Origin of the sequence: Erythrobacter aureus, assembly GCF_003355455.1 — a bacterium.
GTDB classification, from domain to species: domain Bacteria; phylum Pseudomonadota; class Alphaproteobacteria; order Sphingomonadales; family Sphingomonadaceae; genus Qipengyuania; species Qipengyuania aurea.
In genome coordinates, this window is the sequence record NZ_CP031357.1 from 217,843 (window position 1) to 274,229 (window position 56,387).

Below are 56,387 nucleotides of genomic sequence, written 5' to 3' on the forward strand. Positions count from 1 at the left end.
GATGGAACTCTGGAATGAGCACATTGAAACTTTGCTCCAAAGCTAATCCGGTCGCACCAAACGTCCCGACAGTTCCTTGGAGACCTCAGATTTGCCCGCTCGTCTTTGAGATATACGACTCGTTCTCCATTTCTTGAGCTCTCCGACAGCAGACTTTTCCGGGCACGGCTGACGGCTTCCGGTCAATCAATCACGCGGCAGCCCCCCCAAGGCCAAAGTAGAAGTCCGGCATTGGGAACAATGGCAAGATAGCACACGCAGCTAGAAGAACGTGAAGCCCGAGATATGGAGGTGGGAATCCAGCGCGATTCAACCTGGTAGCACGGCACTTCCGGCTAGCTCTTGATCCTTACGCATCAAAAAACGGGGCGAGCAGAACGCTCGCCCCGCAGTGTTTCCGGCAATTTGCGCGGACGGAGAGTTTAAGAAATCAGAACTTGACGCTGACACCGCCCCAGAACGCTCGACCGTACTCGACCGTTTCGAACCAGTTCGGGGCACCCGCGACTGCGTTTTGGTTGGTGAACGTCTGCTTGTTCTCGAGCAGGTTCCAGACATCGAATGTCAGTTCGACATTGTCGGCCACCTGATAGCCGAGGTGCAAATCGACCTGAGAATAACTGTCGAGCACCAGGTCGGCCGAACCGTCGATGCTAAGACCCTGATTCTGAGGAGCGACATAGCGGTAGGCCACTCGTCCCGAAAGCCGCTCACCTTCATAGAACAAGGTGGCATTGGCCAGGAAATCGGCGAAACCCTCAGGATCCGTTACCCGCGCCACGGCTCCAGTGTCGTCGATCAGACGAATGTAGCCGTCATTAAAGGTGACGTTGCCGAAGAAGCCGAAATTCCGCAGCGCTCCGGGCAAGAAGTCGAAATTGTCCTTTGTGAATGACAGTTCGACCCCCTGCACGCGCGCCTTGCCGGCATTGGTGGGCTGCAGGAAGAAGGAATTGATCGGCCCGAGATCGCTCTGGAAGACATATGGCGTCTGGAGGTCGTATATCTCGTTCTTGATATCCTTGCGATAGACACCGACCGCGAACGCGCTTTTGCCGCCATCGAAATAATATTCGAACGAGGCATCCAGATTGGTCGATTTACGCGGGAGCAGGTCGGGATTGCCGCGCGCGAAAACGCCATTGTCGTTGGGCGGCGTCTCCCCGCGAGCGAGATCGAAGATGTCCGCGCGACCGAGAGTCTGGCTCGCACCGAGCCGCAGAACGATATTGTCATTGGGTTTGAAATTGACGGTCAGCGACGGCAGCAGATTGTCATAGCTCTGGCTGGTCGTAACGAACGGTGCATCGTCCTGCCGATTGAAACGGTTCCGCGCCTGAATGTCGGTATCTTCGTAGCGCAGGCCGGCAATCACATCGAAGTTTTCTCCCGTGTAGCGTAGCTGGCTATAACCGGCGAGCACCCGTTCATTGACGAAAAAGTCGTTCCCGTTGACGATCACGCTGGAAATGCGCCCAAAGCCCGCCTCTCCGGCCGCCTCGGCACGGGCTGCGATGGCAAGGACATCGCTGACCAGAAGTTGAGGATTGTTGGTGAACGGGAAGCGGTAATCGAACACGCCGAAGAAATCCGTCGGATCAAATGTATCGACAGGATTACGCCAACGGAAATTGCTGGCGGTGTAATCGACATCGGTTTCCTTGAACTTGCCGCCGACCTTGAAAGAGAACCCCAGTTCGTCGGGCGAACGGTTTTCCCAATCTGCACGGAAGCCGCTTACATCCTTGGTGAAGCTTTCCTGGAAACGGCGGTAGCCGCCGAACCCATAGGAAGCCGGGTTGATGAAATCGGCAAAAGATTCGTCGGTCAGCGTGTAAGTGTAATACTGGCCGTTATATTCGTAGCTACCCTCGCCGATACGCCCGCTCGCCCAGTCGACGCGCGGATCGTCCTGATACGAACGGCTTGAAGACAGCGAGCCGCGGAGGCTGAGGTGGTTATGATCGTTCAACTGGACATCGAGGCCCAACTGACCGGTCAGGGAATCGTCGACGCCGTAATTCACCTTGTCATTACGGATTGTGCCGCGGGCCCGGTCGAAGGTTCCGCTGTCGGTGAAGGAGCGCGCGCCGAACAGGGCATGCTTGCTCTTGTCGAGTTCGACATTGGAATCGAAATAGAGCAGCGAGCCAAAGACATAGACATCCGGATTGGGCTGGAACTCCAGCTTGCCGCTCGCCCCCCAGCTTTCTTCGTCGCGTTGGTAGAAGAAACCGCCAACCTCATCGGGAAGCTCGTTGGGATCGTCCTGGCTGCCGAAAAAGGCCTTAGGCTTTAGGTTGTCCCTGCTCCTGTCGGTGTAATGAGCAGAGAGCGCGATGCCGAACTGATCGTCCGAACCGAAGGTCTGCCCGAAAGACACATTCGCTTTCCAGGACAGGTCGGTATCGTCGGTCGGAACATCGGTGGTGTACTGGCCCAGATTGCCCTTCACGACAAACCAGTTCTTGCCCGATTTGACCGCGCTTGCAGTGACCAGGTTCACCGTGCCTGCAATCGCATCGGCATCATATTCCGCCGTAGCGGATTTCGCCACTTCGACGCGGCTGAGGAAACTTCCCGGTACGGCTTCGAGATTGGCACCGCGCAGGTTCTGGTCGAACGTGCGCGCAGCCGAAGAAATTTCAAGGCCCTCGAGCGTCAGGTTGACGAATTCCTGATTGAGGCCCCGCAGGCCGATATAGAGGCCAGCCCCCTCGTCCTGAAACGCCGTGGCTCCCGGCACGCGGCTGATAGCCTCCGCCACGTTCAGGTCCGGCAGTGCGTTAAGTTCGTCAGACGCGATCACGTCCATAACGATATCCGCGTCCCGCTTGGTCTGCAGCGAGGTCCGACTCGTAAAGCGCGTGCCCGAAACCACAATCACGCCATCACTGGCCGCCTCGTCTTCGGCGGCCTGCGGCTCGGCAGCGTCCTGTGCCTGTGCGTAGGCGGGACTGACCGCCATCGCGGCAACGGATGTCAATAGACCAGCGACGGCCAATCTGGTGGATCTTGTACGCATTGCGAACTCCTGCTCCCTGAAATCTCGGGATTGTGTATAAAGACCATTCTTGTATATATGCAAGTATATTCTACATATGAAATTTATGTGACAGCGGAGGGATTTTGATCATGCAGCAGCCAGCCTTCGGTTTTATACCGGTTATCAAAGCCATGGCGGCGCTAGGCATAGCCGCAACGGTCCCTGCGCATCTTGCGGCGGAGTCCGATACTGCCAGCAGCCATGCAGGTCGCAGTTTGCCCGCAACCACAATGGAAGAGGTAAGTCCCGAAGTCGGGAAGATGCGGTTCAACCAGTTGCAATATATAGGAACGCACAACAGCTATCATATCGCCCCTGATGGCGCGCTGGTCGCACTCGCTCGGATCACCGACTATCGCGAAAGCCGGGACTGGCCTGCCGACCGACTGTTCCAGGCGCTGGATTACACTCATCCGCCCCTGACCACGCAGCTGGAACTGGGAATGCGCCAGTTCGAACTGGACGTGCACTACGATCCGGACGGCGGAAAATTCGCCCAGCCGGGCGCATTGCGCGCGCTCCAGGCCAGCAAGATTCCATCAAATATCTTCTATGATCGCGATGGACGCATGGAGGCGCCGGGCTTCAAGGTCTTTCACGGCGGTGTGGACGTGATGAGCACCTGCCTGACCCTGCGCGACTGCCTCGGGGAACTGAAGGCATGGTCGGTCACCAATCCGCGCCATTTCCCCATCGTCGTCCAGATCGAAGCGAAAAGCGGATCGAAACCTGCGCTGGCGGACGCCTATACCCCTCCCGACCAACCGCCTTTCGACCTTTCCACATGGACCGCGCTCGAAGAGGAGATCGTCGAGGTTGTCGGGCTGGATAGCATCGTCACGCCTGTGGAGGTCCGCGCGGGGCACGACACTCTCACCCGCGCTATCCGCGAAAATGGCTGGCCGACGCTTGACACCATGGCCGGACGGTTCGTGTTCCTCCTCCTGAACAAGAAGGATGAAACCAACAGCTATCGCAGCGCCACACCGGATCTGACCCACAGGCTGTTCTTCCCCAGCCTTGCGTTGGAAGACCGCGACGCGGCCTGGTTCCGCATTCCCGATCCCGGCTATCCAGCGCTTGCCGATGTGGTGCGCAAAGGACAGCTTGCGACGGTCCAGTCCGACACGCACACCGTGGAAAGCCGCCTCAACCGGACGGATCGGCGCGACAAGGCATTCGCCAGCGGCGCGCATTTCATTCTGACCGACAACCCGATCCCCGACCGGCGCTTTTCGGACTATCAGGTACGCTTCGGCTCGCGCCGCTACGTCCGCTGCAACCCGGTGACGTTTGAGGGACCATGCCCCTTCTAGGAAGGAATGCGGGGTGGTCGAAGTGAAAGGCACACCGCTCATTCTGCCGTGGCTTGCGCTGGCTGCAGGCTGCACAATGCCCTCCGCCGGCTCGTCGCCCGCAATCGATCAGACAGCGCAGCCCGCTATCGCTCTGGCGGCGTGGCAACCGGGATATCTGGACATCCACCATATCCAGACCGGCAGAGGAAATGCCGCATTCTTCGTTTTTCCGGACGGCACGACGATGCTGGTGGATGCGGGCGCCTTGCAGGACGACTGGGACAAACTCGATCGCTACCGTCCCCTGAAGCTCGCCCCGGCAATGCCGGATCGAACCCGGCGACCGGGTGAATGGATTGCCGACTACATAGCACAATTCGCCCCTGCAGACGCGCGCGGCATCGATTACGCGCTCATAACGCATTTTCACTCCGATCATTTCGGTTTCGTCGACCCTCAAGCGCCGCGATCCGGGCAAGGGGACTGGCAACTTTCCGGTATCACCGATGTGGCCGAACGATGGCCGATCACCACGATGATCGACCGCGGGTTCCCCGACTACGACTTCCCGCTGCCCTATGGCGAGAATGCCGATGCCAGCCTCGCCAATTATCTTGAATTCGTCCGCAGCACGGTTGCCGAAGGACAGATGACCGCCGAAGGCTTCCGCGTCGGCCGGGACGATCAGATCCGTTGCATGAAGGACAAGGCCGCATGCGCTGCGTTTTCTGTCCGCAACGTGGCGGCAAACGGCATGGTCTGGTCGGGTGCCGGTAGCGCTGCGGAGCGCTTTCTCGAGGCAGAACAGATAACCGATGGTCGCGGAGGCTTTAACGAGAACCCGCTGTCGACCGTCATCAAGGTCGATTACGGAGATTTCGATTATGTCACCGGCGGGGATCTGACAGGCGTCAACGAGCCCGACCAACCGGCCTGGTTTGCGGCAGAACGGCGTATCGCGCCGGTGATTGGCGAAGTCGACGCGATGACGCTGAACCATCACGGCAATCGGGACGCGACGAGCGCGGCATGGCTTGGCACGCTGAGGCCCAGAGTGATCGTCCAGCAGACTTGGGTTTCGGACCATCCCGGTGGCGAGGTCGTGGCGCGCATGAACTCCAGAAAGATCTGGCCTGGCGACCGCGATATCTTCGCCACCTACGTACACCCTGAAACGCAGATCGCGATCGGGCCATGGCTGACCCGAGGATACCAAAGTCTGCGAGGCCATGTTGTCATCAGAGTGCAGCCCGGCGGGGCAATTTACAAGGTATTTGTCCTGAACGAACGTGACCCTAAACGTAGAATCCGAAGCAGTTGGGGGCCGTATCACTCCAACGGCGATACCAGTCCAATGGAGTGACTCATTACTCCGTTATTTCACTTATAAAAAATATTTTTATAGGCATTGACTTCGATATTTGATGCGACCTAACGTTGCAATTGTCCGGCTACGACAAGGCTTCGGGAGGTCGAATTCGATGTGGCAGTCAAAGATAATCACGGGTGCGCTCAGTTTCGCATTGGTCACTTCACCCAGCATCGCAGCTGCGACAGGGCAGCGGGATTGCCCTGATCCAAGCACGTTTCCTGTCAGTGAAAGGATGGCGCGCTTCCTGGATGCACGCCGGTTCCCAGATTTTTATCTAACCTGCGGCCATCGCGGCATGTGGTACAAATTTCCCGAAAACACCGCTCCTGCGATTGAAGAGGCGATCAGGATCGGCATCGATTGTGTCGAAAACGACATCCGCGCTACCAAGGACGGCGTTCTGGTCATGTTTCATGACAAGGAATTGCGGGCCCGGCTCTATGATCCGGCTACGGGTCAGCCGGCCAGCGGCAATCTCTCCGACCTGACCTGGGCCGAACTGTCGAAACTGCGCTATCTAGACCGGGATTCCAACAAGACCGATTACCCCGTGTTGACCTTTGAGGAATTTTTGAGCCTCACGAACGACCGACTGGTCGTCAATCACGAAGACAAAACCAAAGATCCGGCCATCGTTCGTGCCGCAATCCAGATGGTAAAAGACAAGGGCAGGCTCTCGCAGTCCATCTTCAAGGGACGGTTCACCCTTCAACAATTCCGTCAAATAATTGACGGTGTCGTCAGCGAAGATCAAATCATTTTCACACCTGTGATTTTTCAGGACACACCAAATTACCAACAGGTGTTCGATGAGTACTGGAACGCAGGTTATCGCAACTACGAACTCGTCGTCCAAAAACCAAACTCTCCGCTTCTCGCGCTGGTAAAGCGCGTCAGGGACAATGGCGGGCGCTTGGGGCAATTCGATGTTCTGCCGGAGACCGGCCGGGGCTCTTTCTGGGTCGGTCAGTGGCGGGATCCGGCTGACGGTTTCGTCGGGTACGATTTTCGATCGGATTGGGATTTCCTGATCGATGTTTCGCAGGCCAATTATCTCATCAGCGATCGCCCATGCCTGATGATTCAATATCTTGCGAAGCGCAATCGCCGGACACTGGATCCGGTCCACTGACCGCAAGGCCTTGGCCCTACAATATCTTGGAAAGGGGAACTCGATGACCATTCGTAATCTGATCTTGTTCATTCTGATGGGTTCCCTCGCCCTACCCGCCGCGGCACAAGAGCAAGAAAGCCCCCTTCCCGACGCCTATCCATGGCAGCTTCCTGATCTCGATGGCACGATCAACCGGACCGATATGAGCAATCAGGACTGGAACCAGTTCGAACGGCTCGAATCGGGAAAGACCGGCAGCTATTTCACATGGGACAACTGGCCTGCCTACGTAACGATGGTGGGCGATGATTCCGCGCAGCAGCTTTACAGCCAGACATTCTATCGGGGGCCGTCCGGCCATACGTTCAACTTCGGAACCTACGATCTGGAAAAGATCCCGGCCAAGGATGTCAGTGACCTGCCGGGCATTCTCTATACTTTGGGCGGGTCCGGATCTTACAAGAAGATCTACAGCCGGGAGACCGGAAAGCCGATCAGATCATTTTACGGGTTCTACTTCTGCGCAAGCTTCGATCCGTTCTGGCTTTTTGCAGGGGATACCTCCTACTCGACATACGATCTCGATTTCACGATAGAGGATGTCGGCGGCGGACAGCGTGTCCTGAAGGACCAGTCGGGGCACTATCCGTACTGGACGGACGGATCTTCAACCAGAGGCAACCCGATCTGCGGAAAAGGCACCTCGATCAACGATCCGAATAAATTCCGTATAAAGCGCCTCAGCCAGGTGGTCCCCTCGTTCAAGGCATTCTTCCCCCTGAATAGCAGTCACGGCGCTTGCGACACCGATAACGCCAATTGCGGACAACTGAACCATACCTCTTACACGACCGATCGTTTCGGACGTGCGGACCAGGCATTGGCGTTCGGCACCGGTCTGGCGACCAGCAACTTCCTGCTGTCCCGTCAGATGTGGGAGGGCCTGCCGGACAAGCAGACTTTCAGTGTCGGGTTCTGGGCTCGGCTGAGCGGCAACCATGTCGCCCCCGATGTCGTTCGGCAGGACGGTTCGTTCGATTCAATTTTCTTCGGTACTACGACCGACATTGATGGAAAGCCGCACGCAACAGTCGGCCTCAGCTTCGCGGACAGCGAGCAACAGCTTGCTCTCAATCGTACGACTTATCCCACTTCGACCGGGACATCGCGCCCGATTACGGGGCCGGAAACAGGTCTGCCCCCGCCCGATACGGTCGGTGCCGAGAAGCCGTTCGACTGGAAATTCTGGCTTCCACCGGAATTCAATGCCAGCAATCCGTCCGGACATAGCGGATCGCGATGGGTCTATTTCCTTCTGTCATACGATGCCAACAGGACCACGGTCTACATGCACGACCCCCTGAAGACGGGGGGTGATTTCCTCCCTCGCTACACACACAAATATTTCATCTTGATGAGTTCGAAGAAGCTGTTGGACCTGGATGGTTGGGGCTTTGAAAACCCGGGCCGCGGCCTGGGCATGGGCGCTGTGGAAGCGATCGACGACGTCACTGTTTTCGACGGTGCTCTGGCCAGAGACGAGAGCCTTGTCCGGTCGGTTCTGAACGAGGCGGTGCTTGGGAATGCACCCAGAAAACAGTGATGCAGAATCTCTGCGGCACTCCGGTCCCGAAACTCTAGACCTTCAATAAAGCCCGAAAATCGTTGACGTTGGTCTGGGTCGGGCCGGTTTCGACCGGGCCGCCAAGCTCCGCGAAGAAAGCTGCGCTGTCGTTCCGAGCGAGGAAGCTCCTGATATCGAGCCCCTGGTTTCGAGCGCGGCATATGCTGTCCGGGCCGAAGATGGCACCGGCGACCTGGCTGTTGCCGTCGCAGCCATCCGTGTCGCAGGCGATCGCCCAGAGCGCGTCGTCCGGGGCGGCCGCGCGCATCAGTTCCAGCGCGAATTCGTGATTGGGTCCGCCACGTCCTTGCCCGCGCACTTCGCAGGTCAGTTCGCCGCCCGACAGCAGGACACTGCCCAAAGCCGCCTCGCGCCACATGGCGAGATGCCGCCGGGCCGCCTCGGCCGGACTGCCTTCGATGTCGTCGCCCAGCAGGATCGGTGTGAGGCCCAATCTCCTCGCCTCGCCAGCCGCTGACTCCAGGGCTGTGCGCGGGCTGGCAACGATATGCACCTCATCGTCCTGCCGCGACGGTATCGTCGACGGCCCGGACGGCTGACTGGCAAGAAGTTCGTGCAAAAGGGGGCTCACCGCAACGCGGTATGGCGCCATTTCGTCGAGCAGGGAGCCGGTATCGGCTGGCGGCACGATGGTCGGCCCTGAGGCGATCAGCGCCGGATCGTCGCCCACGACATCGGAAATCGCGAGCGTGACGCAACGCGCGGCCCCGATCGCCTGCCTGAGACCGCCTCCCTTGATCTGCGACAATCTGCGCCGCATGCGGTTGAGCAGGTCGATCGGTGCGCCGGCCCGCATGAGTTGCCCGACCAGCGCCTGTTTCTCCGCCAGGCCGACACCCTCGACCGGCAGCGACATCAGGGCCGAGCCCCCGCCGGATATCAGCGCCAGGACCAGATCGTCACGCGTCAGACCTTTCACCGCCGCCAGCATGGACTTGGCAGCGACTATGCTCGCTTCATCTGCAATGGGGTGCGCGGCCTCTAGCACTTGGATCGCGTCGCATGGGACCGCCGCGCCATAGCGTGTGACGACGACACCCTCGACTGGTGCAGGAAAGAAATTCTCCACCGCCCGGGCCATGGCCGCAGCGGCCTTGCCCGCCCCCACCACCACCGTCCGCCCCTTGGGTAGGTCGGGAAGGAAGGATGAAACACACCTGTCCGGCTGGGCGCTCGCGACGGCGCTGTCGAGCAGGTGGCGGAGGATCGAGCGGGGGGCGATGCCTGTCACAAGACGACGTCGCGCGGCGTTTCGCCATGCAGCCATGCCGACACATTCTCGACCACGCGCAGCCCCATGGCAGTGCGGGTTTCAAGCGTGGCGCTGCCGAGATGGGGAAGCAGCACCACGTCTTCGCGTTGCGACAGCGCCGGCGGAATGTCCGGCTCGTTTTCAAAAACGTCGAGCCCCGCCCCCGCCAGCCTGCCGCCATCGAGTGCCGCGACCAGCGCCGCCGTATCCACGACCTCTCCCCGCGCGGTATTGATCAGGATCGCCCCGGCTTTCATGTCTGCAAGGCGGTCCGCGTTCAGGAAATGCCGGGTCGTTTCTCCACCCGGAATGTGGAGCGATACGAAATCGCTTTGGGCCAGAACGGCCTCCAGCGGCAGTTGCCTGGCTGCGACGCTCTCCAGCTTCGCGTCATCAACGGGCGAACGATTGCCGACAAGCACCTCCATCCCGAAACCGTGATGCGCCATCCGGGCCACGGCCTGGGCGATACGACCGAAACCCACGAGCCCCAATGTCTTGCCCGACACACCGCGCCCTAGCATGTGCATCGGCCGCCATCCCTGCCACTCGCCGGACCGCAGTTCGCGCTCGCCCTCACCGGCACGTCGGGCCGTCGCCAGCATCAGCATGATCGCTACCTCGGCCGTGGCATCGGTCAGGATATCGGGCGTGTTGGCAAGCACGGCGCCTGCCGCGCGAAGCGCCTCGCGATCGATATGGCTGACCCCGGCACCGTAATTGGCAACCAGCTTACCCGACAGGTCGAGCCCGCTTATCACCGTCGCGTCGATGGTATCGGACACGGTCGGACAGAAAATGTCGCACTCCGCCAGACCGGCACGCAGGCGACCTTGATCGAGAGGGGTGTCGTTTTCCTCGCGGATCACCGTGCCAAGGCGATCCAGCGCCTGCTCGGCGGCGTGTGGCCATCTGCGGGTCTGGAATATCAGCGGCGGTTGCGTCTTTGGGCCTGTCATCACGTCATAGTGCCAGACACACGGCCATCACGTCCAGACAGTTTTATATGTAAAATGTGTTTTCTTATTTAGAATCCACCCGACCCAGAAGCGAGGATATCTCTGCGGCAGCCCTGACCAGATTATCCTTCACCATACCGATATGGCCTTCGTTGTCCTTGTCGATGCGATGGAGAAAGGGAATGACCAGCGAGGCAGCGATCGAGCCGTCGTGGTCGGTAATGGGCGTTCCGATGTCGACGATGCCCTCGACCTGCTCGCTCGGCATTTCGAGGTAGGACTGCGCGCGCAACGCCGCAGCGACATCGTCCACCTGTGCGGCGGCGGACGTATCTTCACCGAGATCCTTGATACTTTCGATCAACGCCTCGCGCGTAAAGTCATCGGCTAGCGCGAAGAATATCCGCCCGGAACATGAGGCGAGAAGCGGGGATTCCGCGCCGATCCGCATGGCAAAGCTTCGATCCTTGAAACTGTCCTGGCGGGCCACGACGACGACCCGCGCACCGGACAATATGGTAAGGTGGCATGACTGGCCGGTTTGCAATGCCAACCGCCGCATCGGTCCCGTCGCCGCACCGGTCAGCCGGTTGATGGGGAGGTGCCAATGAGCGAGCTGGAACAGCCGCATGGTCAGCCGGTACCGTTCGCTATCCTCGGCAGTGGCGACATAGCCACGCTGCTCGAGCACGGCGAGCATGCGGAAGATCTCGCCAACCGAACGCCCCAACCGCTCGGCAATCTCCTTCAGATTGATCGGCTCCGGCTCCCGCGCCAGCAGTTCCAGCATGTCCAAGCCCTTTTCCAGGGCCGGAGCGGAATACTGTTTGCGTCGCGTCGCCTTCTTCGGATCTTTGATCTCGGAGGAGTTATCTTGCGGCATGCAATCCCTTTTCACTCGTGAAAGGGCGACATTTCGGCAATCGATGCACAATGTCCAGTGCAATATCGGAGACACTCGCTATTGCATATATACAAAATACTTTTATATGTGATTACGTAAGGAGACGAGATGCCCGAATCCCTGGTTTCTGGATTGCCCCAACTGGGCCTGGGCTGCGCGTCGCTGGGCAACCTCTATCGCGCCATCGACCGCGATCAGGCCTTCGCCACAGTCGACGCCGCGTGGGATGGCGGGATGCGCTATTACGACACCGCACCCTATTATGGGCTGGGCCTGTCCGAGCGGCGCCTGGGCGATGCGCTGCGCCACAGGCCTCGCGAAGACTTTGTCGTCTCGACCAAGGTCGGGCGCCTGCTCGATCCCGATACCGCAACCGACCTGCCCGAAGAACGGCACGGCTTTGTGACGCCGATGCCATTCAAGGTGCGGTACGATTACAGCTATGACGGCGTGATGCGTTCCTATGAGGCGAGTTTGCAGCGCCTTGGCCTGGCCCGCATCGACATCCTGTTGGTGCATGACATCGGGCGACTGACCCATGGCGATGACCACCAGCGCCATTTCGCCGACCTTGCCAAAGGCGGATACCGCGCCCTTGACGAATTGCGCGCATCGGGGGCGATATCCGCCATCGGGCTCGGCGTGAACGAATGGGAAGTCTGTGCCGAGGCGATGGAGATCGGGCAGTGGGACTGCTTCCTGCTCGCCGGGCGCTACACTTTGCTGGAACAGGAGCCGCTTCACGGTTTTCTGCCGCGGTGCGAGCGTCATGGCGCGAAGATCATTCTCGGCGGCGCTTACAACAGCGGCATCCTCGCAACCGGCACGCGAAAAGGCGGCGAGGTCCATTACAACTACGCGCCGGCGCCCGCGGACATCGTAGAGCGGGTGGCCAGGATCGAAGCGGTCTGCGATTCGCACGGAGTGACGCTGGCGGCGGCCGCACTGCAATTTCCGCTCGCCCATCCGGTCGTGCAATGCGTCATTCCAGGCATGGGCGAGGCACGCCGCGTCCATCAGACGCAGCAGTTGTTCGCGCAGGCGATACCCGCCGGATTCTGGTCGGATCTGGTCGCTCAAGGCTTGCTCGATCCGGTCGCTCCGGTTCCGCAGGCGGGGCACTGATCGATGCCGCTCGATACCCACCAGCATTTCTGGGCGCTTGCCAATCCCTTCACCGACTGGCCGACACAGGATCTGACCGCGATCCACCGGGATTTCGGCCCGGACGATCTGCGACCGCTGCTCGATCGCAGCGGCATAGATGAAACGATACTGGTGCAGGCCGCGCCGAGCATCGCGGAAACCGAATACTGCCTCGCCATCGCGACCGATTGCGACTTCGTCAAAGGCGTCGTCGGCTGGGTTGACTTCGAAGCGGAAGACGCGGTGGCGCAGATCGACCGGCTGGCCCGATCGCCCCTGCTCAAGGGATTGCGCCCGATGGTTCAGGCCATCGAGGAACCGGGCTGGCTGCTACGCGATGAATTCGAAGCGGTCTTCGTGGCGATGATCCGACACGGCCTCCGTTTCGACGCACTCGTTCTGGCGCATCAGATACCCGCGCTTGCCGTGCTTGCCTCGCGCTACCCCGACCTGAGCATCGTGCTCGATCATGGCGGCAAACCGCCTATCGCAGGCGGAGAATCCAAAGAGTGGGAAGCCACTATTTCCGCCCTCGCCAGAAACGCGAACGTGCATTGCAAGCTGTCCGGACTGTGGACCGAGGCAGGCACGGATATCTCGATCGATGCCATCCGCCCCTGGGTCCGGCACTTGCTCGACCGCTTCGGGCCGACGCGCCTCATGTGGGGCAGCGACTGGCCGGTGCTCGAACTTGCCGGAAGCTATGGCGGCTGGCTCGCGCAATGCGAGACGTTGTTGGAACATCTCGACGACTTGGAACGCGCCGCGATCTTCGGCGGCAATGGAAGGCAATTTTATGGCATTGATTGAACCCGCAGCCCGACCGGGCGAGGTCGGGCAATTCGTGCTGCTGCACGCGGATGACAATATTCTAGTCTGCGCCCGCTCGGCAGTCGCAGGCACGGCAGTTGAGATCGACGGCGAAACATACACACTTTCGATGGATATCGAGCTCGGGCACAAGATTGCCCGACGCGCTCTGACAGCCGGTGACAAGGTGCTGCGCTACGGCATCGCCATCGGCTCCATGACCGCACCGGCCGCACCTGGCGAACATGTGCATAGCCACAATCTGAAGAGCGATTACATTCCCGCCCATGGCCGCGACGCCGTGCGCATTCGGGAGATTCGCTCGTGAACGCATCGCCCCAATTCCAGGGCTATCTGCGCGCCGATGGCCGGTTGGGCATTCGCAACAATGTCCTGGTCATCTATCTGGTCGAATGCGCGCATCACGTTGCGCGCGCCATCGTCACCGGGGCTGGCGACGGTTCCGTCCAGCTGGCCGGGTTCCCCGGCTGCTACCCCAACGGCTATGCCTTTCGGATGATGAAACAGCTTGCCACCCATCCCAATGTGGGCGGTGCGCTGATCGTCTCTCTGGGTTGCGAGGGCTTCGACCGCAGCGGACTTGCCGAAGCCATCGCCGCCAGCGGACGCCCCGTCGATACCCTGGTCATCCAGGAGACCGGCGGGACACGCTCGACGATCGCCGCCGGATTGGAGGCGGTCGCTCGGATCCGGGCAGAGGCCGATACGACCCTGTGCGCACCGATGACCATCGCCGATCTGGTCGTCGGCACGATCTGCGGCGGCTCCGATGGGACCAGCGGGATCACCGCGAACCCTGCGGTCGGACGCTGTTTCGACCGGCTGATTTCCGAACGGGCAACCTGCATCTTCGAAGAAACGGGAGAACTGATCGGCTGCGAGCAGGTAATGGCCGAACGGGCAATTACGCCCGAACTGGGTACCGAGATCGAAGCGGCGGTCGCCAAGGCGGAGCGCTATTATTCCACGCTCGGTTACGGCAGCTTCGCCCCCGGCAACGCCGATGGCGGCCTGACCACGCAGGAAGAGAAATCGCTTGGGGCCTATTCCAAATCCGGCGCGTCATCCATTTCGGGGCTGATCAAACCCGGCGATATCCCGCCCGCACCGGGCCTCTATCTGATGGACGTGGTGCCCGATGGCGAAGTGCGCTTCGGTTTCCCGAATATTTCCGACAATGCCGAGATCGTCGAACTGATCGCATCGGGCTGCCACCTGATCCTGTTCACCACAGGGCGCGGCTCGGTTGTCGGATCGGCCATCTCACCGGTCATCAAGATCTGCGCCAATCCCGACACCTATGCGCGGCTCAGCGAGGATATGGACGTCAATGCGGGCGCGATCCTGACCGGTCAGGCGACACTCGACGAAGTCGGCGAGGAAATCTTCCAGCGGGTTCTGGCCGTCGCGGCCGGCGAGCAGAGCCTGTCCGAAGAGCTTGGCCATCAGGAATTCATTCTCACTTACAAAAGTTTCGAGGCGAGCGGGCCTGCATGCCTGCCACAATTCGCACGAGCAGGAGCATCGTCATGACCAGGGTTTTCGATCTCACCGGCAAACGCGCGCTTGTGACCGCCGCAGGTCAGGGCATCGGCCGCGCCAGCGCTGAGGCTTTCCGCGATGCCGGTGCCGAAGTGGTGGCAACCGATATCGATGCCGGTCTGCTGACGGGCCTTGCGGGTTGCACCACCCGGCGGCTCGACGTCACCGATAGCGATGCGGTGGCGGCACTGGCACAGGACGACGCGTTCGACATCGTCTTCAATTGCGCGGGCTATGTCCACAGCGGCACCATTCTCGATTGCGATGAGAAGGACTGGGATTTCTCCTTCGATCTCAATGTAACCGCGATGTACCGCATCGTCCGCACGCTCTTGCCAGGTATGATCGCCAAGGGGGGCGGATCGATCATCAACATGTCGTCGGTCGCCAGCTCGATCCTCGGCGTTCCCGGTCGCTTTGTTTACGGCGCCAGCAAGGCGGCCGTGATCGGCCTGACGAAATCGGTGGCCGCCGACTTCGTGGGACAGGGCATTCGCTGCAATGCGATCTGCCCCGGCACGGTGCATTCGCCATCGCTCGAACAGCGGCTGAAGGACACGGGCGATTTCGACAAGGCGATGGCCGAATTTACCGCGCGCCAACCCATGGGCCGGATCGGCGACCCCCAGGAAATAGCTGCACTGGCGCTCTACCTCGCCAGCGACGCGTCGGGTTTCACCACCGGCCAGACTCATATCGTCGATGGCGGATGGTCGAATAGCTGAACGGATCGGCGAACAATAAGGGAGGGATTATATATGGCACTGGCACCGCAGAATGTCGGTCATACCACGAGCAAGGCGGGCGAGGCAGGGCTGGTCGCCCGGCCCTATCTGCTGGCCTTCGCATTAGTCACCAGCCTGTTTTTCATGTGGGCCATCGCCAACAATTTCAACGACATCCTCATCAAGCAGTTTCAAAAGGCGCTGGACCTTACCCGCATGCAATCGGGGTTGGTCCAGACGGCATTCTATTTCGGCTATTTCACGATCGCCCTGCCCGCGGGCTGGGTGATGACCAAAGTGGGGTACAAGAACGGCATCCTCATCGGCCTGGCGCTCTATGCTACAGGCGCCGCGCTGTTCTATCCGGCGGCGGAAGTGCGCCAGTTCGGCTTCTTCCTGCTGGCGCTCTATGTCATCGCGGCGGGCCTCGCATTTCTCGAAACCGCAGCCAACCCGTTCATCACTGCGATGGGGCCGAAGGAGACTGCGGCGCAACGCCTCAACCTCGCGCAGAGCTTCAATGGCCTCGGCGGTTTCGTCGCTCCGTTCCTGGGGGGAGCGCTGATCTTTTCGGGCGTCGAACACAGCCAGCAGGAACTCACGGCGATGAGCCCGGCGGCGCTCGATGCCTATCTCGCCAGCGAAGCGCAGGCCGTGCAATTGCCGTATCTTGGGCTGGCGGCAGTCGTTCTCGCTCTGGCAGCGCTGATCTTCTTTGCGCGTTTTCCCACTATTCCCGAAGACGGCCAGGCAGCACAGCAAACCGATGGCCCCGACCGTTCGATCTGGTCCTTCCGCCACCTGCGCTGGGCCGTCGTGGCCCAGTTCTTCTACGTCGGCGCACAGGTGGGCATCTGGAGCTACTTCATCAACTTCGCGCAGGATGCCGTCGGCGTCGGCGAAAAGACGGCGGCCAACTATCTCGGTTTCAGCCTGATGGGCTTCATGATCGGACGCTTCGCCGGCACGGCTCTGATGCGTTTCGTGTCGCCGGAGCGGCTGCTAGTGATCTATGGGTTGATTGCAGCCGCGCTATGCGCCGTGGCCATAGCGACCACCGGATGGACCTCGGTCATCGCTCTGGGGCTGACCAGCTTCTTCATGTCGATCATGTTCCCCACCATCTTTGCGCTGGGGATCGAGGATCTGGGCGATAAGACCAAGCTTGGCTCCTCTCTCATCATCATGGCGATCATCGGCGGCGCGCTGTTTCCGCCGCTCATCGGATGGACCGCCGATCAGGCGGGAAGCATCCATACGGGCATGGCTGTCACACTGGTAAGCTTCCTCATCATTGTGGCTTTCGGAATGGCGATGGGACGCCGACGGGCCGACGGGGTGGCACGCGGATGAGGCAGGTCTATCTGCTTGACCTCCGCGATAAGGACATGGCTGCGGAATATGAGGACTGGCACCGTCCCGGCCGGGTGCCGGACGGCGTGCTGGACGACATCCGCGACGCGGGCATTGAGGCCATGCAGATTTTTCGCTGCGGCGAACGCCTCGTCATGGTCAGCGAAACATGTGACGACCGCACCGCCTCCAACCGCATCGGATCGCAAGCGTCACGCGACTGGGAGGCACGGATGGACCGCTTCCAGAAGCCTCTGCCGCTGGCGACCGGTGGCGAAAAGTGGGCCGAAGCCGCGAAAATCTTCGACCTCCAAGATCATCGAACCTCAGGATAGGATCCCATGAAACTTGTACGATATGGAACCCATGGCAGCGAACGGCCCGCGCTGATCGACGCCGATGGCAATCTACGCGATCTGTCTGCGCATGTCGCGGATATCGACGGGGCGGCTCTGTCGCCGGAATCGCTCGCCGCCCTCGCCGCGATCGACACCGCAAGCCTGCCGCTGGTGGAAGGCGAACAGCGATACGGGGCCTGTGTCGGCCAGGTCGGCAAATTCGTCTGCATCGGCCTCAACTACAGCGATCACGCTGCGGAAACGGGTACCACCGTTCCGCCCGAACCGGTCGTCTTCATGAAAGCGACCAGCGCGATCAGCGGCCCGAACGACGCGATCATCAAACCGCGTGGCAGCACGAAGCTCGACTGGGAAGTCGAACTGGCCGTGGTGATCGGCAGCCATGTCGCCTATGCCGACGAGGCCGAAGCGGCCAGCGCCATTGCCGGATATTGCGTGTGCAACGACGTATCCGAGCGCGCTTTCCAGATAGAACGCCACGGACAATGGACCAAGGGCAAGGGCTGCGACAGCTTCGGGCCGATCGGTCCATGGCTGGTGACAGCGGACGAGGTCGCCCGCCCGAACGATCTTGCCATGTGGCTGGAGGTGAATGGCAAGCGCTATCAGGACGGCAATACCAGGACGATGGTGTACAAACCCGCCTTCATCGTCAGCTATCTTTCGCAATTCATGAGCCTGCAACCGGGCGACGTGATCTCGACCGGCACGCCACCGGGCGTCGGCATGGGGCAACGCCCCGAAGTCTATCTCGACGTCGGCGACCGTGTGGAACTGGGCATCCAGGGCCTTGGCACGCAAAGCCAGGTCGTGGTGGCTGCGGACTGAGACAATGGGCCCGAAGCATTGCCACAATATCGCCGATCTGAGGCGGGCGGCGCAGCGCCGCCTGCCTGCGCCGATGTTCCATTATATCGATGGCGGGTCGGACGATGAGTGGACGATTGCGCGCAACACCAGCGCCTTCGACGATTACCAGCTGCTGCCCGAAGTGCTGCGCGATGTCAGCACGATCGATCTGTCGACCGACATTTTCGGGCAGCGATGCGATTTGCCGTTCTTTCTCGCGCCCACCGGCATGTCGCGCCTGTTCCATCACGGCAAGGAACTGGCCGTGGCGCGGGCCGCAGAGAGGTTTGGCACCTTCTATTCGCTCTCTACGCTCGGCACCACATCGCTCGAAGAGATCGCGCAGACCATCTCGACGCCAAAAATGTTCCAAGTCTACATTCTCAAGGATCGTGGCCTGACACTTGAATTCGTCGAACGCTGCAAGGCGGCGGGATATGAAGCCCTGTGCCTCACGGTCGACATGGCGATGGCCGGCAATCGCGAACGCGACCTGCGCACCGGCATGGTGATGCCGCCCAAGTTCGGCCTCAAGAGCCTGTGGAGCTTCGCCACCCATCCCTATTGGGCCATGAACATGGCGCTGCATCCCGATTTCAAGCTCGCCAACGTGGTGCACCGTGTGGATGCGCTGGGTGGCGGCGCGATGGGCCTTATCGACTACGTCAACAGCCAGTTCGACCGGACAGTAACCTGGAAAGATGTCGAATGGCTGCGCGCCCAGTGGGACGGGCCATTGGTTATCAAGGGCGTCATGTCGCCCGGCGATGCACAGAAGGCTGCCAGCATTGGGGCCGATGCGCTGATGATCTCCAATCACGGTGGCCGACAACTCGACGGTTGCCCTGCACCGGTCGACATGGTGCGTCCTTTCCGCAATGCCGTCGGAGATAGCGTTCAACTCGTCGTCGATGGGGGGATCCGGCGCGGCAAGGATGTGGTGAAGGCGCTCGCGCTCGGCGCCGACGCATGTTCATTCGGCAAAGCCTATCTCTACGGGCTTGCGTCGGGTGGACAGCAGGGCGTGGAACGCGCGCTCGACCTTCTGAAAACCGAGGTCAGTCGCACCATGACCTTGCTGGGATGTGCGTCGATAACAGACATTTCCGAACATCACATCATCGATCTGCAGACAAAAGGTTTTGAGTAGGGATCATTATCATGTTGAACTCCACCACCGACCGCCGCCAATTCCTTTCCTCTACCGGTGCCGCCTTTGCTGCGCTTGTTGCGAGCGGTTGTGTTGCGCGTGGGGGAGGCGGTGTGGTCGTCGAGACATCTCCCTTCGGTTACGGTCCGCTGGTTCCGGACCCTTCCGGTATGCTCGACCTGCCCCAAGGCTTTTCATATCGACTGCTTTCAAGCCTTGGCGATCCGATGAGCGATGGCGGTATGGTCCCCAACAAAGCTGACGGAATGGGCTGCATTGATCTGGGCAATGGCGAGATCGTGCTGATCCGCAATCATGAACTCGTTCCCACAGATGATGCCGGCGGTCCGATCGCGCATGGGTTCGGCACCCGCAACGGCGAGATCGTTCCGGGCGGAACGACCAATATCGTGCTGGATGCGAAGACACTGGAATTGAGACGCCAGTTCCGTTCGCTTGGCGGGACAATTCGCAATTGTGCCGGCGGGGTGACCCCATGGGGCAGTTGGTTGACCTGCGAAGAAGCGCCTGTTGGCCCCAAACAAACCCAATATGGAGAGGGGTTAGCGGTCAACCATGGTTGGACATTTGAAGTGCCCGGAAATGCGGCCCGCCTTGTCGATGCTGTGCCGTTGCGGGCGATGGGTCGCTTCAATCACGAGGCGGCCTGCGTCGATCCCGTGACCGGGTATGTCTATCAAACCGAAGATCGCGACGACAGCGTGCTCTATCGCTTCATTCCCAACGTCCCAGCCAAGCTGTCGGAGGGTGGCCGGCTGCAAGCGATGATAATCGAGGGGCTGACCGATACGCGGAATTGGGATGGTGCGGCAATGTCTCTCCGTCAGTCGTATCCGGTAAGCTGGATCGATCTGGATGATGTCGAAGCGCCCGAAGATGATTTGCGTTTCCGCGCCGTCGCAAGAGGTGCGGCGCTGGTCGCGCGGGGCGAGGGAATCCATATGGGCGCGGACGATCTATTTGTCTGCTCGACCAGCGGCGGCGCGAAGAAACTGGGTCAGATATTCCGCCTAGTTCCGGGCCGCGGCAAGCGGCCGGACCGCGTTGAGTTGTTCTTCGAAAGCGAAAGTGCGGAACAGTTTAACTTTGGCGACAATCTTTGCGTTGCACCCAACGGGCACCTGATCGTCTGCGAAGACCAATACACCGAGGTGGTCGACAATCACCTGCGCGGGATCACGCCTACAGGCCAGCCCTATGACTTTGCACGGCTCACCATGCAAACCGAACTCGCCGGTGCGTGCTTCTCTCCTGATGGAAAATGGCTTTTCGTCAACGCCTATGCACCCACGCGAACTGTTGCAATTACGGGGCCTTGGGCGACTTGACTCGTGCTAATCGGTCGAGTGCTTTGAACGGATTATTTCTTTGAGATCATTTCAGAAAATCCTTGTCGCCAATCGTTCGGAGATTGCAATCCGAGTCTTTCGAGCTGCCACCGAATTGGGAATCCGGACGGTGGCGATCTATGCAGAGCAGGACAAGCTGTCGCTGCATCGTTTTAAGGCGGATGAGGCCTATCGGCTCGATCCAGACAAGGGCCCGATTGAAGCCTATTTGGCTATCGAGGATATCGTTCGTACTGCTCGGGATGCGGGCGTCGATGCCGTCCATCCCGGCTATGGCCTACTGTCCGAAAACCCCGAATTTGCCGAGGCCTGCGCCCAAAACGGCATCACCTTCATCGGCCCCGGGCCTGAAACCATGCGCGCTCTGGGCGACAAGGTATCGGCCCGCCAGATCGCAATTGCCGCAGGCGTGCCGGTTATTCCCGCGAGCGAGTCTTTGCCTCGTGACCTTACTGAGTGTGAAGAGATCGCCAGGGAGATCGGTTATCCGCTGATGCTCAAGGCCAGTTGGGGCGGCGGCGGACGCGGGATGCGCCCAATCCATGAGCCCGAGCAATTGCGCGCAGCGATCGAAGAAGGGCGACGAGAGGCGAAGTCCGCGTTTGGACGCGACGAAGTCTACTTGGAAAAGCTGATTGGCGATGCGCGCCATGTCGAGGTTCAGATCCTCGGCGATGCCGATGGCAATCTGGTGCATCTATTCGAGCGCGATTGCACCATCCAGCGCCGCAACCAGAAGGTCATCGAGCGCGCCCCGGCGCCCTATCTCGGTGACAGGCAGCGCGCCGCAATCTGCGAAGGGGCGCTCAAGATCGGGCGGCACACGAGCTACCGCAATGCAGGCACGGTCGAGTTCCTGCTCGACCGGCAAAGCGGTGAGTACTATTTCATTGAGGTCAATCCGCGCATCCAGGTGGAACACACCATCACCGAGGAGGTGACCGGTCTTGATATCGTCAAGGCACAAATCCGCATCGCGGAGGGAGGACGGATCGGATCCCTCCACGAGACCGGCATTCCCGAACAGGCGAACATCACCCTGTCGGGACATGCTATCCAGTGCCGAGTTACCAGCGAAGATCCCCAGAACAGTTTCATCCCGGACTATGGCCGGATCACTGCCTATCGCGGGGCCTTCGGTAACGGCATCCGGATCGACGGCGGCACCGCCTATTCGGGCGCGGTCGTCACACGCTTTTATGACCCGCTGCTGGAAAAGATTATCGCGTGGGCTCCGTCGCCAAACGAAGCGCAGGCACGGATGCTGCGTGCGCTGCGCGAATATCGCATTCGCGGCGTTGCCACCAATCTGCCCTTCCTTGAAAACCTCTTGAGCCATGCAGCCTTTGGCGAAGCGGATTACAACACCCGCTTTATCGACAGTCATCCCGAGTTGCTGTCAGCCAAGAAGCGGCGCGACCGCGCCACGCGGCTGTTGACCTACATTGCCGATGTCACCGTGAATGGACATCCGGATGTCGAGGGGCGCCCCAAGCCACCGGCAACCGCGCTTGAACCTGTCCCCCCAAGACTGGCGGGCGAGGCACCCGCTGGCACGCGGCAAGTGCTCGCCGAACGCGGGGCGCAAGGCTTCGCCGACTGGCTTCGTGAGCAGAAACAGGTTCTCTTCGCATAGTCAGCAAGCTGTCGTGAAAGGTCAGGCTGCAACCGGAAGGTGTGTCTGACCCGATTGGCTTTACTCACAGCTCGATCCCATCATTCGGATCGAGAGAGGCGCGCCGGGCATTGGCACGCATCCGATCAGCCAATCGCTGATTGTTGCCGGCTAGGCTGTCATCTGGCCGATCATCGAACTCAAACTCGTTGCGTGCAGGCGCAGGTGCCACCGCAATATCCTCGTGCTCAGGCAATTCTGGCTCACGCCGAATACCACCTTCGGCTTCAGTGTCGGCACTCTGGCAATCGGACCCGGCTGCGGATTCTCCACCGCGCGGAGGCGGCTTAGCAATCCTGCCATCCCAGTCGTCAGCACCAGCCTTTTCTCCTGATGTCAGCGGAACCGGAGGCGCTGCGATCCTCTTCTGCAGCCGTGGATCAGTGTAGTAGCGAGCCTTCTTTGCCCGGATCGGGTGGGCACCGGCGAGCATCACGATTTCATCGGTATCGGGCAATTGCATGATCTCGCCCTGTGTCAGCAAGGCCCGGGCGGTTTCGGAGCGCGAGACCATCAGGTGTCCAAGCCAGGGCGACAGTCGATGTCCGGCATAGTTCTTCATCGCTCGCATCTCGGTGGCGGTACCTAGCGATTCCGAAACGCGTTTGGCGGTCCGCTCGTCATTGGTCGCAAAGCAAACGCGCACATGGCAGTTGTCGAGGATCGCGTTGTTCTGGCCGTAGGCCTTCTCGATCTGGTTGAGCGATTGCGCGATCAGAAAAGACTTAATCCCGTAACCGGCCATGAAGGCGAGCGCGCTTTCGAAGAAGTCGAGGCGGCCGAGCGCGGGAAATTCGTCGAGCATAAGGAGCAGGCGCTGCCGCTCGGCACCTTCAGCAAGATCCTCGGTCAGGCGCCGCCCCAGCTGGTTAAGGATCAGGCGAATGAGCGGCTTGGTCCGGCTGATGTCGGATGGCGGTACGACAAGGTAGAGCGTGACCGGGCGAGCTGGATCGACCAGATCGGCGATCCGCCAGTCGCATTGCCTTGTCACCTTCGCGATTACCGGATCGCGATAAAGCCCAAGAAACGACATCGCCGTCGACAGCACGCCTGACCGTTCATTCTCAGATTTATTGAGTAGTTCGCGAGCTGCGCTGGCGACGACCGGATGAACTCCGTCGTCGTCTAGATGCGGTGTCATCATCATGGCTGCAAACGTCGCTTCGATCGAGCGCCTGGGGTCGGACAGGAATGCAGCCACCCCGGCCAACGTCTTGTCCTGTTCTGCATAGAGGACATGCAGGATCGCACCGACCAGCAGCGCGTGGCTGGTCTTCTCCCAGTGGTTGCGCCGCTCAAGCGAGCCCTCGGGATCGACCAGCACGTCGGCGATGTTTTGGACGTCCCGGACCTCATTGATGCCGCGTCTTACTTCCATGAGTGGGTTGTATGCTGCCGATGCTTCGTTGGTCGGATCGAACAGCAGGACGCGGCTAAAGGTCGAGCGGAAGCCAGCGGTCAGATCCCAGTTCTCACCCTTGATGTCATGCACGATCGCCGAATGTGGCCAAGTCAGCAGGGTCGGGATGACCAGGCCCACACCCTTCCCGCTACGGGTCGGTGCGAAGCATAGCACATGTTCTGGACCATCATGACGCAGATAGACATTGGCGTGTTGGCCGATCAACACGCCTTTGCCTGCAAGCAATCCCGCTTTCGCAATTTCAGACCGGGTAGCCCAGCGCGCCGACCCATAGGTCGCGCTGTTCTGAATTTCCCGCGCCCGCCAGACAGACATGGCTATCGCCACCACGACCGAGGCAAGGCCGCCTGAGGCTGCAATTATCCCTCCGATCTCGAAGATGCGCGGGGCATAGGCTTCGTAGCTGAACCACCACCAGAAGATGGCGTAGGGTGGATAGACGGGATGGTCGAAGGCAGTGAACCACGCCGTGCCCAATCGAGGTTGGAAGCCCAGAGCTGCCGCGGTCCATTGGGTTCCAGCCCAGATACCTGCCAGCGTCAGAGCGAAGACTGCAAGGATCTGGCCCCACAGGATTTTGGTTGCCGACATAGTGCCTCCTTCCGGGAGGCAGCAGGACTGGCTTGAAGCGCCATATCAAGCTTTGCGGGCGGCCAGCGCATTCTGGCGTAGCCAAAGAAAGGTGCGGTTAGATCGCTTCCCAGGAAAACTCGGGCTCGCCCGACCAGGTCAACCGATACATCGCGCCCTGCACAACCGACTGCACGACATTGGGCCAGAGCGCAGCAATGCAAGTTCCACCAGGATGACGAACCGAAGGATAGATGATCCCGTTATGTCCTACGCCTCGTGCCTGGGCCGCCAGAGCGTTGCCTGCCGGATAACCCTTGTCGGTGTCAGGATTGAGGCTGGGATGATCGGGTCGGTCGCGCAGATCGATGAAGACACCCGACATGCTGGCGATCATCTCGCCATATTCGACGACGGCGTTGAAATCGCCCGCATCGGCCAGCGCCTTGGTCAGGTGATGGCCCACCTCTGCGATACAGGTTTCGACAGCCAGCGCTGCATACCAGGCACCGCGGTTCGCCGGGTTGAAGCGGTTGGGCTCATGCGGCTTGGCATAGGCGAAGCTGGCGTTGATGAAGTGCGCATGCGGAACACCGTGTACCAATTCGTCGGCTGTCAGCCCGCCAAGCCCTCGCTCTTCCGCGATCAGCCGACCGCTGGTGGCTCCTTCGATTTCGGCAAGGAGAGCCAGTTCGTCTTCATCGTCTGCGAGCGGCGTCATCACGGCGTCACGCAGGCGCGCGCTTGAGACGAGCCTGATGGTCCGGTCAAACGCTTCACGAACCAGCGGCCGGTCTGGCTGAGCGTCAGAGCCCGCCACGAAGCGCGTCGATATATTGCCGGGTTTCGAGCATGCGCGGAATGCCGCCAGCAATCATGGCCTGCACCGGAGACAGCCGGTCAAAGACGGGGGCCCTGTTCGCAAGCTTTGGCCAGCGATCAGCCATGTCGTCGGCAAACAGCAGGTGCAGTCCCTTGAACAGGCCAATGAGCGCCGAAGCGCGGGTCAGCTGGTCCTGGCTGAGCGTACCTTCCCACGTCCCGGCCTTCATCCGGTCCCAGGTGCTTTCCGAGACGCCGAGCAGCGCAGCGCCTTCGGCATTGCTGCCACCCCAGGCATCGACGAGTCGCAATACGGCTTTCACCGCCGCGCCCGTCAGGCGGCGGCGATCATCATCACCTGCAAAGGTCTGCAGTCCCCGCGGGGCTTCAACATGCTCGAAAGCTGCACTTGCCATATCGCATCTCCTGATGCGTTTATAAGCATCATGTGGTGCTTTTGTCAAGATGTGAGTCATTGACCTCTCTCCTCATATTGCTGGACCGCGCGGCCGGGCAAAACTCCAGTCTACGCCTCCGCGCTGGTTGATCCTGCCGGTGACAGCCTGTCCCAGATGACGCTCAAGGTCCTGTCGCCAGGGCACGAGCTGGAACCCCATGCCATTGTCGATCATGGTGAACCGGCCCGAGGTGAGCGTAACCCGCTCGCGATAGACACCGGCAACGTGATCACCTGGACTTGCTGGCTGCACCACACCGCCATAACGCGATGCCAGAGCCTCGCCGGCGTCGGCCAGTTCGCGGTCCCGCAATGCGTCGAGCAAGTTGCGGGCGAACACGATGCGTAGACCCTGCCGCCTGGCGAGGCCCTCTTCGATCAGAACCTCCGTGCGCCGCTCCAGCGCATCTGCAACTTCTGAACCGAACCTCCCAGATAAAACCTCTGGTCGCGGCGACACCAGTTGGCGATCAAGCCAGGTTGCGCCCCGCGCATGAATCTGGGCTTCGATGGAAAGATCGGATCGAACCAGCAGGCTCACCTGGTGACGTCCGCCGCGATCGATCCAACTGCCAGTCTCAATGATCGCGCCCGATGCGGCGTCGCCGGTCCGCTCGATATCGGGAAATCGCAAATGATGCGTGCGGCCATCCGTGCCATCGATGATTGCGTAGGCCTCACCGGTCAGTTCATCGTGCAACCCGCGTTCGACCAGCCTGCCAATGACCCGTTCATCACCGGCGCGGCCATGCAAGGCAAAGCGTTCAGGATCGATAGTCTTGCCATGTCCGGTCATTGCCCGGTGCATAGTCTTGATGATGTCACCGCGATCACCCAGAGCGCGAAGCGTAGGTTCAAGGTCGGACGTAAGCGTCCAATTCGCAGACCCGACGCGCTCTGCCAGCCCCATGCGTTCGAGGACTTGTGCCCGGCCGATCAGGAGGCAGCGATCCCTACGCTGCCCAGATGCCTCTGGCCGCAAATCAACAACACCGAAATCTTGGTGCTGGCGCTGCAGTCGGCGGTCAAGCGAGGTCCAGCGTTCGGCATCTACCTCGCGGCGCAAGGCATTCTGGATGTCGCGCTCGCTACGCGGACCCAGTTCGACCGTCACGCGCCGCTCGGCACGGGCACGCAGGCCTTCGCTGATATAGGACCGGTCGATAACGAGGTCCTTGCCATCGCTGGCCACGCCTCGGACCAGCACATGGATATGCGGATTGTCGGTGTTCCAGTGATCGACCGCGACCCAATCGAGCCTTGTGTCGAGGTCGCTCGCCATGTCCTCCATCATCTCGCGGGTAAAGGCGCGCAGGTCCGCCATCTCATTCGCATCTTCGGGTGAGACAATGAAACGGAAATGGTGCCGGTCGTCCTCGCACCGTCCGGCGAAGGCTTCGCCATCGGCCTGGTCGGAACCTGCATCGAACATTTGTCCGTCCGATCCATCACGGGTGACACCGTCGCGTTCGAGATAGGAGATGTGGCGGGCCAGAGGGGCCGATTGGAACCGCGCGCCTCTATGGCGAACGACGCGCGCCTTGATGATGACGCGCCGCTGGAATGGGCTTCGACGCTGCTGAAGCGCAGCTCGCTTGCCGCGTCCGAGATGACCGGTGCCGCGCCCGAATGTGCGGCGACCAAGCGGCGTGTATCCTGCCCGTCGCGAGACCTGGAGCACTCTGCCGACCAGCGTGTTTGCCTTGCGATAGGAGTGTGCGCCGCTGTCACGCGAGCGGCCCGGCCTGACGTCGAAATCATCCTCAGCCATGGGAGTTGGCACCGCGCGACGGCGCATTTGCCGTTGAAAACACTCGCCAATTCAGATGAAGCGACGGCAGGGTATGTGGCAAGACGGCGCATTTTTCTGAGCAAAACCAACCACCTGCAGCAAGGCCGACGGCGCTGCTTTTATCTCGCCATCCCTCCTTCCCCTCTCTGACCATTCCGCCAATCCTTCGCCCCGCTTCGACAACAGACGAAGCAGGGCGCGAGAGCAGGATCGCAGGCCTCATGGTTGATCGCCTGTGGAAACGGGCGCGAAGAGATCGTGTCCCGGCTGCTCGGGACGTGCAAATGGGTTGGCAGGAGGGTCATCCTCCACGCGTTCAGTCGTCCGAGCCGCAGGTCCGGGCTTCTGTCGACGAGTTGGTTGCAGGGTGTTCGACGGTCGCACCGCCGCTGCGACGAAGATGCGTTCGCGCTGCAAGAGCGGTGCAATTTTGGCGACGTAGCGACGGGTTTCGAGCGGGAGCGAGCGACGCCCGGCAAGCCAATCTTCATAGCGACGGGGACCAGCATTGTAGGCGGCAAGGAAACCTTGCGCGCCGTAACGATCACACATCTCGCGCAGGTAGGACGTGCCCGCCATGATGTTATCGCGCGGGTCGAAAGGATCGGTTCCTAGAGAGAACCGGGCGCGCTGGCGCGCCCAGGTTCCGGGCATGAGCTGCATCAGCCCCATGGCTCCCGCCGATGACACCGCGCGGGTCTGGCCCGCGCTTTCGACGCGGATCACCGCATAGATCCAGAGTTCGGGCAGGCCGAAGCGTAGCGATGCTTCGCGGACATGCGCGGCAATATCGATGCGCGAAGTCTGGCGAACTGGCGCACTGGCCTGTGCATGAACGAGCGTTGGAGACGAGAGAGCCAGCGAAACGAGACCTGTCAGAAGCAGTCTTTGGACCAGCACGGCTCAGTCCTTCGCGTGGCGGCGCGAAGGCCGTGACCACATCAGAACATGTGTGCGCGGGTCAGACTGGAAGAGGTTGGCGCGCAACGGCTGCACCAGCGCAGGGTCGTCGATCAGCACGGCGACATAGGCGCCGGCCTTGTCGCCGACGCGTTTCCAGCCTGCACCGACTTCGAAGGCGGTATCGCCATCACCTGCCAGTATCCGAAAGTCGGGTGCGTTCTCTACTTCGCCGGGCTCGACAGGGATGATGGTCAGTTCCCTGTCGATGGTCAGGGTTTGCAAACGCCCTTCATAGCCACCGGGCGTGGCGGTGAATGTACCGATGCAGGTCATGGTATGGACTCCTGATTGTTGGCGGGGATGGGATTCATGTGCGGGCGGGCGAACCAGACATGCACGCCGTCGCCCGCTTCATCGGTCCAGACCGGACTTGCACGCCCGATCACATGGCTGCGGGAAACGGGTCCGAAATACCGGCCATCGAAGCTGTCCGGCGCGCGTCGGTTCATCACGAAGATATGTTCCGCACCGATAGTATGGCAGCCTTGCCAGTCGGGCAGCGGACGTGCCCGGCTGTCGAATGCGCGCGCCAATCCGGCGGGTTCACCATTGATCGTAACGACCAGACCGTTGCGACAAACGGTGTCACCGCGCAGGGCAGCGACTTCCTTGAGCAACGGCACCCCCGAGGGAAGATAGCCGCGCTCGGCGAAATAGGTGCGCACCTCCGGCGGCGGATCGATCCTCTTGACCTTGCAAGCCGCAATCAGAGTGCGCGCGGGGCCCGAAACAGAATCGCCGCGCCCTCAGGAGCAGGCTACCCAGCCTGCGGGACAGAGCGCGTCATCAGCCCCGCTCCGAATCACGGGGCGTTGCGGGGATGTCCCCGCAGAAGGGGTAGCCGGAGACAGCAAAGCGGCTCCGGCTCAGGGGAAGGCCTTCCCCTCCTGAGATCGCAAATCGGTGGTCACCCGGTGGTCACCCGCATCAAAAACGCAAGTGAGTTCCGGCTTAGAACTCGTGCAATAGATTGTTTTTCTTTGAAAAACTGGAGCGGGCGAGGCGATTCGAACGCCCGACCCCAACCTTGGCAAGGTTGTGCTCTACCCCTGAGCTACGCCCGCTCACTGGCGCTACCGAAACCGCTTGGCCCCGGTGGGGAGGCGGCCAACTAGCAGCGGCTCTCGAGTCTCGCAAGTCGAAAATTGCAGATTTTTCGATGCCCTTGCAGCGGCGCCCGCCCTCCTTCACATTCGCGCGACAATGCCCACATGATGCGGGCACGATTTTTCGGACGAAAGGTGGATTTACGTGGCGAGCATGGGCCTGAGCATGGATGAACAGAAAGCGGTCGAGCGCTTCAAGACCGACGTCGTCGAGCCGTCGATGACGAAGCTCGTCATCCTCGATTTCTACGCCGACTGGTGCGGGCCGTGCAAAGCCATCGCGCCGATGCTGGAGAAGGTCGCTGCCGAATATGCCGATAAGGGTGTGGTGCTGAAGAAGATCGATGTCGACGAGGAAAAGTTCATCGCGGCGCAGTTTCAGGTTCAATCGATCCCGACCATTTACGCGCTTTTCCAGGGGCAGCCGGTTGCCGATCTGACCAATGCGCGCAGCGAATCCCAGATGAAGCAGACGCTCGATCAAATTCTCGGGCAATTGCCGATCAAACCCGGCGCCGATCAGTCCGCGGAAAACGCTCAGGGGCAGCAGGATGTCGGCCAGTTCGTCGATATGGCCGAAAAGGTTCTGGCCGATGGCGATGCCGAACGCGCAGCGGGTGTGTTCATGCAGGTCGTTCAGATGGCGCCCGACAACGCCGCGGCCCATGCCGGTCTGGTTCGGGCACTCGTCCAGGCAGAGCGGATCGACGAGGCGAAATCGGCGCTCGCGGCGGCGGAAGGCATTCCTTCTGTCGCGGACGATCCACAGCTAGACCAGGCACGCAATGCGCTGGAACTGGCCGGCAACAAGGTGGATGACGGCGAACTCGCGGCCCTGCGCGAAAAGGCCGAGGCCGACCCGGAGAACCTTCAGGCTCGCTACGATTATGGGGAGGCCGCCTTCGCCGCCGGCGATCGCGATGCCGCCGCCGACGAGCTTCTCGCCCTGGTCGAGAAAGACCGCGAGTGGAACGAGGGCGCCGCACGCACCCGCCTGATCGATATCTTCGGCGCGGTCGGGCTCGAAGATCCGTGGGTGGTCGCCACCCGGCGGCGCTTGTCCAAAATCCTGTTCGGTTAGGGAGCGTCTTGAGTACCCGGATCCCCATCTTCCCTCTGCCCGGCGCAATCCTGTTTCCTGGCCTGCAACTGCCGTTGCACATTTTCGAGCCGCGCTATCGCGACCTGGTCGGCAGCGCGCTGGCGAAAGACCGGCTGATCGGGATTATCCAGCCGCAGACCTCGAAGGACCGTGCCCCGCTCTACGCAATGGGCTGCCTGGGGCGGATCGGCGATGTCGAGGCGCTGGAAGATGGGCGGTACAATATCGTCCTGAACGGCGAAGCCCGTTTCCGTGTGCTGCGCGAACTCGATGTCACCACGACCTTCCGACAGGTCGAGGCGGAACTGATCGAGGATCGCGAAGGACAAACGCTGTCGAGCGTCGAACGCGCGGGTTTCGAATTCGAGGCGCGGCGCTTTGCCGATATGCAAGGCTATTCGGTCGACTGGGATTCGGTCTCGCGGCTCGATGACGAAACGCTTATCAACGGCGTTTCGCAGATAGCGCCCTTCGATGCAGCTTCGAAGCAGGCGCTCCTCGAAGCGAGCAATTTGCGCGAGCGATGCGAGTTGATGATCCAGCTCATGCAGTTCTTCGCCCTGCGTGACGACGGGGACGAAATCGTCACTCTGCAATAGGCGCGGGCTCGTCGAGGTTCGTCAGCATGGCCGCAAGAGCGGTGAAGGCGTGGCGATCGGCATCCTTATGGTTGTAGTTTCGCGCCTGAACCACGAGCACGGCATCATAGGCCGGGACCAGGGCGACGATGTTCCCGCCATTGCCCTTCATCATCCAGGCGCTTTCATATCCGCGCGGCGACCGGATCGGCACGGCCCACCAGAGGTTGCCGTAATACACATGCTCGCCCAGCCTGTGGCGCGGGACAAGCATGCTCTCGATCCAGCTTTCGGGCAGGATTTCCTCGCCTTGCCAGCGCCCGCCGTCGAGTACCATGCGGCCGATTTTCAGCAGCGCCTTCGCATCGATCGCCAATTGCCCACCCGACTGGATCTCGCCGCTGCGCGAGCGCCGCCAGACGACCCCGTCGATACCCAGCGGATCGAATAGCCGGCGCTGCACATAGGCGTCGAAGCGCTCGCCGGTCGCCTTCTCCACCACTTGGCCCAAAAGAAAGACCCCTGCGGTACAGTAGGAAAAAGGCCCTTCGCCACGCCCGTCCCGGACATATTCGCGGGCAGGAAGAGCCAGGGCGAATTCGTGCCATTCGCGTTTGCGGTACATCCGTTCTTCCTGCCCCGGCGAATTGCGTTCCCAATCATTGCAATCGATAGCGGAGGACATGCCCAGCAGATCGCCGACGGTGATGGAATCCCACGGTTCTCCGCGCGGGGAACCGAGATAAGACCACACCGGGACGTTCGTGTCCGCAAGCGCGCCGTCGGCAATGGCCGCACCCACCGCCAGCGCGGTGATGGATTTGCCGGCGGACCGGATATCGACAGGACTGTCGGCCGTCTCGCCATCGAAGCGTTCCAGATAAACACGCTCGCCCCGCTGTTCTGCGGCCAGAACGGCGATCCGGCCGAGTTGCCCTTCGCCAATCGCCGCCGCCAGTTCGGGGATCGTGTATTGCGGCAACGGTTGCGCGAAAGCCGGGTTGCCCAGACCCATGAGAGCCGAGACGCAGCAGAGCAGGGCCATACGCATCCTGGAAACGTATAGCGGTCTGGTGAACGCCCCCCGAACGCCCACGGATGCCGCAGCCTCAGATGCTGAAACTGTTGCGCAGACCATCGATGACATATTGTGCGGCCAGGGCGGCCAGAAGCACGCCGAGAACACGGGTTATCGCCGCCTCCACCTTGTCGCCGAACAGGCGCATGATCGGGCCTGCCGCCATCAGGGCGAGCATCGTGATGACAAGCACGGCCACCAAGGCGCCCAGCACGACAAGGGTCTGATCCAGACCCTGTGCCTCGTTCATCAGCAGCATGATGGCCGCAATGGCGCCGGGGCCGGCAAGCATCGGGATGGCCATGGGGAAGACCGACACATCTTCCACCTCGGGCGTGGCCGCGACCTTTTCGGCGCGTTCCTCGCGGCGCTGGGTACGCTTCTCGAAAACCATTTCGAAGGCGATCCAGAACAACATCAGGCCGCCCGCGATGCGGAAGCTGTCGAGCTCGATATGCAGCGCCCCGAGCAAGTCCTCGCCGAACAGCGCAAATACCAGCAGAATGACCAACGCTATACCGCTCGCCCGGATTGCCATGTTGCGGCGCTGCGCCGAGGTCGCTCCCTTGGTCAGCCCGGCATAGATCGGGGCGCAGCCCGGCGGATCGATCACCACGAACAGTGTGATGAAGGCCGAGAAAAAGAGCGCGGTCATGTCACTCGCCCCCCGGAGCAGCGACGCTGCCCGACATCGCATCGATCATTTTGCCGTCCCGGTTGAGCATCAGCTTCCAGTGACGGGACAGATCGGGTGAAACGACGAACGTCAGGAACAGGCTGCTATCGCCACTGACCTGATCGAAATACGTGCCGCCCGCGGCGGGGCGCGATCGTTCGGCCTGGGCGCGCAATTCGGCGGCGACATCGCGCTGCGGGCAATCGGCGACATCGGTGCGCACGAATTCCGGTTCCTCGAGCGGGCTTTCGAGCACATCGCCCTGGTCGAGGATCCAGCGATATTCGCCATCGCGCTGGCGCTGCCAGACAGTGGTGAAATAGCCCACCGAACCATCGGCCCGCTGCCACGCCCCGCGTGTGACCGCCAGCGTACCATCGCAGCTCGACCAGACATGGTGCGGCTGCCATGCCACCGCCTGCGCCGGGTTTGCGCGATTTTTCAGCCAGTCACGGGCGTCGACGGGCTCGGGCACGAACATGACGGACCCTGCGGCGGCATATTCGCGAAAGGCGGTCCACTGCCCGTCTTCCTGCGCCAACCGCGCGAAGGCGAGTTCGGTGGCGACAACGCGCGACGGACTGGCGGTGGGGGTGAGAACACGCGCATAGCGATCGCGCGCGCTTGGTCCCGCCGCGCAGGCCGCGACGGCCAGCGCGAGCAATGCGACCGCGAATCTCACAGCGCGCCTTCCGCTAGCTCGAGCCCTTCGTTGCGATAGGCGGCGACGATCGCATTGCGTAGCAGCACGGCAATGGTCGTCGCACCGACACCGCCCGGAACGGGCGTGATCGCACGGACGTGGCCGAGTGCCTCGTCATAGGCGACATCGCCGACGATCCTTCCCTTCTCCTCGCCCGGTTCGGGGGCGAGGCGATTGATCCCGCCATCGAGCACGATCGCTCCGGGCTTGAGCCAGTCGCCCTTGATGAGAAGCGGCACGCCGACCGCCGCGACGACGATGTCCGCGCGGCGCAGCACATCGGGCAGATCGCGCGTGCGGCTATGCGCCATCGTCACGGTGCAATTCTCGGCCAGCAGCAACTGCGCCATCGGCTTTCCGAACAGGATCGAACGCCCGACCACGACCGCGTCGAGACCGCTGAGATCGCCGAGCATGTCCTTGAGAATCATCGTGCAGCCGAGCGGCGTACAGGAAACCAGAGCATCCATTCCCAGCACGAGCCGTCCGGCATTGGCCGGCGTTATGCCGTCGACATCCTTGTCCGGATCGATCTCGGCGATCACCGCCTTCTCGTCGAGATGTCCGGGTAGCGGCAACTGGACCAGGATGCCATCGACAGCGCGATCGGCATTGAGCTTGCGCACCAGCGCGACGAGTTCGTCCTGCGGCGTGTCGGCGGGAAGACGGTATTCGAAGCTTTCCATACCCGCAGCCACGGTCGCCTTGCCCTTGCTGCGCACATAGACCTGGCTGGCAGGGTCTTCGCCCACCAGCACCACGGCAAGCCCGGCCTTGCGCCCCGCCTTTTCGGCGAATGTCGCGGCGAATTCGCCCACGCGTTCGCGCAGCTTGGCGGCGAATGCCTTCCCGTCGATTACCTGCGCCGTCATCAGCCGTAGATCACATTGCCGAGAACGATGAGGATGATGTTGAGCAGGATGATCAGCACCAGAGGCGAAAAGTCGATCGAACCGGTATTGGGCATCACCCGCCGGATCGGGCCAAGCACCGGTTCGAGCAGGCGGTTGATCGACATGTAGAAGGCGCCCAGGAACTCGTTGCGCGAATTCACCACGTTGAAGGCAAACAGCAGCCCGATGATGAACTGAATGATAATCAGCATCACCAGCACGTTGGTGAGCATGGCGATGATCTGGTAAATGGTACTGAGCGCCTGCATTTCGTCGAGCGTTCCCTTGGGTTTGGCCGTCATACGCGTCCTACAAGAGCGACACGGGCCGCGCCACCCCTGTCGGGCCGGTTACCGACCCTTTGCGACCAGCGTACCGGCACCGCGCGCGGTGAAGAATTCGAGCAGCATGGCGTGCGCCACGCGCCCATCGAGCACGACCGCCGCCTCGCAGCCCGATTCCACGGCCTGCACGCAGGTTTCCAGCTTGGGGATCATCCCGCCCGAAATCGTCCCGTCCGCGCGCAAGCGCCGGATGTCGGCGGGGGTCAGGTCGGTGAGGAGATTGCCCTGCTTGTCGAGCACGCCCGATACGTCGGTCAGCAAGAGTAGTCTGGCAGCGCCCAGCGCCGCGGCCAGTGCCCCGGCCATGGTGTCGGCATTGATGTTGTAAGTGTGGCCGTCCTCGCCCACGCCGATCGGCGCGACCACCGGGATCATCCCCGCCCCGGTCACGGTTTCGATGATCGTGGTATCGACCTTCGATGGCTCGCCGACGAAGCCGAGATCGAGCGCTTTTTCGATATTGCTGCCCGGGTCCTTCTGCGTGCGCTGCAGCTTGGTCGCCGTGACCAGTCCGCCATCCTTGCCCGAAATGCCGATCGCCTTGCCACCCGCATGCGCGATCGAGCCGACGATTGCCTTGTTGATCGCGCCGGAGAGGACCATCTCGGCGATTTCGGCAGTCTGTTTGTCGGTCACTCGAAGACCGTCGATGAATTGGGTCTCGACGCCGAGCTTTTCGAGCATTGCCCCGATCTGCGGGCCGCCCCCATGTACCACGACCGGATTGATGCCGACCGCCTTCAGCAACACCACATCCTCGGCGAATTCGCGCGCGGCGCGATCGTCGCCCATGGCGTTGCCGCCATATTTGACGACGAAGCTTCTGCCCGCATAGCGCTGGAAATAGGGCAGCGCCTCGATCAGGGTTTCGGCCTTCGCGTGGATGTCGGGTCTCTGGGTCATGGCGGGCGAGTTAGCGCCGCCATGCGCGCGAGGCAAAGGTTTCCGCCATGCCTGCCTGCCGCAGGCGGATAAGGGGCCAGCGCCCGGCTATCGGTCGGGCTAGGGACGCGCAGCGGTCTGCGGCGGGTAGGGCACGGCCGGACCATGATCGATGCTGAGGCTTTCGAGCAGACGGAAGCGGCCTTCTTCCGGCATCCACTGCCAGGAATGGATGTAGCGCCCGCCACCGGTCATCTCCCAGCCGCCCCGCCCGCCCTCGTGCGAGGCGCGCCATTCGTGGAAGGTGTGGTGCCCTTCCTCCGGCACCCCCCAATCGCCGAGCTTCTGGATGCGGCGCGATCCCGGCACCGGCAGGCGGCGGTTGCGATACCCTTCGTTCTTGCCGCCCGGGGCGCGATCGGCGCAATTCCTGCGGGATTGCTCGATCATCTGCGCCCCGCTCGAAAGCGGCATGCCGACAAGATCGTGCAGCATGCGAAAGTCCGGATGGATCAGATCGGAAACCGCATCGGGATCGCAGCCCTCGAAAAACCCCCAGAAGAGCCGCGCGTCATTGGCGACGATCCGTTTCTCCAGTGCATCGCCGGTCGGCATGGGTTGCGGCGCGGGTACGGCGGCGGCGGGAGCTTGAGCGAGGAGCAGCGCGGCGACGAGGCTGGGCAGCATGGAAATTCCCTATCCCTTTGTGTGTTGCCGCTATAATACAGTAAATGCATTTCAGGGCAACCGGCTTTCAATCTTGCGCCAAGGGGTTAGGGATAGGGGATGGTTTCCGCTCGCATTCTACCCACCCTGGCCTCGGCGCTGGCTCTTGCGGCCTGCGCCCACACATCCAAGCCGCGGACGGACATTGCGGCCCATCCGCAAGAGGCCTTCTGGCAGGCCCTGTCGAGCCATTGCGGCCGGGCTTATGACGGGCGCCTCGCAAGCAGCGATGCGCGCGATGCGAATTTCCCGCAGCGGCGGCTGGTGGCGCATTGGGCGCAATGCGACGAGGAGCGGATTGCGATTGCGTTTCACGCGATGCACTTCGGCGCGGCGGACGAGCCCGTCTGGGACCGTAGCCGGACCTGGATCGTGACTCGCCAGGGCGCGGGGGCGGATGCTCGCTTCACGTTGAAGCACGATCACCGCCACGCCGATGGCGAAGCCGATGCCGTGACCTTCTATGGAGGAGCCTCCGCCGAGTCAGGGGGCGTGCGGGGCCAGGACTTTCCTGTCGACGATGAAAGCATCGCGCTGTTTTCACGCGAGGGGCTCGATGCCTCGCTGACCAATGTCTGGCGCATCGAGGTCGACCCGGCAGGCATGCCGGACGCCACCTTCGCTTATCAACTCACCCGCCGCAACGATCCGACGAGGCTGTTCCGCGTGGAATTCGACGCGAGCGCGCCGGTGGAGCCGCCCCCACCCGCCTGGGGTTGGTGACGGCGGCAAAACCCCGGCGCGGGACCTCCCCTTTTCCCAGGCGATACCCGAGATATGGGCCGCACCGATCGCGGGCTTGGATAAACGACCGTATCCGCCGCGCGCCCCCTTAGCGACGCATCGCAAGGAGGGGGGGATAATCGGAACGGCACACGAACGCCATCATGCCTCGCGGCGACCGCAGGAGGAAACCGCCGTTTACCCCCGCGAGCCTGTTCGGGCACACCCGTTTCGCTTGCGCGGATTACTCGGTGTCGGCCTGACCGTTATCCGCAGGCGCGCCCTCTTCGGGCACATTGGTCATCGGCGTATCGGGCGTGTCGACGGGCACCGCATCGGGATCCGGCTGGGTCACGATCAGTTCGCCGCCACCTTCATCGGTCGCGTCGACCTCGTAAGCGGTCTCCTCGGGCTCGGCGCCGCAGGCGGCAAGCGCGAAGGCGGCTGCCAGCGGCAGGGCTGTGGCGGCAAGACGGCTGTTCATGGCAATTCTCCTGTGGTGAGACCTATGCCGGGAGGCCCGCACGAGAGCGGCTATCCTCCGGCAAGCGATCAGGCCGCCTCGCGCGCCTTGGCGACGATGGCGGTAATTTCGTCGAGCAGGGTAAGGCGCTTCCTCTTGAGCTCTTCGGTGCGCTCGTCGCTCGCCGCCTCGGTCTCCGCCTCGATCCGGTGTACTTCGCGGTTCACCTCGTGATATTCGTCGGCGAGCCGCGCGTAATGCGCATCGTCCTGCTTGAGCCGCGTAATCAGTTCGCGATCTCGGGCGAAGATTTGAGTCAGTTCATTGGGCGTGTGCTGCGACATGCGGGTCCTTTCCGTAATGTTGGCGACAACCCTAGCAGGGGCGGCCGAACAATCATTGAGCTGGATCAAATTTGCGGTGGGGAAGGTAGGTGGTATTGACCTGTCGGTTATTAGGCCAATCTGCAGCAGCTCTAAAAATGTCCTTTCTATGATCCGTCGGTGCTAAATGACACTGGCTTCATCCAGGTTCGTTTTCGAATCACAGTCATGACAGTACGCATAATCAAATACGGCTCGTAATTTCCAAGCTTGTGCCCCAACGTCCCAAGCACCCCAAGCATCCCGGGAAACGTTTTCCGAACCACATTGAGCGCACATCACTATTATACCTTGATCTTTCACATGCTCAGCCATGAAGGCATGGTGACAGGAATTCTTCAGAAAGGAAGCCATGTCAGGAGGGAATTGGTCCGAAGTGGTCGAGATTGCCGTGAGGCGATTGGTGGCCCGTCGAGGACAGGCAGAATTCACTCGCCAGCAACTCATTGATGAAGAACTTGACCGCATAGTTCGAGAGACTGGGTCGCGCGGTGCAACGCCAGAGATGACCTTGAGTAGAGAATTGCAGCAACTACGAGACGCCGGGCAAATTTCTTTTGAGGGACGAGGTGACTACCGGCTCCTTTCGGGACCTGTAGAACTCCCCCAAATATCGCCGTCACGCTGCGTGTTTCTGAGTGGCGAGCACTCTCCGTATGGCGACCAGCCGGAACGGTTCTATCGCTTTCCAAGGCGCCTGTTGAATGCCGCTTCACGTTCTATAGACCAATGGATCATCTATCAGCGTCCTAAGCGCGCGGGAGGACCCGATTATTTTGCGGTTGCGCGTGTAGAACAGATAGTGCGTGATCCAAGCGATGACAGCATGTTCCTCGCGCTGATCGAACCAATGACCTATCTCGAATTTGGGCGCCGGGTACCATTCAACGTTGCTGGGAGAGCTGTTGATAGGGGCCTTTTGCTCGAAGACGGGCGGATCAACGGTGGACGCGCAGTGCAATCGATCCGCCCGATCTCACTCGAAGATTTTAACCGCATTGTCGAATTTGGCATGATCGACGAGGACGATTTGCTACTTCGCGAAGACGAGTTTGGCACGACAGCCTCCATGGTGCTTCAGGACAAACAAGAGGAATGGATTGGGCCAGTCGATCGCGCCACCTTGCTAACCGAACGAAAGGTTCGCAATCGTCAATTTCGCGCGCGGGTCCTTGCAGCATATGAGTGCACGTGCGCATTGACCGGTATAAAACTGATAAATGGGGGAGGGCGAGCGGAAGCTCAGGCAGCACATATTTGGAGCGTCGAGCAAGGCGGGCCGGACACCATCGCAAATGGAATTGCGCTTTCGGGCACCGTACATTGGATGTTTGACCGAGGACTGATTTCGTTATCAGACGAGGGCGATATCCTATTGTCGCGCAAGATAAATGACATGGCGAGCGTTGAAAAATTAATCCACCCCGACCGAAAAGCGCGCTTTCCCGCTAATGATTCTTCGCGCCCCGATACCAAATACCTTGCTTGGCACCGGGAATGGCACGGGGTGGCTGCGTAAATCCATCACTCCGCCGCCTGCGCTCCTTCGCCGTCCTCGCCGAACAGGCCCGGGCCGTCATCCTCGGCTTCTTCCTCGTTCGCGGCCTTGGCCTTGTTGCGCTTGTCGAAGCTCGACCAGACGGTGTTCCAATCGCCGCGGGTCGCGCCCTTCGAATATTCGGTCGCGCGGGTTTCGAAGAAGTTGGCGTGCTCCACGCCGTTGAGCAGCGGGGCGAGCCAGGGCAGCGGGTGGTCGTCGACCATGTAGATCGGCTGCAGGCCAAGCTGGCTGAGGCGCCAGTCGGCGATGTAGCGGATATACTTCTTGATTTCCTTCGCGGTCATGCCCGGCACCGGGCCATCCTCGAAGGCGAGGTCGATGAAGGCATCTTCCAGCCGCACCGTCTTCTGGCACATATCCATGATGTCTTCCTTGACCGCCTTGGTCAGGCAGTCGCGCTCGCGAGCGAATTCATGGAACAGGCGGGTAATGCCTTCGCAATGCAGGCTTTCGTCGCGGACCGACCAGCTAACGATCTGGCCCATGCCCTTCATCTTGTTGAAGCGCGGGAAATTCATCAGCATGGCGAAGCTGGCGAACAGTTGCAGACCTTCGGTGAAGCCGCCGAACATGGCCAGTGTGCGGGCGATATCCTCGTCCGTGTCGACCCCGAATTCCTGCAAATAGTCGTGCTTGTCCTTCATTTCCTCATATTCGAGGAACATGCCATATTCGCTTTCGGGCATGCCGATCGTGTCGAGCAGATGGCTGTAGGCGGCGATGTGCACCGTCTCCATATTGCTGAACGCGGTCAGCATCATCTTGATCTCGGTCGGCTTGAACACGCGGCCATATTTGTCGTGGTAGCAATCCTGCACCTCGACATCGGCCTGAGTGAAGAAGCGGAAGATCTGGGTGAGCAGATTGCGCTCGTGATCGGTGAGCTTCTGCGCCCAGTCGCGGCAGTCCTCGCCCAGCGGCACTTCTTCCGGCAGCCAGTGCACCTGCTGCTGCCGCTTCCAGAAATCGTAGGCCCAGGGGTACTCGAAGGGCTTGTAGGTCTTGCGGGCTTCGAGCAACGACATGTTGTGGATCTCCGGTTTTTCGCGTGAACGACTCATATAGTGAATCAGAGCTTGGATTCGAAGGCAAGCGGCAATGATTCGGCGGGATAAGATGGAAAAAGGCCCGCCCTGCGCCTCGCCGCTTCACCTGTGCGACGAACTGCGGAACACGCTCGAGGCAAAATCCGTTGGTAGGATATTCGATATGCAACACGGGAACAGCGGCATCGTCCGGTTTCCCCTTTTGCGGGCGATGTCCGTAAACCCCGGCGCCCCGCTCCTCGACATCGAGGGCGGGGCGCCATCGGTTCCGCAGCCCGGGCCTTCCACGAAGCATGGACCGACTTTCCCGATCCTCCGCCGACAAGGCGTAAGCCACGCAAAATAAAGGCGCTCCACACGGTCGAGAAGGTTCGCAGCGAGGCGCATCCGCAAGCTGCGACCGGAGAAGATCCGCCTATTGGGAAAGTCGGCACCGGCCCGGCTGTCTGGAAGACGGTGCGCGCATTCGCACGAGCCTCGGCACCAAAGCTGTGACAGAAAACGCATATGCGCATCCATCGCTTGCGGTCCCGCCGCGGATCGCACACAGCCCGCCCCGGGGAAGCCCGAAGCCGGCTTGGTATATAAGGCGTGGGATAATGTGCAAGTCGTTGCAAGATTGCGGTATTCCGGTACAGTCGCGAGTGCAAATGGACCGGGCGCAAGACTTCGACCTCGCCGCTGCGGCGCATGCCGCCCTGGCCGGCAAAAAGCCCCCGCGCGGGTGGGACCACAGACTACATGCCGCAATCGCGGAATCGCTCGGCGATCTGCACTATCGCGAAGGGCGGTTCCTCATGGCGCTGGGCACGGCGGTGGCCGTTCTATCGCTGGGGGTGGACGCGCTGATCGCGTCCGATCATTTCACGAAAATCGCCGCGGTCAGGTTGGGGGCGGTACTGCCCTTCACCCTGTCCGCGCTGCTGCTTCCCCGACGGCTGCTTGCCCTGCAAAAGCTGTTGATGGGCCTGTCGCTCATCGGCTTCGGGGTGAGTATGGCCTATGCAAGCGCCTTCGTTCCCTCGCCTGACAATGCCCTCCTGGCTCTCGGGGTCGTGACATTGTTCGGGCTTGCCCTGCCGGTGCTGCCGTTTCGCCGGTGGCAGATGATCGGTTTCGCCTTGCTGTATGGGCTGGCGGTGGGAGGGTTCCTGCTCCTCCATGGGGCCATTGTCGATTACGCCAAGACATTCATCCCGATCATGATGCTCACCATGGGCGCGGCCACCGTTCTGGCCCACCGCATCCACTGGATCGAACGGCGGAACCTGTTGCTGACACTCCAGGCAGACGAACGCGCCAAGGCTCTGGAGGAAAGCAACGCGCGACTGACCGAGCTGTCGATGAACGACCCGCTCACCGGGCTCGCGAACCGTCGCCGGGCGGAAGACACTTTCGCCGAGCATTATGCAACTCCGGTGACGGTGGGGCAGGCCGGTACCGCGCTGTTCATGGTCGATCTGGACCATTTCAAGGCGTTCAACGATCACTGGGGCCATCAGGCGGGTGACGCCTGCCTGCGCGCGGTGGCCGAAGTGATGCGGCATTCGGCCAGCCGTCATGGCGGGCTTGCCGCGCGCTTCGGCGGCGAAGAGTTCGTGGTCTTCCTGCGCGCCGACGATGCCACCCAGGCCCATGCGATCGCCGAGGAATTGCGCGTTGCGATAGAGCGGATAGAGATCGATCACCCTGCCAGCGCCACCACCGTAAGCTGCACTACCAGTATCGGTATCGCGCTGCACAAAGGCCCCAATGTGCCGGAACTCGCCGATATGCTGGCAAGAGCCGATGCCGCGCTCTATCGCGCCAAGGCCGAAGGGCGGAACCGCAGCTTGATGGCCGCCTGACACCTCTTCTGCGCGCGGCGCGGTTTGCGACGGAGCCCGGACCCGTGGCCATCGGTCGATGGCCGAATGTCCTTCAATCGGTGCCATTCCGGTAAGCCAGAGGACGATCGAGCGCGCGATCAACATAAGCTCGAGGCCGCCGATCCTGGCGGTCGGCGGCCCCGGGGCGTTTTATGCGGGCTTTCGTTCGCTTACTGGCAGGCGAGGCATTCCTCGTAATCGGTCTGCTCACCGCCGGCGGCCAGTTCGTATTTGGCCGCATCCGCGGTATTGTCGGCTTCCACACCGCCTGCAAAACCGGCGCGCTGCACGCTCTTCGAGCGCAAGTAGTAGAGCGATTTGATGCCCTTCTCCCACGCCTGGAAGTGCAGCATCATCAGGTCCCATTTGTCGACATCGGCCGGAATGAACAGGTTCAGCGATTGCGCCTGATCGATAAAGGGCGCGCGGTCGGCCGCGAATTCGAGCAGCCAGCGCTGGTCGATCTCGAAGCTGGTCTTGAAGGCGGCCTTTTCTTCCGCCGTCAGGAAATCGAGATGCTGGACGCTGCCGCCCTGCTCGAGGATCGAGTTCCAGACATTGGTCGAATTCTTGCTCTTCTTGTCGAGGATCTTCTCGAGATAGGGATTCTTGACGATGAACGAGCCCGACAGCGTCTTGTGCGTGTAGATATTGGCCGGGATCGGTTCGATGCAGGCACTGGTGCCGCCGCAGATGATGCTGATCGACGCGGTCGGCGCGATCGCCATCTTGCAACTGAAGCGCTCCATCGCGCCGGTTTCGGCGGCATCGGGGCATGGGCCGCGTTCCTGAGCGAGCACCAGCGAAGCCTCTTCGGCCTTGGCGCTGACATGTTTGAACATCTTGAGGTTCCACACCTTGGCCATCGGGCTTTCGAAGCCGATGCCCTTGGACTGGAGGAAGGAGTGGAAGCCCATCACGCCCATGCCGACGCTGCGTTCGCGCATGGCCGAATATTTCGCCCGGGCCATTTCGTCGGGTGCGCGATCGATATAGTCCTGCAGCACATTGTCGAGGAAGCGCATGACATCCTCGATGAAGGTCTTGTCCTCGTTCCATTCGTCCCATTTCTCGAGATTGAGCGAGGACAGGCAGCAGACCGCCGTGCGATCGTTGCCGAGATGGTCGATCCCGGTCGGCAGCGTGATTTCGGCGCACAGGTTCGAGGTCGAAACCTTAAGGCCCAGCTCGCGGTGATGCTTGGGCATCATCCGGTTCACCGTGTCCGAGAACACGATATAGGGCTCGCCGGTCGCAAGGCGGGTTTCGACCAGCTTCTGAAACAGCGAACGCGCGTCGACCGTCTTGCGGACCGAACCGTCCTTGGGGCTTAGAAGATCGAATTCCTCGCCGTTGCGAACCGCCTCCATGAAGGCGTCGGTCACCAGCACGCCGTGATGCAAGTTCAGCGCCTTGCGGTTGAAGTCGCCGCTCGGCTTGCGGATTTCGAGGAACTCCTCGATCTCGGGGTGCGAGACGTCGATGTAGCAGGCAGCCGAACCGCGGCGCAGCGAACCCTGGCTAATTGCCAGCGTAAGGCTGTCCATCACGCGGACGAAAGGAATGATGCCGCTGGTCTTGCCGTTGAGGCCCACGGGTTCGCCGATGCCGCGGACATTGCCCCAATAGGTGCCAATGCCGCCACCCTTCGAAGCCAGCCAGACATTCTCGTTCCAGGTATTGACGATCCCGTCGAGGCTGTCGGCCACGCTGTTGAGATAGCACGAAATCGGCAGGCCGCGCGTGGTGCCGCCATTCGACAGAACCGGCGTCGCCGGCATGAACCACAGCCTGGAAATATAATCGTAGAGGCGCTGCGCATGGTCCGCATCGTCGGCAAAATAATCCGCGACACGCGCGAACAGGTCCTGATATTTCTCACCCGGCAGCAGGTAGCGATCGGTTAGCGTTTCCTTGCCGAATTCGGTCAGCAGGGCGTCTCGGCTCTCGTCGATCTGCACGTCGAAACGCCGGTCGAGCACTTTCTTGCTGTCTTCCTTGGCGGCAGCTGCAGCCGCACTCGCCACAGCACCGGCCAGCGCCTCGCCCGCCGCTTCCTGGACGAGTTCTTCGCTGCCTTTGTCAATCTTGTCCATCGCAACCGCTTTCTTGCCGGTAGTGGGCTCCTCGACGGTGTCCTGCCTATCCAGATCCAGTGCCATCGCCGTATCGTCCCCGCTCTTGAAATCCATCGTCTGCCCCGCTGTCCGTATCATTCGCGTGCCTGATTCCAGGCCCCGCATGTTCCGCTTGTGTTCGAGTCGCCGGGGCATCGCCCTCGCCTACCAATTCCTTGCGGCTCCGGGGCAAAAACTTGTCCCTTTTTTCCCACAGGCCCGCTTGGTCGCGCCAATCTTCCAATATGGGAAGTCCGCCGCAAATCGCTAGGTCTTGTGGGTACCCCCAGCCGCTCTACCACTAGATACTGAATCAGCCGGGACTCCAGCGCAAGGGGGTTGGCGGCGATTTACCGCGGACACGCAGGGTCGGAGCATGGTGACTTATCTTGTTGCAACGCCGCGACGCGTGGACGAAGCTGGACTCGCGGCGAGCGCAAGGGCGAAAATGAATCCGGGAAAAAAATTTTGCGGGCAAAAATGATCGTGCCGGGTTGAGATTCGTTCGAATCCGGACGCGCAATTTTGGAATCCGGAAGCGGGTGTAGGCTGCCGCGCTCGGTCGCGGCTCGAAGACGAACCCACCTAGCCCGCATTCGCCTTTGCATGGTCGGCGATTGCATCGGCAAGCTCGTCGACCAGTTCGAGCGGGAGATCATGCCCCCATCCCGGGATCGTCTTCAGCTTCGCTCCGCGAATCGAGGCAGCGGTATCGCGGCCGCCTTCGCAAGGGACCTGTGGATCGTCCTCGCCATGCAGAACCAAAGTCGGCACGGAAATGGTTTCGAGCATGTCGCGCCGGTCGCCATCGGCGACGATGGCCGACAAATGCCGAGTCGGCCCTTCGGGATAGAAACTGCGCCGCACGCTCGCCCTGGTCCGTTCGCGCAGGCGTTCATCTGCGGTTGGATAGCCGGGCGAACCGATGGTGCGAGCGAGCATGATGCCATGTTCGACCAGCGCCTCTTCCTCGGTGGTTTTGGGCCGTGTGACCAGGGCCTTCAGCGCTTCGGGTTTCGCGGGCGGCAGCTTGGGATTGCCGGTGGACGAGAAAATCGAGGTGAGCGAGAGGCATTTGTCCGCGTGGCGCGAGGCGAAATGCTGCGCGATCATTCCCCCCATGCTCGCCCCGACGATATGGGCCTTGGCGATTCCCAGTGCGTCGAGCAGGCCCGCCCCGTCATCGGCCATATCGGCTAGCGTATAAGGCACTTTGGGCGTGAGGCCGATCTTGGACAGCAGAGTCATCTTGACGAGGCCGGGCGCCTTCACACCGTCGAACTTGTGACTGAGTCCGATATCGCGATTGTCGTAGCGAATGACACGAAAGCCGTGGTTGGCAAGCGCCTCCACCAGCTCGTCGGGCCATAATGTCAGTTGCGCGCCGAAGCCCATGATCAGCAATATCGGCGGATTGGCCTCGTCGCCATGGGCCTCGTAATGAATCTCGATTTCGTTCGCTGTCACCTTGGGCAAACCGCGTCTCCCTCTACCCGTTTCCCGCAAACTCACCGGAATTGCCGAGGATTGTCCATCGCGAAATCGGGAGAAGGGTAAAACTATGGTAACCGCCGGGTAAAAGCGCGCGCGAATATGTCGTTCGGATACAAGCGCGCCTGGCGTTCGCGGTCCATCTTGATTGCGGTCGCAAACCGACAGCAACAGGACACGCCATGGTCGATCGTAGACGCGAAGGGCGCACGCTCACACAGGAATTCGTGCGCATCACCATCGCCGGTATCGGCCTGCGCTGCGCCATGCGCAATCTATCGCCGTCCGGCTGCATGGTCGAATGCCCCGATCTCACACCCAGGATCGGCGCGCCGGTCGAGCTGGCGCTTCTGCCGGAATACATCGCTCAGGGCCAAGTCGCTTGGCAATTGGGCGAAAGCATCGGCATCTTTTTTCTCGAACCGATCGACGCCCATGTCGTCCGCCATTACGCATCCGATCAATGGTCGCCGCGCGGCGACTGGTCTTTCGGCGGATGGGCCTTGCCGAGAAGTTAGGTTCCATGCAGGAAATCCGTCTTTCCCGGCCGGATTTGACGCATTTTTACAATACGAAGGCTTGTGACCGGAGGACCCTGATAACCGGGCATAATGCTCGGGTCGCTGGGGTCATCAACAAATGGAACGGCGTAGGCACAAACGCTTCAATACGAATAAGGAAATTCTGGTCTCGGTGAACGATGCCGTGATGCGGGGCCGGATGCTGAACCTTTCGGATGACGGCTGCATGATCGCTTGCGACAGCAAGAGCGCATCGAGGGGCCGGAAAGTGACGGTCACGCTGATCGACAGGGTTTGTGTCGAAGGCGAGATCATATGGGCCAATAATCGCAGGATCGGCGTTACATTCTATCGCAAGCTCGATGCGGTGACCGTTCGCTATTTTCAAATCGACAATATCGCACTCGGCGACAGCCAGCCCCTTGCAGACCAATTCGGGCGCGATATGCCGCCGATGCGGCCCAACCGGGACTTGGATTGAGCCGGGCGACCGTGGCGGAGTCCACCGATGCCGCCGCCCACCCTCACGGGACGAGCACGGTGTCGCGCGCGACAGGGTCGGTCTGCGGATAATCCATGATGAAATGCAGCCCCCGGCTTTCGTGCCGCTTCAGCGCGCTCCTCACGATCAGGGCAGCGCATTCGAGCAGATTGCGTAGCTCGATCAGATCGGTGGTGACCCGGAAGCTGCCGTAATAGTCTTCCACTTCCTGCCGAAGCATCTCGATCCGATTGCCTGCGCGTTCGAGCCGCTTGGTCGTGCGCACGATGCCGACATAATTCCACATGAACCGCCGGATCTCGGTCCAGTTCTGCTTGATGACCACCTCTTCGTCGGAATCGGTGACCCTGCTTTCATCCCATGGCAGGATTGCGGGTGGATCGTCGAGCTGGTCCCAGCATTCGAGAATGTCCTTGGCCGCCGCTTCGCCGAAAACGAAGCATTCGAGCAGGCTGTTCGACGCCAGCCTGTTGGCCCCGTGCAGGCCGCTTTCGGTGCATTCGCCTGCCGCCCACAGACCGGGTAAATCGGTCTTCGCGTCGAGCCCGATCTTCACCCCGCCGCATGTGTAGTGCTGTGCGGGGACGACTGGGATGGGATCTTTGGTCATGTCGATCCCGAGCCCGAGAAGTTTCTCGTGAATTGTCGGGAAATGCTCGACCACGAATTCGGGCGATCGATGGCTGATGTCGAGATGGACATAGTCCAGCCCGTATCGCTTGATCTGATCGTCATTCGCACGCGCGACGATATCGCGCGGCGCCAGCTCCATGCGCTCGGGATCGTATTGCTCCATGTAGCGCTCGCCGGTGACGGGATTGAACAGCCGCCCGCCTTCGCCGCGCACCGCCTCGGTAATGAGGAAGTTCTTGACCTCGAGATTGTAAAGGCAAGTCGGGTGGAACTGCATCATCTCCATGTTCGACACCCGCGCCCCGGCACGCCAGGCCATGGCGATCCCGTCGCCCGTCGCGCCGCGGGGAGAGGTGCTGAACAGATAGACGCGCCCCGCGCCGCCCGCCGCGAGCACTGTGGCGCGCGCCAGGTGGGTCACAACCTTGCCGCTTTCCTCGTCCAGCGCATAGGCGCCCCACACCCGGCCCGAACCCGAATAGTCGGCCTGGTTGCGGCCCGTCACGAGATCGATGCAGCTCTGGCCCGGCAACAGGGTAATGTTCGGATTCTCCTCCGCCGCCTTGAGCAGCGCGGCCTGCACCGCCCAGCCGGTCGCGTCGTTCACATGGACGATCCGGCGGTGCGAATGACCGCCCTCGCGCGTGAGGTGGAGGTCGCCCCCTTCATCCATGGCCTCGCGATTGAAAGGCACGCCAAGTTCACACAACCGGTCGATCGAGGCCGGCGCGCGTTCGATCACGAACTCGACCGTCTCGATATCGTTGAGACCGGCACCGGCGACCATTGTGTCGCGAATGTGATTCTCGAACGTATCGCCCGCATCGAGCACGGCGGCGATCCCGCCCTGCGCCCAGGCAGTCGAGCCGCTGTCGAGCCGACCCTTCGCCAGCACCAACACTTTTTTGGTTTCTGCCAGCGCCAGCGCCGCGGTTAGTCCGGCAGCGCCCGATCCGATGACGAGGACGTCGTGAGATGTGTCTGTCATGCGCGCGTCATGCCGAGCCAATCGTTACGCGGCAAGCAGGGAACGCTCCGGCGCAGCACGGTTAAGGTTTTTGCTTCGCCACATTACCGCCCGAATCGGCAGGGGATAACGAAAACCGGGAATTAAGGGTCGTCAATGGGACTGGGACGAATTGCCTGCGCTGTCGGCAGGCACCGTATAGATGAGAAAAACGTGAAGCGCGTTAGCGGCCAACAGGTTGGGCGCTGCCGCAATTGCAAGGCACCGATGGAAGAAATCGAACCGCATCATTGGCAATTGCTTCAGGTGCACGATGCAGGTCTTGGGCCGCGCGGTTTCCTCTAACCCGGATTCCGCGAGGCAATCCCTTGCCTATTCATGTCCGCTTTGCTTGAACGCGGCGATGGTCGAAAACCCCGCCAGCAAGGGCGATCTCGCCAAGCGCTTGTCGAGCTATTGGAAAATGGAAGGCGCGAACGTCGTCATCCTGCCCGCGATAATGGTTGCGCTCGCAGGCGGGCAAGTGGGGCCGCTTGCGCTTTTCGCCCTCGTTCCGATGTGCGGCCTGCTTCTGGTCGGCACGCTCTACTGGCGCGCCAAGCTGGCCCAGTTGCAAGGGCAGGACACCCTGCGCCCTACATTGCGGACCGTGAAAAAATGGCGCCGTCCGCTGTTCATCGCCACGATTCTTGCCGTTCTGGGAGTGATCGGCGCACTGATCGAGCCCGGCATCGCCCGGTCGCGCGGCGATTTCTGGGTCGCCTTCGCAGCCGCTCTGTTGGCGGCCCTGGAATATGTGAATTACTATCACCGCCAATTGCAGCATTTCGACCACTGGGCCGATTTCACGCGGCTGTTTTCGGGTCGTGGTTTCCGCAAGAGCCAGATGCGCCGCGATCTGGAACGCGCAGGTCTCGCCTGACGAATTACCCCGCGCCCGTGAGTTGGACGAAGACGTCTTCCAGATCGGCCTCCCGCGTGGTGACATCCTCTATCGCGTAGCCATGCGATTGGACGATCGCGAGCACCTGACCCGCGCTCGCCTTGTCGCGATCATAGGTGATTTCGAGCCGCCGCGGTTCGATCACCTCGGCCTTGGTGAAGGCCTCTTCCATGATCGGACCTCCCAGATCTTTGTCGACGGTGACCGCGACGATCTTCTCCCGCGCCATGCCGACCAGTTCGCGGGTCGGCTTGTCGGCGATCAGCTCGCCATGGTTGATAATCGCGATCCGGTCGCAGAGCTGCTCGGCCTCCTCGAGATAATGCGTGGTCAGCACAACGGTCACGCCTTCGCGATTCAGTTCGGTGACGAGTTCCCAGAGCTGGCGGCGCAGTTCCACATCGACGCCGGCAGTCGGCTCGTCGAGCACGAGGATGGGCGGAGAGTGGACCATGGCCTTGGCGATCAGCAGGCGGCGTTTCATGCCGCCTGAGAGCGTGCGCGCATAGGCATCGCGCTTGTCCCAAAGATGCACTGCCCGCAACAGCTCCTCGCTGCGGCGTTCGCTTTTCGGAATGCCGTAAAAGCCGCCCTGGTTCTCCAGCACCTCGAAAGGCGTGAAGAAGGGATCGAAGACGATCTCCTGCGGGACGATCCCGATGCTGCGCTTCGCATTGCGCGGGTTCTCCCCGATGTCGAAACCCCAGATTTCCGCGCTTCCCTCGGTCTTGGTGACCAGCCCGGCAAGGATATTGATCAGCGTAGACTTGCCCGCCCCGTTCGGCCCCAGTAATCCGAAGATCCCGCCCTGCGGCACATCGAAGCTCACGCCCTTCAAGGCCAGCTTCGGCGGCTCGCCCGGCCCCGGCGAGGCATACTCCTTGACGAGATTGTCGATGCGGATGGCCGGGGGACTATACATAGCGGCGGCCTACTGGCACCCGATTGGCACGTAAAGACACCATTCGTTATGCGATGAGAAGGAGGATCCGGTGTTGGAAATTCTGACAAGTCTGGTGATGGCGATCTCGCCGATCGAAGCGGCGGCGGAGGCCATGCTTCCTTCCGTCATCATCGAAGGTGAAGAGCCGCAGGAGGGCCAGCTTGCAGACTGGATGGCGGACTACGATGTTCCGGCGGTCTCCGTGGCGGTCGTCGAGAACGGCAAGGTCGTAGACGTCAAGGCCTTCGGGCCGATCGACGGCCAGACGCGCTTCAATATCGCAAGCCTGTCGAAACCGGTGACCGCGTTCCTTTCGCTGGCGTATCTGGAAGGTCGCGGCAACACGCTCGATATCCCCATTTCCGAGCTGCTTGCCGATTGGGAATTGCGCACCGCCGAGGATGTGGAGGAGGTCGATCCGTCAGACATAACGCTCGCGCAGCTGCTGAGCCATCGCGCGGGAACATCGACGGCCGGCTTCCGCGGATATGCGGCCACAGACGCCATACCCAGCCTCACTCAAATCCTCGACGGCTCGGATCCCGCAAACAGCGATCCCGTGATCGTAGAGCGCCGGCCGGACCAAGGCTTCCGCTATTCCGGCGGCGGCTACCAGATTATCGAACGCGCCCTGCAGGACGATAGCGGCGAAAGCTTCGCTGCACTGGCAAAGCGCACCGTCTTCGATCCACTGGGAATGAAGAACAGTGGATTTGGCCAACCCGGCGAAAACCATGCACGAGCACACGATGCCGAGGGCACGCAGCTCGAGGGAGGATACCGCCGTTATCCGGAGCTTGCAGCGGCAGGCCTGTGGTCGACCGCAGAGGACATGGCGCGCTTCGTCATTGCCATGAACAGCGCACTTGCCGGAGAGAGCGATCTCGTTTCAAAAGAAGGGGCCACGCGTCTGCTCACCCCGCCCGACGACAGCGTAAATTACGCCTTGGGCTTCGGAACCGGCCTTAACGCGAATGATCGCTTCTTCGCGCATTCCGGTTCGAATGCGGGTTTCAAGGCGATCATGTTCGGTTTCCCCGACCGTGACGGCGGCATCGTCATCCTGACCAACGGGGAACGTGGCCCAATCGTATATCGTGCCTTGGCCGATGCTATCGCGGATCGCATGGGATGGCCTCATCCCTACCGGGAAGTGGTCCGGGAAATGGCGCTGGATGCCGATGAAACGGCAAAAATCATCGGCCTCTATCGGCTGGACGATTTCTCCTATCTCATCGAGGCATCGGAGACCGGGCTGACCATGAGTGCGAACGAGGGTGACAGGATCGAACTGAAACCGATCGAGGGAGACCGGCTGCTGCGCGAGGTTGACGGGCAGTTTTTCGGCCTCGACCGTTCCCCCAACGGCGAGGTCGACGCGATCCTGTTGCGCGGCACGAGGATCCCTCGCGCAAGCTAGTTGCGGGCATCGCTGCCCGACGCTAACAGCCTGACCCATGAGCCTGCCTCCTCCCGAAGTGTCCAAGGTCACCACGCGCCGCGTGTGGTGCGACGGTGCAACCGACATTCGCAGCGGCGAGCGGTACAAGCCTATCGCGCTCGGCCATCCGAAGGTGTGGCTGGAGATCGACGAGCACGGCTATGTCGATTGCGGCTATTGCGACCGACGCTTCGTGCTCGAAGGCGGGCCGGCGGACGGGGTGGACCAATCCACCCTGACCGACATCTCCGAGGGCGGGGATCCGGGCCACCGGTAGGTCAGGCGCCAAGCCCCTCGCGCAAGCGAGTGCGAATGCCTACATGGGGTGAATGACCGACCCCAACGACCCGCACGCCCTGCTCTACAGCCAGCTCGATCCCGAGGAAGCCAAGGCGCTGACCGCGCGCCTGCTGGCGCCGTGCGACGATGGCGAGCTTTACCTGCAATTCATGGCGACCGAGAGTTTCGCCTTCGACGACGGACGGCTGAAGACCGCCGATTACAGCCGCGATTCGGGCTTCGGCCTGCGCGGGGTATCGGGCGAAACCACGGGCTTCGCCCACGCCAATGAGATCAGCGCGAGGGCAATCGCGCGCGCAGGCGAAACACTGCAATTGCTCGATGCGACCACATCGCCGCACGCCGCCCCGCCCGAGCGCACCAACCGCCATCTCTATACCGACGCCAGCCCGCTCGACCTCGTGCCCTTCGCCGAAAAGGTCGGCCTGCTCGAGAAGATCGATGCCATCGCGCGTGCCAGGGACCCGCGCGTGGCGCAGGTCAGTGCCAGCCTTGCGGGAAGCTGGAGCGCGATCGACATCATTCGCGCCGACGGGTTTACCGCGCGCGACATCCGCCCGCTGGTGCGCCTCAACGTAAGCATCGTCGCCGAGAGCAACGGCCGCCGCGAAACCGGCAGCTTCGGCTTCGGTGGACGCTATCTCTACGACGATCTGTTCGACGAGGGCCGCTGGATGAATGCGGTCGACGAGGCGGTCCGCCAGGCGCTGGTGAATCTCGAAAGCGTCGAGGCGCCTGCCGGCGAAAAAACCGTGCTGCTCGGCCCCGGCTGGCCCGGGGTCTTGCTGCACGAAGCGGTCGGCCACGGGCTGGAAGGCGATTTCAACCGCAAGGGCACCAGCGCCTTTGCCGGACGGATCGGCGAACGCGTGGCCGCGCCCGGAGTCACCGTGATCGACGATGGGAGCATCGCCAACCGTCGCGGCTCGCTGAGCATTGACGACGAGGGCACGCCCACGCGCGAGACGGTGCTGATCGAGGACGGTATCCTGAAGGGATACATGCAGGACCGCCTCAACGCCCGGCTGATGGGAGTCGAGGCGACCGGCAATGGTCGCCGGGAATCCTATGAACACGCGCCCATGCCGCGGATGACCAACACTTTCATGCAGGGCGGCCATGACGATCCGGAGGAGCTGCTCAGCCGCGTCGACGACGGCATCTATGCCACCAGTTTCGGCGGCGGGCAGGTCGATATCGTGTCGGGCAAATTCGTTTTCGCCTGCACAGAGGCCTACAAGGTCGAAAAGGGCAAAGTGGTGGCCCCGATCAAGGGCGCGACACTGATCGGCGACGGCCCGACCGTGCTTACCAAGGTTCGCGGTATCGGTAACGACATGGCGCTCGACGAAGGCATCGGCATGTGCGGCAAAGGCGGGCAGAGCGTGCCAGCGGGCGTCGGCCAGCCCACCCTGCTGATCGACGGCATCACGGTAGGCGGCACTGCATAACTCATCGCAGGTTCAGCCATCATGGTTTAGTATTCCTGCGCTCAACAGGAGATTCGCCATGCTCAAGCCTCTAGCTCTCGCAACTGCCGCGCTCGGTCTGTTGGCCGCTCCCGCTCTGGCGGAAGAATCCGAAGAGATGACACGCGGCGAGAAGAAGCTTGCCGACATGCTCGAAGGGCGTGTGGCGGGCGAGCCGCAAAGCTGCATCAACACGTTCGGCAGCCGCAACCTGACGCAGATCGACAATACCGCGCTGGTCTATCGCGACGGCAAGACGATCTGGGTCAATTATACCCGCAATCCGGACAGCATCGACGATAGCGATGTGATGGTGCTGAAGCGGTTTAGCGGCAGCTCGCTTTGCCGCACAGACACCATAGAACTGGTCGACCGCGTGGGCGGGTTCTTCAGCGGTGTGCTCCTGCTCGACGACTTCATACCCTACACCAAGGTCGATGCCGAAGGCTAAGCGTCGCGACGTCGCGGTGCGGGGCCTCCTCGGCACCGGCAAGCCAACCTTCCGGGCTCAGCCCTTCTGCCCTGCGCGGTAGGAGAGGCACATATCCGAGACGGGGCATGTCTCGCATTTCGGCGCGCGCGCAGTGCAGATGCGCTTACCGAACTGGATCAGCCAGAAATGTCCGTCGCGAAGTGTCCAGCGCGGGGAGCGCTGTTCGAGCTGCGCAGCCGTTTTATCGGCAGTTTTGGCGTCGGTCAGGCCGATACGGTTGCACACGCGGTGCACATGGGTGTCGACCGCGATCACGTCCTTGCCGAAGGTGAAGCTCAGCACGATATCCGCGCATTTGCGCCCGATGCCGGGCAGCGCCATCAGCCCCTGGCGCGTGTCGGGCACCACCCCGCCACGGTCCGCCAGCAACGCTGTGCAGAACGCGCGGATATTGCGCGCTTTCCTATTGTAGAGCCCGCATGGCTTGATTGCCTCCGCTATCTCGCTCTCGTCGAGCGCGAGCATGTCCTGCGGCGTTTTCGCGAGTGCGAAAAGCGCATTGGCGGCAGCGGCGGTGTTCCTGTCGAGCGATTGCGCCGACAGCATGCAGGATATGCACGACCGGAACGCATCGGGTTGACCCTTCGGCCCTTTCGCCCCGCGTGTGCGCCCGGGCATCGCCTGCGACAGGCGGCGGTAGACTTCTTCGACCTGATCCTCCGGCAGCGGGCCAGTCATCACCGGGCGCGGCGTGTCACGGCGCGGCCCATGAACACGCCGAGAACGGCGAAGGCGGGCAGCATCAGGCCCGGGTCGGGCAGTTCGAACCCGAAGATCGAACCCGCCACCCGGGCAACCGCAGTGAGGCCGAGCATGGTCGCTACTCCCAATACGAGCAGACCGAAGCCGTTGGCGGCAAGGCCGTTGGCGTTTTCGCCCAGCAGCGCGTCGTCGTTCATAGCCGCGAGCAGGAACAGCGCGACGAGTGGGAGAAGCGCGCCATTGAAAGCCTGCGCGGCGAGGATCGCCGGTGCGGGCCGGATATCGGCAAGGCCGAACACCAGGCCGATCCCCAGAACAGCCAACCAGACGGACCGGAAACGCCAGCCGCTTGCCCCCCATTCCGGCGCGTCGGCTGCGCCGAACAGTCCGCGTGCGGTCAGCGCAGCCGCGAGCGGGGCGGTGACTGCGGAGGATATCCCGGCTGCGAGCAAACCGATGCCGAAGCCGGTTCGCGCCCATGCGCCAAGCTCGCTCGCCAGCGTGTCGCCCAGCGCCTCGAACGAGAAGGCGTCCGCAAGCGCGGTGCCGACTATCAGGATCGCCGAGGTAATCAGCACGCCGATTCCTATCGAAACGGCCAGGCCGAATCGCATTTCGCGCAGGTTCTGCCCTCGCGCCAGTGCCGCCCCCAGGAAGAGGTTGTAAGGGACGACGGTGGTGCCCACCAACGCCAGTACGCCCAGCAGCGCGGCAGGATCGTCCGCAAAGCCCGGGTTTGGCACGAGCCCTGCCAGCACAGGGCCGAGAGGAGGCGAGAGCGAGACTGCCACCGCCAGAAAGCCGGCTCCCATCAAGGCGACGAATATCGCCATCAGCCTGGCGACGACTTGCGGCGATCCGGCGAGCAGAAGGCTGCCCGCCGCTAGTGCCAGTATCACCGTAACCACGTCTCTGGGCAGGTCGAGCGCCAGCATCGTGCCCGCCGCGCCGCCGAGGATATTGCCAGCCTCATAGGCTGCGCATCCCAGCAGAACCGCCCCGCCGACCAGCAGCACCGTGGCCGCGCGCGCGAAACCGGTGGGATAGCGGCGGCGCAGAACGGTGGCGAGATCCTGATCCGTGGCCACCGCCAGCCGCCCGGCGAATTCCTGC

General features: G+C 61.6%; 55 protein-coding genes and 1 tRNA gene (2 of these 56 only partly in view). 28 read left to right on the plus strand and 28 right to left on the minus strand.

Annotation, left to right across the window (positions count from 1 at the left end; all coding sequences use genetic code 11):
* Positions 1–46: the final stretch of a tyrosine-type recombinase/integrase gene (locus DVR09_RS01055; protein WP_115415290.1), read on the plus strand. It extends 1,154 nt beyond the left edge of the window; only the last 46 of its 1,200 coding nucleotides appear in the window; its start codon lies beyond the left edge, outside the window; its stop codon occupies positions 44–46.
* A 384-nt stretch (positions 47–430) separates the two neighbouring features.
* Here the strand turns inward: DVR09_RS01055 and DVR09_RS01060 are convergent, their stop codons facing one another.
* Positions 431–3,025 carry a TonB-dependent receptor gene (locus tag DVR09_RS01060; protein WP_115415291.1) on the minus strand — a complete coding sequence of 865 codons (2,595 nt, stop codon included), beginning with the start codon at positions 3,023–3,025 and terminating at the stop codon, positions 431–433.
* Positions 3,026–3,135: 110 nt separating this feature from the next.
* On the opposite strand from DVR09_RS01060, the gene DVR09_RS01065 reads away from it, so the two are divergent.
* The 4 genes from DVR09_RS01065 (at position 3,136) to DVR09_RS01080 (ending at position 8,433) form a co-directional block, all read left to right on the plus strand.
* Entirely contained in the window at positions 3,136–4,362 is a 1,227-nt protein-coding gene (locus DVR09_RS01065; protein WP_115415292.1) for a Ca2+-dependent phosphoinositide-specific phospholipase C, read from the plus strand.
* 13 nt (positions 4,363–4,375) lie between these two features.
* Positions 4,376–5,707 (plus strand): ComEC/Rec2 family competence protein, encoded by a 1,332-nt coding sequence (locus DVR09_RS01070; RefSeq protein ID WP_115415293.1) that lies wholly within the window; start codon positions 4,376–4,378, stop codon positions 5,705–5,707.
* Between the two features lie 241 nt (positions 5,708–5,948).
* A complete protein-coding gene (locus DVR09_RS01075) occupies positions 5,949–6,848 on the plus strand; it encodes a glycerophosphodiester phosphodiesterase family protein (protein ID WP_234041497.1) in 900 nt (299 codons plus the stop codon).
* A gap of 43 nt (positions 6,849–6,891) precedes the next feature.
* Positions 6,892–8,433, plus strand: coding sequence for a hypothetical protein (locus DVR09_RS01080; RefSeq protein ID WP_115415295.1), 1,542 nt, complete (start codon positions 6,892–6,894; stop codon positions 8,431–8,433).
* Positions 8,434–8,467: 34 nt separating this feature from the next.
* Here DVR09_RS01080 and DVR09_RS01085 read toward each other — a convergent pair whose 3' ends face one another.
* The 3 genes from DVR09_RS01085 to DVR09_RS01095 form a co-directional block, all read right to left on the minus strand.
* Entirely contained in the window at positions 8,468–9,742 is a 1,275-nt protein-coding gene (locus tag DVR09_RS01085; RefSeq protein WP_115415296.1) for a glycerate kinase type-2 family protein, read from the minus strand.
* Entirely contained in the window at positions 9,703–10,686 is a 984-nt protein-coding gene (locus DVR09_RS01090; protein WP_115415297.1) for a 2-hydroxyacid dehydrogenase, read from the minus strand. Before DVR09_RS01090 ends, DVR09_RS01085 begins: the two co-directional genes overlap by 40 nt.
* Positions 10,687–10,750: 64 nt before the next feature.
* Entirely contained in the window at positions 10,751–11,569 is an 819-nt protein-coding gene (locus DVR09_RS01095; RefSeq protein ID WP_115415298.1) for an IclR family transcriptional regulator, read from the minus strand.
* 129 nt (positions 11,570–11,698) lie between these two features.
* Between DVR09_RS01095 and DVR09_RS01100 the strand changes: the two genes are divergently transcribed.
* The 11 genes from DVR09_RS01100 to DVR09_RS01150 are packed head-to-tail and all read left to right on the plus strand — an operon-like array spanning position 11,699 to position 22,551.
* Entirely contained in the window at positions 11,699–12,715 is a 1,017-nt protein-coding gene (locus tag DVR09_RS01100; protein ID WP_115415299.1) for an aldo/keto reductase, read from the plus strand.
* 3 nt (positions 12,716–12,718) lie between these two features.
* Positions 12,719–13,546, plus strand: coding sequence for an amidohydrolase family protein (locus DVR09_RS01105; protein WP_115415300.1), 828 nt, complete (start codon positions 12,719–12,721; stop codon positions 13,544–13,546).
* Positions 13,533–13,874, plus strand: coding sequence for a UxaA family hydrolase (locus DVR09_RS01110; RefSeq protein ID WP_115417709.1), 342 nt, complete (start codon positions 13,533–13,535; stop codon positions 13,872–13,874). Before DVR09_RS01105 ends, DVR09_RS01110 begins: the two co-directional genes overlap by 14 nt.
* Positions 13,871–15,100 (plus strand): UxaA family hydrolase, encoded by a 1,230-nt coding sequence (locus DVR09_RS01115; RefSeq protein ID WP_115415301.1) that lies wholly within the window; start codon positions 13,871–13,873, stop codon positions 15,098–15,100. Before DVR09_RS01110 ends, DVR09_RS01115 begins: the two co-directional genes overlap by 4 nt.
* Positions 15,097–15,834: an SDR family oxidoreductase gene (locus DVR09_RS01120; RefSeq protein WP_115415302.1), complete on the plus strand. Its 738-nt coding sequence runs from the start codon at positions 15,097–15,099 to the stop codon at positions 15,832–15,834. Before DVR09_RS01115 ends, DVR09_RS01120 begins: the two co-directional genes overlap by 4 nt.
* Before the next feature lie 33 nt (positions 15,835–15,867).
* Positions 15,868–17,187 carry an L-fucose:H+ symporter permease gene (gene fucP / locus DVR09_RS01125; protein ID WP_115415303.1) on the plus strand — a complete coding sequence of 440 codons (1,320 nt, stop codon included), beginning with the start codon at positions 15,868–15,870 and terminating at the stop codon, positions 17,185–17,187.
* Positions 17,188–17,222: 35 nt separating this feature from the next.
* Positions 17,223–17,522, plus strand: a complete 300-nt coding sequence (locus DVR09_RS01130; RefSeq protein ID WP_234041498.1) for an L-rhamnose mutarotase — start codon at positions 17,223–17,225, stop codon at positions 17,520–17,522.
* 6 nt (positions 17,523–17,528) lie between these two features.
* Complete coding sequence (locus tag DVR09_RS01135; RefSeq protein ID WP_115415304.1) at positions 17,529–18,374, plus strand: fumarylacetoacetate hydrolase family protein; 846 nt, start codon at positions 17,529–17,531, stop codon at positions 18,372–18,374.
* Between the two features lie 4 nt (positions 18,375–18,378).
* The gene (locus DVR09_RS01140; protein WP_115415305.1) at positions 18,379–19,545 is read left to right on the plus strand and encodes an alpha-hydroxy acid oxidase; all 1,167 of its coding nucleotides are present in this window, start codon (positions 18,379–18,381) and stop codon (positions 19,543–19,545) included.
* Between the two features lie 11 nt (positions 19,546–19,556).
* Positions 19,557–20,894: an alkaline phosphatase PhoX gene (locus DVR09_RS01145; protein WP_115415306.1), complete on the plus strand. Its 1,338-nt coding sequence runs from the start codon at positions 19,557–19,559 to the stop codon at positions 20,892–20,894.
* Between the two features lie 40 nt (positions 20,895–20,934).
* Positions 20,935–22,551 (plus strand): ATP-binding protein, encoded by a 1,617-nt coding sequence (locus tag DVR09_RS01150; protein WP_115415307.1) that lies wholly within the window; start codon positions 20,935–20,937, stop codon positions 22,549–22,551.
* 64 nt (positions 22,552–22,615) lie between these two features.
* On the opposite strand, the gene DVR09_RS01160 is transcribed toward DVR09_RS01150, so the two are convergent.
* The 8 genes from DVR09_RS01160 to DVR09_RS01195 all read right to left on the minus strand — a co-directional run bounded on the left by DVR09_RS01160 (position 22,616) and on the right by DVR09_RS01195 (position 29,684).
* Positions 22,616–24,607 carry a conjugal transfer protein TraG gene (locus DVR09_RS01160; protein WP_115415308.1) on the minus strand — a complete coding sequence of 664 codons (1,992 nt, stop codon included), beginning with the start codon at positions 24,605–24,607 and terminating at the stop codon, positions 22,616–22,618.
* Between the two features lie 97 nt (positions 24,608–24,704).
* On the minus strand, positions 24,705–25,307 hold the full coding sequence (locus DVR09_RS01165; protein ID WP_115417711.1) for an RES family NAD+ phosphorylase: 603 nt from the start codon (positions 25,305–25,307) through the stop codon (positions 24,705–24,707).
* Between the two features lie 85 nt (positions 25,308–25,392).
* Positions 25,393–25,824, minus strand: coding sequence for an antitoxin Xre-like helix-turn-helix domain-containing protein (locus DVR09_RS01170; RefSeq protein WP_115415309.1), 432 nt, complete (start codon positions 25,822–25,824; stop codon positions 25,393–25,395).
* A gap of 72 nt (positions 25,825–25,896) precedes the next feature.
* Positions 25,897–27,636 (minus strand): relaxase/mobilization nuclease domain-containing protein, encoded by a 1,740-nt coding sequence (locus DVR09_RS01175; RefSeq protein ID WP_115415310.1) that lies wholly within the window; start codon positions 27,634–27,636, stop codon positions 25,897–25,899.
* Positions 27,637–27,876: 240 nt separating this feature from the next.
* Positions 27,877–28,557, minus strand: coding sequence for a lytic transglycosylase domain-containing protein (locus DVR09_RS01180; protein WP_115415311.1), 681 nt, complete (start codon positions 28,555–28,557; stop codon positions 27,877–27,879).
* A 3-nt stretch (positions 28,558–28,560) separates the two neighbouring features.
* The gene (locus DVR09_RS01185) at positions 28,561–28,893 is read right to left on the minus strand and encodes a DUF736 domain-containing protein (protein ID WP_115415312.1); all 333 of its coding nucleotides are present in this window, start codon (positions 28,891–28,893) and stop codon (positions 28,561–28,563) included.
* Positions 28,890–29,285 carry a S26 family signal peptidase gene (locus DVR09_RS01190; RefSeq protein WP_234041499.1) on the minus strand — a complete coding sequence of 132 codons (396 nt, stop codon included), beginning with the start codon at positions 29,283–29,285 and terminating at the stop codon, positions 28,890–28,892. The genes DVR09_RS01185 and DVR09_RS01190 overlap by 4 nt, the downstream gene beginning before the upstream one ends.
* 324 nt (positions 29,286–29,609) lie before the next feature.
* Positions 29,610–29,684: transfer RNA gene (locus DVR09_RS01195), tRNA-Gly, on the minus strand.
* A 196-nt stretch (positions 29,685–29,880) separates the two neighbouring features.
* Here DVR09_RS01195 and DVR09_RS01200 point away from each other — a divergent pair.
* On the plus strand, positions 29,881–30,807 hold the full coding sequence (locus DVR09_RS01200) for a tetratricopeptide repeat protein (protein ID WP_115415314.1): 927 nt from the start codon (positions 29,881–29,883) through the stop codon (positions 30,805–30,807).
* A gap of 8 nt (positions 30,808–30,815) precedes the next feature.
* On the plus strand, positions 30,816–31,427 hold the full coding sequence (locus tag DVR09_RS01205; RefSeq protein WP_115415315.1) for an LON peptidase substrate-binding domain-containing protein: 612 nt from the start codon (positions 30,816–30,818) through the stop codon (positions 31,425–31,427).
* On the opposite strand, the gene DVR09_RS01210 is transcribed toward DVR09_RS01205, so the two are convergent.
* The 7 genes from DVR09_RS01210 to DVR09_RS01240 form a co-directional block, all read right to left on the minus strand.
* Positions 31,414–32,451: a serine hydrolase domain-containing protein gene (locus DVR09_RS01210; RefSeq protein ID WP_234041500.1), complete on the minus strand. Its 1,038-nt coding sequence runs from the start codon at positions 32,449–32,451 to the stop codon at positions 31,414–31,416. The two genes, DVR09_RS01205 and DVR09_RS01210, sit on opposite strands and share 14 nt — an antisense overlap.
* 64 nt (positions 32,452–32,515) lie before the next feature.
* Positions 32,516–33,139: a MarC family protein gene (locus DVR09_RS01215; RefSeq protein WP_115415317.1), complete on the minus strand. Its 624-nt coding sequence runs from the start codon at positions 33,137–33,139 to the stop codon at positions 32,516–32,518.
* A gap of 1 nt (position 33,140) precedes the next feature.
* On the minus strand, positions 33,141–33,842 hold the full coding sequence (locus tag DVR09_RS01220; protein WP_115415318.1) for a hypothetical protein: 702 nt from the start codon (positions 33,840–33,842) through the stop codon (positions 33,141–33,143).
* Positions 33,839–34,735 (minus strand): bifunctional methylenetetrahydrofolate dehydrogenase/methenyltetrahydrofolate cyclohydrolase FolD, encoded by an 897-nt coding sequence (gene folD, locus DVR09_RS01225; RefSeq protein WP_115415319.1) that lies wholly within the window; start codon positions 34,733–34,735, stop codon positions 33,839–33,841. The genes DVR09_RS01220 and folD overlap by 4 nt, the downstream gene beginning before the upstream one ends.
* On the minus strand, positions 34,735–35,058 hold the full coding sequence (locus DVR09_RS01230; protein WP_234041501.1) for a YggT family protein: 324 nt from the start codon (positions 35,056–35,058) through the stop codon (positions 34,735–34,737). The genes folD and DVR09_RS01230 overlap by 1 nt, the downstream gene beginning before the upstream one ends.
* 48 nt (positions 35,059–35,106) lie before the next feature.
* Complete coding sequence (gene argB, locus DVR09_RS01235; protein WP_115415320.1) at positions 35,107–36,003, minus strand: acetylglutamate kinase; 897 nt, start codon at positions 36,001–36,003, stop codon at positions 35,107–35,109.
* A 99-nt stretch (positions 36,004–36,102) separates the two neighbouring features.
* Entirely contained in the window at positions 36,103–36,669 is a 567-nt protein-coding gene (locus DVR09_RS01240) for a DUF4440 domain-containing protein (RefSeq protein WP_115415321.1), read from the minus strand.
* A 99-nt stretch (positions 36,670–36,768) separates the two neighbouring features.
* On the opposite strand from DVR09_RS01240, the gene DVR09_RS01245 reads away from it, so the two are divergent.
* Complete coding sequence (locus DVR09_RS01245) at positions 36,769–37,431, plus strand: hypothetical protein (RefSeq protein ID WP_115415322.1); 663 nt, start codon at positions 36,769–36,771, stop codon at positions 37,429–37,431.
* Between the two features lie 244 nt (positions 37,432–37,675).
* Here the strand turns inward: DVR09_RS01245 and DVR09_RS01250 are convergent, their stop codons facing one another.
* Positions 37,676–37,915 (minus strand): hypothetical protein, encoded by a 240-nt coding sequence (locus tag DVR09_RS01250; RefSeq protein ID WP_115415323.1) that lies wholly within the window; start codon positions 37,913–37,915, stop codon positions 37,676–37,678.
* 68 nt (positions 37,916–37,983) lie between these two features.
* Positions 37,984–38,238: an HP1242/YdcH family protein gene (locus DVR09_RS01255; protein WP_115415324.1), complete on the minus strand. Its 255-nt coding sequence runs from the start codon at positions 38,236–38,238 to the stop codon at positions 37,984–37,986.
* A 391-nt stretch (positions 38,239–38,629) separates the two neighbouring features.
* Between DVR09_RS01255 and DVR09_RS01260 the strand changes: the two genes are divergently transcribed.
* Positions 38,630–39,796 (plus strand): HNH endonuclease, encoded by a 1,167-nt coding sequence (locus tag DVR09_RS01260; protein WP_234041502.1) that lies wholly within the window; start codon positions 38,630–38,632, stop codon positions 39,794–39,796.
* A 5-nt stretch (positions 39,797–39,801) separates the two neighbouring features.
* Here the strand turns inward: DVR09_RS01260 and DVR09_RS01265 are convergent, their stop codons facing one another.
* Entirely contained in the window at positions 39,802–40,863 is a 1,062-nt protein-coding gene (locus tag DVR09_RS01265; RefSeq protein ID WP_115415325.1) for a ribonucleotide-diphosphate reductase subunit beta, read from the minus strand.
* A gap of 671 nt (positions 40,864–41,534) precedes the next feature.
* Between DVR09_RS01265 and DVR09_RS01275 the strand changes: the two genes are divergently transcribed.
* A complete protein-coding gene (locus tag DVR09_RS01275) occupies positions 41,535–42,731 on the plus strand; it encodes a GGDEF domain-containing protein (RefSeq protein ID WP_162814808.1) in 1,197 nt (398 codons plus the stop codon).
* Positions 42,732–42,922: 191 nt separating this feature from the next.
* On the opposite strand, the gene DVR09_RS01280 is transcribed toward DVR09_RS01275, so the two are convergent.
* Entirely contained in the window at positions 42,923–44,944 is a 2,022-nt protein-coding gene (locus DVR09_RS01280) for a ribonucleoside-diphosphate reductase subunit alpha (protein ID WP_115415328.1), read from the minus strand.
* A 510-nt stretch (positions 44,945–45,454) separates the two neighbouring features.
* Entirely contained in the window at positions 45,455–46,336 is an 882-nt protein-coding gene (locus DVR09_RS01285) for an alpha/beta fold hydrolase (protein WP_115417714.1), read from the minus strand.
* A 206-nt stretch (positions 46,337–46,542) separates the two neighbouring features.
* Between DVR09_RS01285 and DVR09_RS01290 the strand changes: the two genes are divergently transcribed.
* On the plus strand, positions 46,543–46,878 hold the full coding sequence (locus tag DVR09_RS01290) for a PilZ domain-containing protein (RefSeq protein ID WP_115415329.1): 336 nt from the start codon (positions 46,543–46,545) through the stop codon (positions 46,876–46,878).
* A gap of 121 nt (positions 46,879–46,999) precedes the next feature.
* A complete protein-coding gene (locus tag DVR09_RS01295) occupies positions 47,000–47,362 on the plus strand; it encodes a PilZ domain-containing protein (protein WP_115415330.1) in 363 nt (120 codons plus the stop codon).
* A 43-nt stretch (positions 47,363–47,405) separates the two neighbouring features.
* Here the strand turns inward: DVR09_RS01295 and nadB are convergent, their stop codons facing one another.
* Positions 47,406–49,004, minus strand: coding sequence for an L-aspartate oxidase (gene nadB / locus DVR09_RS01300; protein WP_115415331.1), 1,599 nt, complete (start codon positions 49,002–49,004; stop codon positions 47,406–47,408).
* A gap of 382 nt (positions 49,005–49,386) precedes the next feature.
* On the opposite strand from nadB, the gene DVR09_RS01305 reads away from it, so the two are divergent.
* On the plus strand, positions 49,387–49,905 hold the full coding sequence (locus DVR09_RS01305) for a hypothetical protein (RefSeq protein WP_162814809.1): 519 nt from the start codon (positions 49,387–49,389) through the stop codon (positions 49,903–49,905).
* Positions 49,906–49,909: 4 nt separating this feature from the next.
* On the opposite strand, the gene DVR09_RS01310 is transcribed toward DVR09_RS01305, so the two are convergent.
* Positions 49,910–50,848: an ABC transporter ATP-binding protein gene (locus DVR09_RS01310; protein ID WP_115415333.1), complete on the minus strand. Its 939-nt coding sequence runs from the start codon at positions 50,846–50,848 to the stop codon at positions 49,910–49,912.
* A gap of 70 nt (positions 50,849–50,918) precedes the next feature.
* On the opposite strand from DVR09_RS01310, the gene DVR09_RS01315 reads away from it, so the two are divergent.
* The 4 genes from DVR09_RS01315 to DVR09_RS01330 are packed head-to-tail and all read left to right on the plus strand — an operon-like array spanning position 50,919 to position 54,530.
* A complete protein-coding gene (locus DVR09_RS01315) occupies positions 50,919–52,289 on the plus strand; it encodes a serine hydrolase domain-containing protein (RefSeq protein ID WP_115415334.1) in 1,371 nt (456 codons plus the stop codon).
* 37 nt (positions 52,290–52,326) lie between these two features.
* The gene (locus DVR09_RS01320) at positions 52,327–52,587 is read left to right on the plus strand and encodes a zinc-finger domain-containing protein (RefSeq protein WP_115415335.1); all 261 of its coding nucleotides are present in this window, start codon (positions 52,327–52,329) and stop codon (positions 52,585–52,587) included.
* 52 nt (positions 52,588–52,639) lie between these two features.
* Positions 52,640–54,061, plus strand: a complete 1,422-nt coding sequence (tldD, locus tag DVR09_RS01325; RefSeq protein WP_115415336.1) for a metalloprotease TldD — start codon at positions 52,640–52,642, stop codon at positions 54,059–54,061.
* Positions 54,062–54,119: 58 nt separating this feature from the next.
* Complete coding sequence (locus DVR09_RS01330) at positions 54,120–54,530, plus strand: hypothetical protein (protein WP_115415337.1); 411 nt, start codon at positions 54,120–54,122, stop codon at positions 54,528–54,530.
* Between the two features lie 57 nt (positions 54,531–54,587).
* Here the strand turns inward: DVR09_RS01330 and DVR09_RS01335 are convergent, their stop codons facing one another.
* Entirely contained in the window at positions 54,588–55,250 is a 663-nt protein-coding gene (locus tag DVR09_RS01335) for an endonuclease III domain-containing protein (protein WP_115415338.1), read from the minus strand.
* Positions 55,250–56,387, minus strand: the 3' portion of a protein-coding gene (locus DVR09_RS01340; RefSeq protein WP_115415339.1) for an NRAMP family divalent metal transporter. Its footprint extends 152 nt past the window's final position; the window shows 1,138 of its 1,290 coding nt (coding positions 153–1,290); its start codon lies off the right edge, out of view; the stop codon is at positions 55,250–55,252. Before DVR09_RS01340 ends, DVR09_RS01335 begins: the two co-directional genes overlap by 1 nt.

Excerpts from the sequence above, each read along its gene's own strand:
- DVR09_RS01185 (WP_115415312.1), bottom strand. The coding sequence starts at position 28,893 with ATGACCTGCATCGGTACATTCACCGCCACGCCCGGTGGCTATGAAGGG.
- DVR09_RS01060 (WP_115415291.1), bottom strand. The coding sequence starts at position 3,025 with ATGCGTACAAGATCCACCAGATTGGCCGTCGCTGGTCTATTGACATCC.
- DVR09_RS01110 (WP_115417709.1), top strand. The coding sequence starts at position 13,533 with ATGGCATTGATTGAACCCGCAGCCCGACCGGGCGAGGTCGGGCAATTC.
- DVR09_RS01265 (WP_115415325.1), bottom strand. The coding sequence starts at position 40,863 with ATGTCGTTGCTCGAAGCCCGCAAGACCTACAAGCCCTTCGAGTACCCC.
- DVR09_RS01260 (WP_234041502.1), top strand. The coding sequence starts at position 38,630 with ATGTCAGGAGGGAATTGGTCCGAAGTGGTCGAGATTGCCGTGAGGCGA.
- DVR09_RS01095 (WP_115415298.1), bottom strand. The coding sequence starts at position 11,569 with ATGCCGCAAGATAACTCCTCCGAGATCAAAGATCCGAAGAAGGCGACG.
- DVR09_RS01090 (WP_115415297.1), bottom strand. The coding sequence starts at position 10,686 with ATGACAGGCCCAAAGACGCAACCGCCGCTGATATTCCAGACCCGCAGA.
- argB (WP_115415320.1), bottom strand. The coding sequence starts at position 36,003 with ATGACCCAGAGACCCGACATCCACGCGAAGGCCGAAACCCTGATCGAG.
- DVR09_RS01120 (WP_115415302.1), top strand. The coding sequence starts at position 15,097 with ATGACCAGGGTTTTCGATCTCACCGGCAAACGCGCGCTTGTGACCGCC.
- DVR09_RS01160 (WP_115415308.1), bottom strand. The coding sequence starts at position 24,607 with ATGTCGGCAACCAAAATCCTGTGGGGCCAGATCCTTGCAGTCTTCGCT.
- DVR09_RS01065 (WP_115415292.1), top strand. The coding sequence starts at position 3,136 with ATGCAGCAGCCAGCCTTCGGTTTTATACCGGTTATCAAAGCCATGGCG.
- DVR09_RS01170 (WP_115415309.1), bottom strand. The coding sequence starts at position 25,824 with ATGGCAAGTGCAGCTTTCGAGCATGTTGAAGCCCCGCGGGGACTGCAG.
- DVR09_RS01280 (WP_115415328.1), bottom strand. The coding sequence starts at position 44,944 with ATGGATTTCAAGAGCGGGGACGATACGGCGATGGCACTGGATCTGGAT.
- DVR09_RS01250 (WP_115415323.1), bottom strand. The coding sequence starts at position 37,915 with ATGAACAGCCGTCTTGCCGCCACAGCCCTGCCGCTGGCAGCCGCCTTC.
- DVR09_RS01245 (WP_115415322.1), top strand. The coding sequence starts at position 36,769 with ATGGTTTCCGCTCGCATTCTACCCACCCTGGCCTCGGCGCTGGCTCTT.
- DVR09_RS01240 (WP_115415321.1), bottom strand. The coding sequence starts at position 36,669 with ATGCTGCCCAGCCTCGTCGCCGCGCTGCTCCTCGCTCAAGCTCCCGCC.
- folD (WP_115415319.1), bottom strand. The coding sequence starts at position 34,735 with ATGACGGCGCAGGTAATCGACGGGAAGGCATTCGCCGCCAAGCTGCGC.
- DVR09_RS01165 (WP_115417711.1), bottom strand. The coding sequence starts at position 25,307 with ATGACGCCGCTCGCAGACGATGAAGACGAACTGGCTCTCCTTGCCGAA.
- DVR09_RS01275 (WP_162814808.1), top strand. The coding sequence starts at position 41,535 with ATGGACCGGGCGCAAGACTTCGACCTCGCCGCTGCGGCGCATGCCGCC.
- DVR09_RS01130 (WP_234041498.1), top strand. The coding sequence starts at position 17,223 with ATGGCTGCGGAATATGAGGACTGGCACCGTCCCGGCCGGGTGCCGGAC.
- DVR09_RS01215 (WP_115415317.1), bottom strand. The coding sequence starts at position 33,139 with ATGACCGCGCTCTTTTTCTCGGCCTTCATCACACTGTTCGTGGTGATC.
- tldD (WP_115415336.1), top strand. The coding sequence starts at position 52,640 with ATGACCGACCCCAACGACCCGCACGCCCTGCTCTACAGCCAGCTCGAT.
- DVR09_RS01230 (WP_234041501.1), bottom strand. The coding sequence starts at position 35,058 with ATGACGGCCAAACCCAAGGGAACGCTCGACGAAATGCAGGCGCTCAGT.
- DVR09_RS01255 (WP_115415324.1), bottom strand. The coding sequence starts at position 38,238 with ATGTCGCAGCACACGCCCAATGAACTGACTCAAATCTTCGCCCGAGAT.
- DVR09_RS01135 (WP_115415304.1), top strand. The coding sequence starts at position 17,529 with ATGAAACTTGTACGATATGGAACCCATGGCAGCGAACGGCCCGCGCTG.
- DVR09_RS01175 (WP_115415310.1), bottom strand. The coding sequence starts at position 27,636 with ATGGCTGAGGATGATTTCGACGTCAGGCCGGGCCGCTCGCGTGACAGC.
- DVR09_RS01320 (WP_115415335.1), top strand. The coding sequence starts at position 52,327 with ATGAGCCTGCCTCCTCCCGAAGTGTCCAAGGTCACCACGCGCCGCGTG.
- DVR09_RS01085 (WP_115415296.1), bottom strand. The coding sequence starts at position 9,742 with ATGGCTGCATGGCGAAACGCCGCGCGACGTCGTCTTGTGACAGGCATC.
- DVR09_RS01335 (WP_115415338.1), bottom strand. The coding sequence starts at position 55,250 with ATGACTGGCCCGCTGCCGGAGGATCAGGTCGAAGAAGTCTACCGCCGC.
- DVR09_RS01145 (WP_115415306.1), top strand. The coding sequence starts at position 19,557 with ATGTTGAACTCCACCACCGACCGCCGCCAATTCCTTTCCTCTACCGGT.
- DVR09_RS01310 (WP_115415333.1), bottom strand. The coding sequence starts at position 50,848 with ATGTATAGTCCCCCGGCCATCCGCATCGACAATCTCGTCAAGGAGTAT.
- DVR09_RS01105 (WP_115415300.1), top strand. The coding sequence starts at position 12,719 with ATGCCGCTCGATACCCACCAGCATTTCTGGGCGCTTGCCAATCCCTTC.
- DVR09_RS01210 (WP_234041500.1), bottom strand. The coding sequence starts at position 32,451 with ATGGCCCTGCTCTGCTGCGTCTCGGCTCTCATGGGTCTGGGCAACCCG.
- DVR09_RS01100 (WP_115415299.1), top strand. The coding sequence starts at position 11,699 with ATGCCCGAATCCCTGGTTTCTGGATTGCCCCAACTGGGCCTGGGCTGC.
- DVR09_RS01305 (WP_162814809.1), top strand. The coding sequence starts at position 49,387 with ATGGTCGAAAACCCCGCCAGCAAGGGCGATCTCGCCAAGCGCTTGTCG.
- DVR09_RS01330 (WP_115415337.1), top strand. The coding sequence starts at position 54,120 with ATGCTCAAGCCTCTAGCTCTCGCAACTGCCGCGCTCGGTCTGTTGGCC.
- DVR09_RS01080 (WP_115415295.1), top strand. The coding sequence starts at position 6,892 with ATGACCATTCGTAATCTGATCTTGTTCATTCTGATGGGTTCCCTCGCC.
- DVR09_RS01140 (WP_115415305.1), top strand. The coding sequence starts at position 18,379 with ATGGGCCCGAAGCATTGCCACAATATCGCCGATCTGAGGCGGGCGGCG.
- DVR09_RS01290 (WP_115415329.1), top strand. The coding sequence starts at position 46,543 with ATGGTCGATCGTAGACGCGAAGGGCGCACGCTCACACAGGAATTCGTG.
- DVR09_RS01295 (WP_115415330.1), top strand. The coding sequence starts at position 47,000 with ATGGAACGGCGTAGGCACAAACGCTTCAATACGAATAAGGAAATTCTG.
- nadB (WP_115415331.1), bottom strand. The coding sequence starts at position 49,004 with ATGACAGACACATCTCACGACGTCCTCGTCATCGGATCGGGCGCTGCC.
- DVR09_RS01200 (WP_115415314.1), top strand. The coding sequence starts at position 29,881 with ATGGGCCTGAGCATGGATGAACAGAAAGCGGTCGAGCGCTTCAAGACC.
- DVR09_RS01075 (WP_234041497.1), top strand. The coding sequence starts at position 5,949 with ATGGCGCGCTTCCTGGATGCACGCCGGTTCCCAGATTTTTATCTAACC.
- fucP (WP_115415303.1), top strand. The coding sequence starts at position 15,868 with ATGGCACTGGCACCGCAGAATGTCGGTCATACCACGAGCAAGGCGGGC.